Genomic DNA, 57671 nt, shown 5'->3' with positions numbered 1-57671 from the left:
GCTTGAGGCCGACTTCTTCGCTGAGGATGTCGACTTCGCGCTGGCCCATTTCGCGCCAGCGGCCCATGGGCAGATCGGAGGTCATGAACACCGGGCCGAAGCGCACACGCTTCAGACGGCTGACCACCAGCCCCTGGGATTCCCACAGGCGACGCACCTCACGGTTACGGCCTTCCATGACCACACAGTGGTACCAGTGGTTGAAGCCGACACCGCCAGGTGCTTCCTTGATGTCGGTGAACTTCGCCGGGCCGTCTTCGAGCATCACGCCAGCCTTGAGGCGTTCGATCATTTCCTCGTCGACTTCGCCACGCACACGCACGGCGTACTCGCGATCCATCTGGTAGGACGGGTGCATCAACCGGTTGGCCAGCTCACCGTCAGTGGTGAACATCAGCAAGCCAGTGGTGTTGATGTCGAGGCGGCCGATATTGATCCAGCGGCCTTCCTTCGGGCGCGGCAGGCGGTCGAACACCGTCGGCCGACCTTCCGGATCGTCGCGGGTACAGATTTCGCCGTCGGGTTTGTTGTAGATCAGCACGCGACGCAGATTTTCCGCGGCCTCTTCGCGGCGCAGCACACGGCCGTCGATGGCAATGGCGTCATGCAGGTCGACGCGCTGGCCCAGGGTGGCATCTTTGCCGTTGACCTTGACGCGGCCGGCACTGATCCAGGATTCGATTTCGCGGCGCGAGGCCAGGCCCATGCGAGCCAGGACTTTCTGCAGTTTCTCGCCAGCGGGGCTGTATTCTTCGGTTTCACTCATCTGGGCACCTCCCGGTGTTTTCTGGTGATGGGACGATCATGTCGTCGAAGGGGCGCGCATCATACGCGGATAAGGCACGTGACGCACCTGGCGCAAGAGCATAGCTGACCAGACGAAGGCGTCCAGCGTCGGACTCAGCGCTTGCGCCGCGCCTTGGAGCCCAAAGCCAGCAGACGCATATCGGCCTCGGCCATGACCAGGCGCTGTTCGCCCTTGTCGAGCTTCTTCCAGGCTTTTATCTCGGCCTTGCTGCGCCCACAGCCGAGGCAGATGCTGTCACTGAACTTACAGACACCAATGCAGGGGTCTTTCATGGACTCTCTTCACGGCTGGCGGGCTCGTCATCCACGAGCGTAGAGCGCGCACCCTGCTCCTCGTCGTCGGGCTCATCCTCACTGCGCGCCAGGTCGTCGAAATCGGTTTTCAGGCCCTGCTCCATGGCATCCAGCTCGGCCAGCAGCGAACCGAAGCTGGTTTCGGATCCGGCATCCGCTTCGGGCTCGTCGCCCAGGGCAAGATCGGCGCGAGCCTGCAGACTCTGTGGTACCTCCGGATCATCGTCCTGGGCCAGGATCGGTTCGGGCTCCAGCTCGCGCAGCGCGGCCAGGGGCGGCAGCTCGTCAAGATTCTTCAGGTTGAAATGATCGAGAAAACCCTTGGTGGTGGCGAACATTGCCGGGCGACCGGGAACGTCCCGATAGCCCACCACGCGAATCCACTCGCGCTCCTGCAGGGTTTTGACGATCTGACTGTTGACCGCCACGCCGCGAATCTCTTCGATCTCGCCGCGGGTGATCGGCTGACGGTAGGCAATCAGCGCCAGGGTCTCGAGCATGGCGCGGGAGTAGCGCTGTGGGCGCTCTTCCCATAAACGGCCAACCCAGGGGGAGAAACTCTCACGAATCTGCAGGCGGTAGCCGGAGGCCACTTCCTTGAGTTCGAATGCCCGCCCCTTGCAGCTGCCCCCCAGAATCGCCAGGGCCTTTCTGAACACATCCGCTTCGGGTCGCTCGGCTTCTTCGAACAGCTCCATCAGCCGTTCCAGGGACTGCGGCTTGCCGGCTGCCAGCAGCAGGCCTTCGAGCAAGGTGGAAAGTTGGCGAGGGTCGGACAGATTCATCGTCGAGGGCTACCAGCCGTAGGCAAGGGAAACGAAAGCACGCGAGTCTAGCATTTAGACAGGCTCTTCCTGCTCTTGCTCGCCAGCGTCGATACGCAAGCGCACATGCACGGCGGCAAAAGCCTCGTTCTGCACCAGCTCGACCAGCGACTCCTTGACCAGTTCGAGAATCGCCATGAAGGTCACCACCACACCGAGGCGCCCTTCCTCGGCGCTGAACAGTTCGACGAAGGGCACGAATGCGCCGCCCTTCAGGCGCTCCAGCACTTCACTCATGCGCTCGCGGGTCGACAGCGCCTCGCGGCTGATCTGATGGCTCTCGAACATGTCGGCGCGGCGCAGCACTTCGGCCATGGACACCAGCAACTCCTGCAGGCTGACCTCGGGCAGCAACTTGCGCGCTCGCGCTTCGGGCGCCTCGACCCGCGGCACGATGAGGTCGCGGCCAACCCTGGGCAGGGTGTCGATACCTTCGGCGGCCGCCTTGTAGCGTTCGTACTCCAGCAGCCGGCGGATCAGTTCGGCACGCGGATCGTCTTCCTCCGCCTCGGCTTCGGCCGAGCGCGGCAGGAGCATGCGTGACTTGATCTCGGCGAGCATGGCGGCCATCACCAGATACTCGGCGGCCAGTTCCAGACGCACGCTGTGCATCAGCTCGACATAGCCCATGTACTGGCGGGTGATCTCCGCCACGGGGATGTCGAGTACGTCGATGTTCTGCTTGCGGATCAGGTAGAGCAGCAGATCCAGCGGCCCTTCGAAGGCTTCGAGAAACACCTCCAGGGCGTCCGGCGGAATGTACAGATCCACCGGCAGTTCGGTCAGCGCCTGGCCGTAGACCAGCGCGAAGGGCAGCTCCTGCTGGGTGCCAGCCTGACTGTCGACGTGTTCGGCCGGGTTCGACATCGGCTCAGCGCTGTTCGGTAAACGGCGACGGATCGCCACAGCCGACGCGGATCACCTCGGGCTCGTCGTTCACCAGGCTGATCACCGTGGAAGCCTCTAGCCCACCGAAACCGCCATCGATGATCAGATCCACCTGATGCTCGAGCATCTGGCGCATCTCGTAGGGATCGCTCATCGGCAGTTCCTCGCCAGGCAGGATCAGGCTGACGCTCATCATCGTTTCGCCCAGCTCCTCCAGCAGCGCCGATGCAATCGGATGATTGGGCACACGCAGGCCGATGGTGCGGCGCTTGGGATGCAGCAGCATGCGCGGCACTTCCCGAGTGGCGTTGAGGATGAAGGTGTAGGGGCCCGGGGTGTGGTTCTTCAACAGGCGAAAGGCCGCGGTGTCGACCTTGGCGAAGGTGCTGAGCTGCGACAGGTCGCGGCACACCAGGGTGAAGTTGTGCTTGTCATCGAGCTGGCGCAGACGGCGAATGCGCTCCAGAGCGCTCTTGGCGCCCATCACGCAACCCACCGCGTAGGACGAGTCGGTGGGATAGACCACCACTCCGCCATTGCGGATGATTTCGACCGCCTGCTTGATCAGGCGGGCCTGAGGACTCTCCGGATGGATCTGGAAAAACTGGCTCATGGCTAGGGGCTCTCAAACGGCATCGGCAGACGGGGAACAGGCGAACCGCGTCCAGATGGGTGACAGATCATCAGGCAACGGTCGGTACAGTCCCAGCTCCGACCAATCGCCCGGCGCGTGAAAATCGCTGCCGACGCTGGCCAGCAAACCGAACTCGCGCGCGAGGATCGCCAGGCCACCGACCTGCTCCGCAGGCTGCATACCGTTGACCACTTCCAACGCATGGCCACCAGCCGCCGCAAAGGCTGTCACCAGCTTGCGCCGCTTGCTGCGGGTGAAATCGTACTGCCACGGATGAGCCAGGCTGATCCACGCGTTGGACTGGCGCAGGGTCTCGAGCGTTTCATCTAACGTTGGCCAGTGCTGCTTGACGTCGCCCAGCTTGCCGGAACCCAGCCACTTGCGAAACGCATCGGCGCGATCCTTGACGTAGCCGCCGCGCACCAGGAACTCGGCGAAATGCGGTCGCGCCGGCGCGTTACCGCTCTCGCCCTGGGCCTGCTGAATGGCACGCGCGCCTTCCAGTGCACCGTCCATGCCCTTGAGCGCCAGGCGCCGGGATATCTCCTCGGCGCGCAGCCAGCGGCCCTGGTGCAGGTCGGCAATCACCTGGCGCAATGCTGGCGCATCACTGTCGAAGGCATAGCCGAGCACATGGATGGTCGCACCGCCCCAGGTGCAGGACAGCTCGATGCCATTGACCAACCGCATCCCCAACGTTTTAGCCGCAGCGCTGGCCTCGTCGAGCCCTTCGAGGGTGTCGTGATCGGTCAGCGCCAGCATTTGAACACCACGCCCGTGCGCGCGGGCGACCACTTCGGCAGGCGGCAAGGCGCCATCCGAGGCGGTGCTGTGACAATGGAGATCAACCTGCATAAGGGGCACTTTCCCGAGGATTCATGTTTGTTATTATGCCCCGGCTCGCGGATTCTTGCTGGCACTGCACAGCCTTCCCTCCCGATGTTTCCGAACACAAGGATCGACATGCTCTACGCCATCATCGCCACCGACGTGGAAAACTCCCTGGAACGTCGTCTCTCCGTACGCCCAGCCCATCTGGCACGCCTGGAAAAACTGAAAACCGAAGGACGGCTGATTCTCGCCGGCCCGAACCCGGCCGTCGACAGCAACGATCCAGGCCCGGCAGGTTTCAGCGGCAGCCTGATCGTCGCCGAGTTCGAGTCGCTGGATGCAGCGAAGACCTGGGCCGATGCCGATCCTTACCGCGATGCCGGCGTTTACGCCGAAGTGGTGGTCAAGCCGTTCAAACACGTGCTGCCTTGAAAGGCAGTCTGATCGGGAATCTTCACCTCTTACCATGAGCAATCTGCTGCTGATCGACGACGATGTCGAACTCTGTGATCTGTTGGCCAGTTGGCTGACCCAGGAAGGTTTTCAGGTCACCGCCTGCCACGATGGCCAGAGCGCCCGCCAGGCGCTCGCGCAAAATGCCCCCGATGCCGTGGTGCTGGACGTGATGCTGCCCGACGGCAGTGGCCTGGAGGTGCTCAAACAGCTGCGCAGCGAGCACCCGGAGCTACCGGTGCTGATGCTGTCCGCCCGCGGCGAGCCGCTGGATCGGATTCTCGGCCTGGAACTGGGCGCCGACGATTACCTGGCCAAACCCTGCGACCCTCGCGAGCTGACCGCCCGCCTGCGCGCCGTGCTGCGCCGCAGCCTGCCACCGGCAACCTCGAGCCAGCTGGAACTGGGCGACCTGCGCTTCAGTTCGGCACGCGGCGTGGTTGCGCTTGGCGAGGATGGCCAGGAAATCGTCCTCACGCTGTCCGAAAGCCGTGTGCTGGAAGCCCTGCTCAAGCAGCCCGGCGAGCCGGTGGACAAGCAGGTGCTGGCGCAGTTGGCTCTTGGCCGCAAGCTGACCCTCTATGACCGCAGCCTGGACATGCACGTCAGCAACCTGCGCAAGAAGATCGGCCCGCACCCGGACGGCCGCCAACGCATCATCGCCCTGCGCAGCCGCGGCTATTACTACGCAATCTGAGAGCCTGTTCAACGTCTCCCGAGCCAGAAGCCTGACAGGACGCTACAAGGCGAAAGCAGACGTAGGGTGGATCGGGGCGCGTAGCCGACGCTTTTTTCATCCACCATTGCGATCGCGTGGTGGTGGACGGATGAAGCGTCGTCCACCCTACGAAGGCGACACGCAACAGATCATGAACAGCTCGTAGGATGGGTGAAACCCATCAATATGCCGATGGGTTTCACCCATCCTACGTCCGCTCCCGCCTTGTTGCAGTCGCACCTGTTACGTCTGCAGGCGACACGCAGCAGATCGTGAACAGGTTCTGAGCGATTTACACAGCCCGGTTTCTCTTTACCCTGCCTTTACCTTGGCTGACTGCGCCTTACCTTGAAACCCCTAATCTGGGCACATCCGGCAACTGGCCGGTTTCGAGACAAGGAGATACACCATGCGCAAGACCATGACCGCCCTGCTCCTCGCCATGACCCTGCCGACGCTGGCAATGGCTGCCCCTGGTGGCGACCATCGCCCGGGCAGTGATCACGGCCCACGGTTCTTCCATGAACTGGATCTGAGCAAGGATCAACAGCGCCAGGTACGCAAACTGCTGGGCGAGCAGATGAAGAACGATCGCGAGCTGACCCTGCGCTACCTGGACAAACTGCCAGCCGCAGAAAAGACCGCACTGGAAACCGAACGCAAGGCGTCCCGTGACAAGCAACAGGCTGCCATCCGCGCCCTGCTGACACCGGAGCAGCAGAAGACTTTCGACGAAAAAGCCGCCAAGATGAAAGAGCGCAAGGCCGACCGCGAAGCCTTTGAAACCTGGAAATCCCAGCAGAAGAAAGCCAGCTGAACCCAGCGCCAAAACCGACACCCACCCTTGCGTGGGTGTCGCCGTTTCACCCGTCCAAACCAGCTGCCGCGTGCGACTGCACGAGGCCGCCCCTTTCTCAAGGAGCTCTCGTGCGCTCATTGTTCTGGCGTATCCTTGCCAGCTTCTGGCTGGCGATAGCCGTGGTAGCCGGTTTGTCCATGCTGCTCGGCCGCGCCCTTAATCAGGACGCCTGGATTCTCAACCAGCACCCGGCGCTGCAAAGCCTGCCGGAACAGTGGGTTCAGGCCTATGAAAGCCAAGGCGTGCGTGCAGCCCAGGATGTACTGGATATGCGCAAGCGACGCTTTCGCATCGATACCCAAGTACTTTCCGAAAATGGCCAGCCCCTGGTGCGCGGCACCTTTCCCGCACGAGCAGCCGCCTTCGAAGAGCGCAACGAGGGCGATCGACGCTTGCCCTGGCGGCGCCTGAGCACCGACTACACCAGCCCATCGAGCGGCGAAACCTACCTGTTCATCTACCGCATTCCGCATCCGGAACTGGATGCCTGGCACCGCGGCAGCCTGCTCTGGCCGTTGAGCGCCCTGGGCATCGCCCTGGTGGTACTGACCCTGTTCAGCCTGCTGTTGACCCTGTCCATCACTCGCCCGCTTGATCGTTTGCGCGGCGCCGTACATGACCTCGGCCAGACCGCCTACCAGCAGAACAGCCTGGCGCGCCTGGCCAATCGCCGTGACGAACTGGGAGTGCTGGCCAACGACTTCAACCGCATGGGCGCGCGCTTGCAGGATCTGATCGGTAGCCAGCGCCAGCTATTGCGCGACGTTTCCCACGAGCTGCGTTCGCCCCTCGCGCGGCTGCGCATCGCTCTGGCGCTGGCAGAGCGCGCCGAACCCGCAGAACGCGAGAAGCTCTGGCCACGCCTGATCCGTGAATGCGACCGCCTGGAAGACCTGATCAGCGAAATCCTCGCCCTCGCCCGCCTCGACGCAGAACCTGGCTCGGCGCAACCCATCGACCTGGCGCAATTGGCCGGCAAGCTGCGCGAGGACGTGAAGCTCAGCTACCCCGCGCAGCAACTGGACGTCAGTCTACAGCCGGGCATGCATCTGCACGGCTGGCCGGCCATGCTCGAACGTGCGCTGGATAACCTGCTGCGCAATGCACTGCGTTTCAACCCCGAGGGGCAGCCCATCGAGCTGAACTTCGTACGCCGCGCCGATGAGGTGTATCTGGAAGTTCGCGACCACGGCCCTGGCGTGGCCGAGCAGCATCTGGCGCAACTCGGCGAGCCATTCTTCCGCGCCCCCGGGCAGAGCGCAGCGGGCCACGGCCTGGGCCTGGCCATCGCCCGCCGAGCCGCAGAACGCCATGGCGGCCGCCTGCAACTGGAGAATCACCCGGACGGCGGCTTCAGCGCCAAACTGGTGCTGCCACTGGAGATACCTGTTTAACGCAGGCAGTTGGGAGCGGCATACGGTTCTCGCTTCCACTGCTGTTTTTTATTGACCAATCAGGACTTTATGCGTTGCCCGGCCAAGCGCTGACATAATCCTCGACGGCCAACTGCGGTGGCGTACGCAGCTCCCGCTCCGGCGTACCCAGATAGAGGTAGCCAACGATCCGCTCGTTCGCAGCGAGCCCCAAACCGGCATCGACATGGCGATCGTGGGACAGCTCACCCGTGCGCCACACCGCACCGATGCCCTGCGCATGGGCGGCGAGCAGAATGCCGTGAGCGGCACAACCAGCAGCCAACACCTGCTCCTGAGCCGGCACCTTCGGGTGCTCCTGCACGCGGGCGATGACCACCACCAGCAAGGGAGCCCGCAATGGCATATTGCGCGCCTTGGCCAGGGCCTCCTCACTCACCTCGGCCGACTTGGCAGCCAGCGCTTCGGCATACAGCTTGCCCAACGCATGCCGGGCTTCCCCTTCGATGGTCAGGAAACGCCAAGGGCGCAGTTGCCCGTGATCCGGCGCCCGCAACGCGGCGCGAAACAGCTGTTCACGCTGAGCGGCGGTCGGCGCTGGCTCGACCAGGCGGGGAACGGAGACACGGTTGATCAGCGCATCGAGGGCATCCATCGGCTCACCTCCAGGAAAAAGAACGGAATTCTAACAGCCAAGCTACCGAAGCATGAGCCAAGGCTTCCGATCGCCGCGAAAGCGCGACGCTACGGTACTACCTGAATCCGCCGCACCGGGAGCTGCGGGGGGCTCACACATCAAATGTCGTATCCGAGCGATTGGGCTGAGTGGTCGCTCAAAGGCGGAAGCAGCCGGTCGGTGACTCGCGTTGAACCATGGATCACGGCCTTCGGCCCCGGATTACGCCTGCGGCTAATCCAGGCTACGTTCTACAGCCCGTAGGATGGGTGAAACCCATCAATTTCCGATGGGTTTCACCTGCGCGGCCCGACCCATCCTACGACCGTCCGCTTGCGCCACATGGCTGCCATCCGACATTACGATACCCCGTTCGCCGCCTCGGGCACATCGACCATCCTGGCCGACATATGACCGTTGTCGCGACACTAGCCTTGCGGGCGATGCGGCGTTGGCCGTTCTGCAAATTTGCGTCACGGCCGCCAATCGCCAGCAAGCCGGTTCCTACGGGATCGCGTGCAGCGACCAGTTCGCCTCGGAGCGATGCGATTGCGGCAAGGGCCACTACCTGAGGGCGTAATCCATTCGCCGCCATAGCGTTGAAAGGCCCCACTGAAAGGCGATGAAAGCAGGCTGGCTGGCAGGTTTACAGCACCGGCGGCAAAGGTAGAATGGCGCCACTTTTTCGCGGAACAAACCCGATGGCCTGGCCAACCCTAAGACTCATCGCGTTCATCAACGGCATCTTCCTGATCACCCTGGCCATCGGCATGACCGGCCCCATGCTGACCCTGATAGCCTTCGATCGGGCATCTGAACTGAGCCCCTTCATCTGGTCGAGCCTGATCACCTTTGTCGCCGGGCTGTCGATGATCGTCCGCGGGCGCCCCAAGGACGCTCATCTGCGCCCCCGCGACATGTACCTGCTGACGGTCTCGAGCTGGCTGATGGTGTGCATCTTCGCCGCCCTGCCATTCATGTTCACCCAGCACATGAGTTACACCGACTCCTTCTTCGAGAGCATGTCGGGCATCACCGCCACCGGGGCTACCGTACTGATCGGCCTGGACAACATGTCACCGGGCATCCTGATCTGGCGCTCCATGCTGCACTGGCTGGGCGGTATCGGCTTCATCGCCATGGCCGTGGCCATTCTGCCGATGCTGCGCATCGGCGGTATGCGCCTGTTCCAGACCGAGTCCTCGGATCGTTCCGACAAGGTCATGCCGCGCTCGCACATGGTGGCCAAGTACATGGTGGTGGCTTACCTGGGCATCAGCCTGCTCGGCTGCCTGGGCTTCTGGCTGGCCGGCATGAGCCTCTTCGATGCCATCAATCACAGCATGTCGGCCATCTCCACGGGCGGCTTCTCCACCTCGGATCTGTCCCTGGCCAAGTGGACGCAACCGGCCGTGCACTGGATGGCCGTGGTGTTGATGATCCTCGGCAGCCTGCCGTTCGTGCTCTACGTCTCGACCCTGCGCGGCAACTTCGGCGCGGTGCTTGGCGACCAGCAGGTACGCGGTTTTCTCGCCATTCTCATGGGCACCTGGCTGATTCTCGGCACCTGGTACTACCTGACCACCGATCTGCACTGGCTCGATGCCCTGCGCCACGTGGCGGTGAACACCACCTCGATCATGACCACCACCGGTTTCGCGCTCGGCGATTACTCGCTGTGGGGCGGTTTCGCCGGGATGCTGTTCTTTTACCTGGGCTTTATCGGTGGCTGCTCCGGCTCCACCGCCGGTGGCTTGAAGATCTTCCGTTTCCAGGTCGCCTACATTCTGCTCAAGGCCAACCTGATGCAACTGGTGCACCCCCGCGCGGTGATCAAGCAGCAGTACAACCGCCACCGCCTGGATGAAGACATCGTCCGCTCGATTCTCACCTTCTCCTTCTTCTTCACCATCACTATCGCCTTGCTGGCCCTGGCACTGACCTTGTGCGGCCTGGACTGGATCACCGCGCTGAGCGGCGCTGCCAGCACGGTCGCCGGCGTCGGCCCAGGCATGGGCCCGATAATCGGCCCGGCCGGCACCTACGCCAGCCTGCCGGATATGGCCAAGTGGCTGCTGACTCTGGGCATGCTGCTGGGGCGCCTGGAAATCCTCACCGTACTGGTCTTGCTGATGCCTGCTTTCTGGCGGCATTGACAGGACAACCGGGCGTCACGAGCGCCCTATACTTTCCTCACATAACAACAACAGGAAGCCGTCGATGAACAGCCAGCCCCACGAGCGATTCCACTCCTTCGCCGAGTTCTATCCCTACTACCTGCAGGAACACAGCAACCCGATCTGCCGGCGCCTGCATTACCTTGGCAGCCTCCTGATACTCGTGGTGCTGGGCTATACATTGATCAGCCAGCAATGGGTCTGGCTGCTGGCGTTGCCGGTCATCGGCTATGGTTTCGCCTGGGTGGGCCACTTCGTCTTCGAGCGCAACCGCCCGGCCACGTTCCAGTATCCGCTCTATTCGCTGATGGGCGATTGGGTGATGCTCAAGGATGCCCTCACCGGCCGAATCCGCTTTTAAGCGTCCTCACGGAAAAGACCGGCAGGCGGGTCAATATGACCGTTCGGTGTCTTATGGCACTCCGGCTTTGCCGGTCTTGGCCCCAGCGTATATGATCCCGCTTTTCCGCTGGCTCCGCCCGCACGCCGCTTCCAGACTGGCGTCCGGTAATGCAGTCGGACTCTCGGCAGGGATCATCAGCAACGAATGAATGCAACTCTTTCATCCGCACCAAGCGGACTGCCAACGTTGCCCACACGCGAGTATTACTCGCGCGTGCTGGCCTACATTGCCGTGGCCGCCAGCGTCGCCGCCGGCACCTATATCCAGGTGTTCAGCCAGGATATTCTGTGGATGGTGCCGTACGCCCTGCTCTACCCGCACCTGGCGTACTGGCTGAGCAAACGCTTCAGGGATGAACAGCCACACCGTACCGTCATGTCCCTGATGTTCATCGATGCCCTGCACTGTGGTGCCGTCGCGGTGCTGTTGGGGTTCTCGGTAGTCCCCAGCCTGATGTGCCTGCTCACCCTGACCTTCAGCGCCCTGATCGTGGGCGGCCTGCGCGACATGGGCCTGGCGCTGCTGGTGGCCTTCAGCGGCTCCCTGCTCACCTCCTCGCTCACCGATCTGCGCGTGGTGCCGGAAACTCCGGCTCTGGTGGCCTTGGTCAGCAGCGTATTCACCATGCTGTATATCTGCATCAACGCATACTTCGTCCATCAGCAGGGCATACGCCTGACTCAGGTGCGTATCGAGATCAAGCGTGAGCAGGAAAAGGCCGCACGCCTGGCCCGTAACCTGGCCAAATACCTGTCGCCCCAGGTGTGGGAGTCGATCTTCAGCGGCAAGAAACACGTGCGTCTGGAAACCCAGCGCAAGAAGCTCACGGTGTTCTTCTCCGACATCCGCGGTTTCACCGAGCTGTCCGAAGAGCTGGAAGCCGAAGCCCTTACCGATCTGCTCAATACCTATCTCAACGAGATGTCGAAGATCTGCATGAAGTTCGGCGGCACCATCGACAAGTTCATCGGCGACAGCGTGATGGTGTTCTTCGGCGACCCAAGCAGCCAGGGTGCCAAGAAGGACGCCATGGCCGCCGTCTCGATGGCCATCGCCATGCGCAAGCACATGAAGGTACTGCGCCAGCACTGGCGTGCCCAGGGCATCACCAAGCCCCTGGAGATCCGCATGGGTCTCAACACCGGTTACTGCACCGTCGGCAACTTCGGTGCCGATACGCGGATGGACTACACCATCATCGGTCGCGACGTGAACCTCGCCAGTCGACTGGAAAGCGCCGCCGAGTCCGGCGAGATCCTGATCTCCCACGAGACCTACTCGCTGATCAAGGACGTGATCATGTGCCGCGACAAGGGCCAGATCAACGTCAAGGGCTTCACCCGGCCGGTGCAGATCTACCAGGTGGTGGACTTCCGCCGTGACCTGGGCGCCAGCTCCACCTTCCTCGAGCATGAACTGCCCGGCTTTTCCATGTACCTGGATACCAATGGCATTCAGAACTTCGACAAGGAGCGGGTCATCCAGGCCCTGCAGCAGGCTGCCGAGAAGCTGCGCGACAAGATCATCATGTGACGCTCCTCGCTCGGCATTCAGTAACTGCGGGCGACTCGTCCCGGTAAATCAGCGGTCATCGGTTCGCCGCTAAGCAGTGGCTGACGGGCCAGAAATTCGATGGCCGATGCGCGCCAGGACTGCCGTCCCGCCTCCTCCGCACACTGCGCCCGATCCAGCTCCAGCGCCGCCAGGCAGGCAGGCTTGGCGCAGATCGTCACCAAGCACGCCGGTCACCCCCGGCACCACCACATCCAGCGGCCCCGGTACGGCAAAGGCCGCCACTGGCGTTCCGCAGGCCTGGGCTTCCAGCATCACCAAACCATAGGTATCGGTCTGCGAGGGAAACACCAGCACACTGGCGCGGCGATAGAATTCGGCCAGTTCCTCTCCATGCCGGTAGCCAAAGAACTTCACTTGCCCATGGGTTTGCTGCAGCGCCTGACGCTGCGGCCCGTCGCCGACCACCCATTTCTCGCCCGGCAGATCCAGATCGAGAAACGCCTGCAGGTTCTTCTCCGGCGCAATACGGCCCACGTACAGAAACACTGCCGTCACTGGCGTCGAAGCCTGAGTCTCGGGTGCGAACAAGCGTGTGTTCACGCCCTTACGCCATAGCACCAGGCGCTCAAGCCCCCGATCGGCGAGTCCCGTACGCAATCGCTCGGTAGTCACCAGCACCGCCTGGCTAGGGCGATGAAACAGACGCAGATAGGCATAGCCCAATCCCAGAGGAAGCCACGGGCAACGGGCCTTCAGGTACTCGGGAAAACGGGTGTGCACGGCGCTGGAGAAGGCCAGTCCCCGGCGCAGCAACCAACGCCGGGCGGCCCAACCCAGCGGCCCTTCGGTCGCCAGGTGCACGCAATCCGGAACAAACGCCTCGATGGCCGCGCCGACCCGCCAGAGGTTCCACGCCAGGGGAATCTCCGGGTAGCTCGGACAGGGCACACAGCGAAATGCGCCAGGCGAGAGGGCTTCGACATGATGCCCCATGTCCCGCAATTCGCCGACCAGTGCCTGCAGGCTGGTGACCACGCCATTGACCTGCGGCGCCCAGGTGTCGGTGACGATCAGCAGCCTCATGCTGCCGGCTCGATGACCGCGACCTTGTCCGCCTGCAATCGTGCCAGCCGCTCTTGCTCGTCGACCAGGCGATACAACTCGATGTTACCGTCCGGGTGCTCGATCAGCGCGGTGCAGGATTCGACCCAGTCACCGCAATTGAGGTACTCGACATCGCCCAGCTTGCGAATCTCGGCATGGTGAATATGCCCGCACACCACGCCGTTGAAACCACGGCGACTGCACTCGTGGGTAATGGCTTCCTCGAAATCGCTGATGAAGTTCACCGCACTCTTGACCTTGTGCTTGAGGTAGGCGGACAGCGACCAGTAGCCATAGCCGTAACGGCGCCGCCAGTGGTTGAGCCAGCGGTTCAGCACCAGGGTGAAGGTGTAGGCCGAGTCGCCGAGAAACGCCAGCCAGCGGTGATAGCGGGTGATCACATCGAACTGATCGCCATGGATCACCAACAGGCGTCGGCCATCCGCGGTGACGTGCTCGGCCTCGTCGACCAGTTGAATATTGCCAAGCAGCAGTTTCGAATAGCGGCGCAGGAATTCGTCGTGGTTGCCGGTGACGTAGATCACCTCGGTGCCACGCTTGCTCATGGTCAGCAGGCGCCTGATCACGTTGGTGTGCGCCTGGGGCCAATAGACGCCGCCGCGCAGCTTCCAGCCGTCGATGATGTCGCCCACCAGATAGATGCGCTCGGCCTGATAACGCTTGAGAAAGGCCGCCAGGTGCTCGGCCTGACTATCGCGTGTGCCCAGGTGCACATCGGAAATCCACAGCGTACGGACACGTTGCTTGCGGCTCGGCCTTACCAGTTGTGCGATGCTCATCGGGCGATCTCCGGCAGATTTTCGGCCGAGCTTGCGCGAAAGCGGTGAAATGAATGTGAACGTGGCATGGCGATTCGATGACAGCGGCGATGCCAGGGCGGTACTGACACCGCTGTTTTCGCAGCCCCCTCTCCAACTACCGGCATCCAGGAACCCGCTTCGAGGAGTAAACTGGCGCTATCCGTCGAGGAGTTCCGCCATGTCATCGCTCTTGTCAGTGCGCCATTACCATCAGGACATCGTCTGCCACGAGCACGACCATGCCCAGTTGGTTTTCGGCCTGAGCGGCCATCTGCAGTTCGAGGTTGCGGGTCTGGGTAGCCGCATCAGCCGGCAGATCCTCGCCGTAGTGCCTGCGGGTGCACGCCACGCCTGCGACAGTCGCAACGGCAGCGAATGCCTGGTGCTCGACGTGCCCGCTGGCAATTGGCTGGAACATCACCTGGGCAACCATGCCGATGCCAGCCGCCGCCTGCTGGAAGCTCCGCAAAAAATCGAGCTGTCGGTGACGCAAAACGGCCTGGTCAACTGGCTTGCCGCCAGCTCGATCAACGATCCGCTAATCGCCCGCCAGGGCGCGATTCTGCTACTCGCCAGCCTCAATGCAGAAACGCATGTACGCCCTTGCGCCGGCCTGCCGCTGACGGCGCTCGATGCCTACATCGAACGGCACGCCGCGCACCCTATCCAGGTGGCAGATCTGGCGAGCCTGGCCGGGCTTTCTACCGCGCGCTTTCACAATCGTTTTCTCGAAGAGACGGGGTTTACGCCCATGGCCTACGTACGCGACAAGCGCCTGCGCCTTGGCCGCCAGCTGCTGCACAACAGCCGCCTCAGTGTCGGCGAGATCGCCGCGCGGGTCGGCTACACCTCGCAGAGCGCCTTTACCGCTGCCCTCTCCCGGCATTTCGGCGAAACGCCCAAGGTTTTGCGCGAGCGCCAGCCTCGCGACAAATAACGCCAGTCCTGCGACAGCCCATCCTGTTTGGCCCCGTTAAAGTGCGGCCAAAACAGGAGGCATAGCATGCAGATCATCGAGTGGCAGGACTTCGAACGCGTCGAGCTGCGCGTCGGCACCATCATCAGCGCGGCCCCCAACGAGAAAGCGCTGAAGCCTGCCTATGTGCTGCAGGTGGATCTCGGCGAGCTGGGCACACGAACCTCCAGCGCACAGCTCACGGCCCATTACAGCATCGACGATCTGCTGGGGCGCCAAGTGCTATGCGTTTGCAACTTCGCCGCCAAACGCATCGCCGGCGTACGCTCCGAAGTACTGGTCACCGGCGCTTATGACAGCGACGGCAAGGTCGTGCTGGCCAGCTTCGACAAGCCGCTAGCCAATGGCGCTCGCCTGGCATGACCACGCGCAAGGCACTGCTTGGCCTGCACCTGGGCGCACTGGCCTTTGGCCTGTCCGGCATATTCGGCGAACTGGCAAACACCTCACCTATTGCCATCGTCAGCGGCCGCGCCCTGTTTGCCGTGCTCGCACTGGGCCTGTTTCTCGTCGTGCTTGGCAAACCGCTACGCATCGCGGGCCGCCAGTTGCCCTGGCTGGTACTCGGAGGGCTGCTGCTCGGCGCTCACTGGCTGACCTTTTTCGAGTCGGTGCAAGTGTCCGGCGTCGCCATCGCGACCCTGGGGTTCGCCAGCTTCCCGGCCTTCACGGTACTGCTGGAAATTCTGCTACTGGGCGAACGCCCACGGCCTGGCGAATACCTGATGGTCGCCCTGGTCAGTATCGGCCTGCTGATGGTCGCACCCGCCCTGGATCCAAGCGATGACAATACCCAGGGCCTGCTGTGGGCCATTCTGTCGGGGTTGCTGTTCGCCTTGCTGTCGCTGCTTGGCCGCCTAGTCGCGTCACGCGTCGATCCGATTCAGGCTGCACTGGGCCAGAACCTCGTGGCCCTGGCCTGCTCCCTGCCATTCGCCGGTGCGACCCTGCAGAGTCTCGCCGCGCCACAGTGGCTATGGCTGGCTTTGCTCGGCGTGTTCTGCACGGGCGTGGCGCACAGCCTGCTGGTTGCCAGCCTGCGGGTCGTCAAGGCCCGTAGCGCAGCGCTGATCTTCGCCCTGGAGCCGGTCTACGGCATCAGCTTCGCCTGGCTGTTGTTCAGCCAGGCTCCGAGCCTTGGCATGCTCGCCGGGGGAGGCCTGATCATCCTGGCAGTGTGCATGAGCGCCGTGCAGGCCGATTCGAGCCACGCGCCGAAGGTTGCCTAGGGTCTGTTCCCGTTTCAGCGCGAGCCGCGTTGCAGCGAGAAATGGCCTCCGGTTAGGCGCAGGACGCAGGGAATGGTCATTTCCTTGCCAAGTCCTGCAACGACAGCGGAGGTCATTTCCCGCGCAACCCGAAGGGCCGGGCCAGTTTTTGTGCGATGCGGCGTTACTCGATGGCTCATTTGGCCCGCCAAACTTCGCATCTCGTGCCTTGCCTCGCGCAAAAACTGGCTCCGGCGCGGCCGTGCGTGAAACGGGAACAGACCCTAACCTGCCGCAGGCCGATCACTGTGGCCCAGATCCCGGGCCGGGTCGATCTGATCGCGCACCCGCTGCTTGAGCACCTTGGCTTCGGGAAAGCCGCCATCGGTCTTGCGTTCCCAGATCTGCACGCCGTTGCACAGGATGCGGAACGTACCGCCGGTAGCCGGCTCCAGGCTCACCCTGGCGAGATCGTCGGCAAAGGTGGACAGCAGCTCCTGAGCCAACCAGGCGGCGCGCAGCAGCCACTGACACTGGGTGCAATAGGTGATGGTCACTTCGGCTTTGGTCTGGGTCATGAAACGGCTCCACGGCTGAGGCGACCATATTAGCGCCAGACCATTCGAGGGCAAGAAGGATCAGGCGATGCGTGCAAGCAACTCGCGAGCTTCCTGCTTCTCCTCCTCGTCGCCTTCGCTGAGCACTTCGTTGAGGACGTCGCAGGCGGCCTCCAGATCATCCTGTTCGATGTAGGCCATCGCCAGATTGAGCCTGGTCAGGTTCTCGTGGTTGGCGACGAAACGGTCGAGCCCATCGGCTGCATCCGCAGGTAACGGATCCAACTCCAGCCATTCATCCTCGGGGCCTTCTTCCTCGACCAACATCGAGCTGGCGAACGGGCTGCGGGCGTCGTGACCGAGAATATCGGTCGACTGCTCGGCACTCGGCGCAGGAGCGCTTTCGACTTCGACATCACGTTTCTTGCGCCCAGGCACGAAAGGACTGAGCAGATCCCAGTCGGCGTCCAGAGACAGGTTGTCCAGGTTCAGTTGGGAATCGTCGCCCTGACTCTTCTGCTCCGGCGCAGGAACATCGTCCAACTCGAGTGTCAGTTCATCCAGGCCTTCCAGAGGTACCAGCGAATCGAAGGACTCCGGCGTTTCCAGCGGCAGCGCGAACAGCGCCGAGTAACGGCCCTTGAGCTGATCGATGCGCACGCCATCGAAACCGGCCTGACGCAGCTTCGTTTCTTCTTCGGCGAAGGCGCCGCTGCTGCCCTGTTGAGCCAGCACTTCGAGCAGGCGGAAGCGAATATCCAGTCGTTGCGGGTCGGCCAGGGAAGCCTGACGCAATGCGGTTACGGCCTCCCCCAGACGACCATAGGCGATGTAGATATTGGCGCCTTCCAACGGGTCGGTGGTGTTCGGCTCGGTTCGTGCGACAATCGGTGAACGTACCGGCGACGGCGCGACAACCACAGGCTCGGCAACAGCGTCGGGTTCAGGCTTGCGCTTACGCTTGAACAGCAGCAGTACAAGAGCCAACAGCGCCAGCACCGATGACAGCAGCACAGTCCACAGGCTCCAGAAACCTTCAGCGACAGCCTGCTGTGCGGCTGCTGCAACGGGCTCCTGAACGGCTGCGGGCGGCGCAGCACTTTCTGCGGGAGACGCGGCAAGAGCCGGGCGCTGGGCGAGCTGCTCCAGCAACTGGGCAATCTGCTGGTCACGCGCTTCCATACGCGTCATCAGATCGTGCAGTTGGCTCTGCATCACCAGCAGATCCCGCTGCAGTTGCAGGTTCTCGGCAGCGCGGTTGGCCACTTCATCTTCCACACGGCGGATCTGCGCGATGACTTCCACCTGCGGCTCGGCAGGCTGTTGAGGCGCGGTATCCGGGATGATTTCCGCAGGCGCTTCAGGACGTGGTGCAGCGCCAGCCTCCACAGGCTGACTCGGTGCAGCCTCCGGCATCCGTGCATGATCCGGCAACAGCAGCGAACTCCCGGCGCGCAGGCGGTGGATGTCGCCGTTGCTGAAAGCCTGCGGATTGAGCGCGTGGATATCCAGCATCAGATCCTGCAGGGAGATCCGATTACCCTCGACACGCAGCTTGGAAGCGATCGTCCACAGGCTCTCACCGCTGGCGACCTGATAACGCTCCTCACGGCTGGCGATAGGTGTACGGCGCGGTGGCGCGTAGGAAGTGAACTGCTCATTGCCGACCGCTGTGGCCTGGCGGTTGTAGGAAGAGGACGTCGGCGGGTCGAGCAGCACCGTATATTCGCGCAACAACTGCCCACCCGGCCGCTTCAGCTCGACGATGAAATTCAGGTAGGGCTAGCGCACAGGCTGGTTGGAGATCACCCGCACGACACTGTTGGCGCCGCGCAGAACCGGGCTGAAACGCAGGTCATTGAGAAAGTGAAGCCGATCGACGCCAGCGAGATTGAAGGCATCGGCCGGAGCCAGAGCGATCTTGATATCCGAGGCACTCATGTCGTCGCCGACCGCCAGCAGCTCGATCTCGGCGTTCAGCGGCTGATTGAGCGCCGAATTCAGGGTTATCTCACCCAGCCCCAGCGCTGCTGCCAGCCCCGAATATAATGCCGAACCCGATGCCAGACCGATCAGCAAGTGACGAACACGAGTCATAAAAGCTCCCGATAACTCCGCTCGAAAAGTAGCTGCAGCAACCGGAGCCGAGCCGGGTGTCCTGCAAAATGCGGCGTGGCACAGCGCTGATTGGCAAGCGCGCTTTGCCCCACCGAGTAGTGAGTGTGGTAATAATTCAAGGGGTTGCGAGCGTTCAGCCCGCTTGATCTACTTGAAGGCCATCAATTAGCCATCATACGCAAAAGCCAGAAATTTGGCTAGCCATGCGAAGAACGTCAACGTCGTGACGGCCGAATGTTCCAAGCGGCAAACACGGTCAATGCGAACAGCACACCCATAAGCAGAAAACTCTGCTGGAAGGCCACTACCTCGGCAGCGAAATCACCACCCTCCTGGCGATGACGCCACTCCAGGAAAAAGGTCAGCAGATTGACCCCGAATGCCCCACCCAATTGACGTACGAAGGTAATGGCGCCCGCTCCGTGAGCCAGTTGCTCCCGATCCAGGATGTCCAGCGCGCCGGTGCTCAGCGCGGGCAGCAGGATACCCAGCCCGATACGGCCGACGCAGGCCCAGCAACAAAGCACCAGGAACGATGCGCCTGGCTCCAGCCAGCCGAGCCCGAATGACGAGAACGCCAGCAGAAGCAGCCCACTGACCAGCAGCACGGCGGTGGACAAGCGGTCGCTCAACCACCCGCCAAGAAAGGACGCCACGCCCATCAGAACGCCCGTGGGCAGCAACAGCAAACCAGCCCAACCGGCGCTGTAGCCTTCGATGGTTTGCACATGCAGGGGAATCAAGTAGGTGGTGCCGTACAAGCCCATGCCCAGGGCGAGCGCTACCCAACTGGCCTTGCGAAAGCCGACATGCCGCCAGAGCCCCAGCGGCAGCAACGAACGAGCGCTGTAGTGACTGCGCAACAGAAAGCCGACTACCGCCAAGGTGCCGATCAGGCCAGTCAGCCAGACCCTCGGCTCACTCCAGGCGAAGCGCTGTGCCTCAGCCAGGGCACCGAGCCAGGCGAACAACCCGACGCACAGCAGGCAAAAGGCCCAGAGGTCGAGAAACGGTGTATCCCGTTGCCGCTCGCTGGGCATCAGAAACTGCCCGGCGAACATGGCCAGCACGCACATCGGCAGAGGCAGCCAGAACACCGCGTACCAGCCAAAACCATCGACCAGATAGCCACCAATCGTCGGCCCCAGCGTCGGCGCGATCATCACGCCCAGGCCGTAGGCACCCAGCGCGGTACCACGGCCACCACCCGCGAACACCTGGAAGATCAGCACCATCGCCAGCGGCTGGACGATACCGGCACACAGCCCCTGGATGATGCGCAGGGCAATCAATTGCCAGGCGGCATCTGCCACCAGCGCGAGCAATGAAGTCACGATAAACAGACTGAGGCCGGCTTGCGCCGTCGCGCGGGCGCCAAGTCGTGCCTGAGCCCAGGCCGACAGCAGCAGGCCAGCGGTCATTGCGGCGAGAAACCCGGTGGACAGCCACTGGGCGAGAGGTCGACCAATGCGGAAATCGGCCATGATCGCCGGCAGGGCCACGTTGATACTAGTCGACGCCAGAATCATCGCCATGCTACCGAGCATCAGCACACCCAGCAGATACTGAGGATAGCGTGGCCCAAAGCGTCTCTGCAGAAGAGACAGATCCTGCATCAGCGCCGTTCCAGATTACCCAGAATACGCGCGTGCACCTGCTGGCAGAGGCGCAGATCGTCCTCGTCGATGCCGGCGAAAAGCTCCTCGCGAACCTGCGTGGAGATGGCTTCGATCTGCTCGATCAACGGCAGGGCCGGCGGACACAAGGCGATTTTCTTGGCTCGGCGATCCTCGGGCACCGCCTGACGGCTGACCAACCCCTGTGCCTCCAGGCTATCGAGCAGACGCGCCAAGGTCGGCCCTTCGACGCCAACGCTCTGGGCCAGCTCACGCTGGGTCGGCAATTCGGCGAAACGGCCGATGTGCAGCAGCACCAGCCAGCGCGCCTGGGACAGCCCCAGGCCGGCGAGCCGCCGATCCAGCTCGGCGCGCCAGGAGCGGGACAGCTGGGCCAACTGCATGGCAAAACGGTGTTGATCGGAATGAGACATGTAGGCACTCTTGGAATTGTCAAAAACTAATTATTAGCGAGCTAACCATAGCTTTTGGCAGAGAGCAAGATTGCAGTCGTTGCGAGATAAGTGTCTGTCGTGGCGCTAGTGCCACATTCATAGATCAAATGAGTGGTTGCTCAAAGGCGGTAGCGGCCGGTCGGTGACCCGCGTTGAACCATGGATCACGGCCTTCGGCCCCGGATTACGCCTGCGGCTAATCCAGGCTACATTCTACGGTCTTAAAGGCGCAAACGGCCATTCGGGTGGACGACGCTTCACCTGCGCGGCCCGATCCGTCCACCAACCTAGTGATCGCAATGGTGGATGAAAAGAGCGTCATCCACCCTACGGCCTGCAAGGCGGATGGCCGCCCCCTTCAAGCGACAAGTTTAAAGCGGCTCGGAGCGCTCTATCGCTCTTGCTTCTGTCTTGCAGCTTGAAGCTTGCGGCTTGCAATTCAATGACCCCGTTCGCCGTCTCGGGCACATCTGCCACCCTGGCCGACACATGACCGTTGCGCGACCCTAATCGCCGATCAGGCTTCGAATTCGGCTTGCAGGGCAGCACGCACACAATGCAGCACGCCCTCTTCCACACGCCCAACGAACAGCGGACTGATTTGCGCCACAGGCGGCAATTCACCTTCGCCATCGAGAAACGCATCCTGAATCTCACCGAGCAGCTCTTCGGGCAGATCGAGAGCCTGTTCGAGGGAAATCTGCTGCTCAGCGATTGCTTCGGCGAGCAGTGAGTAAGCGCTCTTCGGGCTACAGCCGAGCTGATTGGCGATCTGCGCGGGCGTCATGCCGGCGCGCGCCAGGCTGACCAGTTCATGGCGCAAGTCCACTACCGGCTGCGGCGTCTCGTTACCGGCCAGCACTTCGAGGAAGGCATCGCCATAACGCTCCAGCTTGCGCGCTCCCACGCCGCTGACGCGGGCCATTTCCGCCAGCGTGGTGGGTTTGCTGCGCAGCATTTCCAGCAGCGTGGCATCAGGGAAGATGACGTAAGGCGGCACCGCATGCTCTTCGGCCAAGCGCTTGCGCAAGGCACGCAGCGCTTCCCACTGCTCGCGCTCGTCGCCGCGCACCAACTGACGTGCCGGGCTGCCCGAAGCCTTGGCACTCTGCTGCGGCTTGAGGTCGCGGCGCAGCTGCAGCGTCACCTCGCCTCGCAACAGCGGCCGGCAGCTGTCGGACAGGCGTAGCCCGCCATAGCCTTCCAGATCGACATCCGCCAGACCACGCGCCACCAATTGACGGAACAGCGAACGCCACTCACCTTCGCTGAGCGCGCTGCCAACGCCGAACACGGATAGATGCTGGTGGCCAAGCCCACGCATTTTCTCGTTGTCGCGACCGAGCAGAATGTCCACCAGGTGACCGACGCCATAACGCTGGCCGCTACGGTAGATCGCCGACAGCGCCTGACGCGCCGACTCTGTGGCATCCCAGGTCTGCACGCCGTCGGTGCAGTTGTCGCAGTGCCCGCATGGCTGTGGCATGTCTTCGTCGAAATAAGCCAACAACACCTGGCGGCGGCAACGGGTTTCCTCGCAGAGCGCCAGCATGGCGTCGAGCTTGTGCTGCTCCACGCGCTTGTGGCGCTCGTCACCCTCGGAGTTCGCCAGCATCTGCTTGAGGAAGATCATGTCCTGCAGCCCGTAGGCCATCCAGGCATCGGCAGGCAGACCGTCGCGGCCGGCACGTCCGGTTTCCTGGTAATAGGCTTCCAGTGACTTGGGTAGATCCAGGTGGGCGACGAAGCGCACGTTGGGCTTGTCGATGCCCATGCCGAATGCAATGGTCGCCACCATGATCAGGCCTTCCTCGTTGAGGAAGCGCTTCTGGTTGTAAGCACGCAGCTCCGACGGCAAGCCGGCGTGGTAGGGCAACGCCGGAAAGCCTTGTTCGGACAGAAAAGCCGCCACCTCTTCGACCTTCTTGCGCGACAGGCAATAGACAATGCCGGCATCCCCCTTGCGGGCGGCCAGAAACGCCAGCAACTGCTTGCGCGGCTGCTCCTTGGGCACGATGCGGTAGAAGATGTTGGGTCGGTCGAAACTGGACAGGAAGCGCTCTGCGTCCTGCAGATGCAGGCGATTGACGATTTCCTCGCGGGTACGCATGTCGGCGGTCGCGGTCAGGGCGATGCGCGGCACGTCGGGAAACAGCTCGGCCAACTGCCCCAGTTGCAGGTACTCGGGACGGAAATCATGCCCCCACTGGGACACGCAGTGGGCCTCGTCGATGGCGAACAGAGCGATCTGCAGCTGCTGCAGGAAGGCCAGCATGCGCGGCTGCACCAGCCTTTCCGGGGCGAGGTAGAGCATCTTGATCTCGCCGCGACGAATACGCTCGGCGATATCGCGCTGCTGATCGGCCTCCAGGGTGGAGTTCAACGCCACGGCGGCCACGCCCAGTTCTTCCAGGGTCGCCACCTGGTCGTCCATCAGCGCGATCAGCGGTGACACCACCACGGCCAGCCCGTCACGCAGCAACGCTGGCACCTGGAAGCACAGCGACTTGCCGCCGCCGGTCGGCATCAGCACCAGCGCATCGCCGCCGCTGGCCACACGCTCGATGATCGCACCCTGGCGGCCACGGAAGCTGTCATAGCCGAATACGTCTTTGAGGATGCGTTGCGCCTGCTCGAGCATGTAGGGTCTCCGAATCAAGCGGGGCATTATACGCAAGTGTCTCCCGGCGACGGGGAACCGATGTGTTTTTTAGCGTTTAGCACGCCGTTTTGCCTGCAACTCTGGCCGGGCTGGTGGGTCTGCACTAGAATCCAGCCTCGTTTACTTCTTCAAGGTAGCCACCGATGTCCTTCGCCGAGCAACTGTCCCGTCTGCAAGCCTTCCTCGATGCCGATGATCTGCACGAAGAAGCGCTGGACTATGTCGCTGCACACGGTTACCTGACCGCCCTTTCCATCTGCCCGGACAAGGTCGAGGCGCGCGAGTGGATCGACGCCCTGTTCTCCGAGCCGCCGCATTACCGCAGCGATGCCGAGCGCGATGACATCGAAGCCACCCTGATCCAGTTGCAGGCGCATATCGCCCGCCAACTGGCCAGCGACGACGAGCCGGAAGTACCGTGCGACCTGGATCTGGGCGACGAGCCGGACGATTCCGACCTGCGCGGCTGGTGCATCGGTTTCATGGAAGGCGTGTTCCTGCGCGAAGCCGTGTGGTTCGACGACGCCGAAGACGAGGTCAGCGAGCTGCTGCTGCCGATCATGGTCGGCTCGGGCCTGTTCGACGAGCAACCGGAGTTCGCCGAGATTGCCCGTGACCGCGACCTGGTCGACAGCATGATCGAGCAGATCCCCGAGCTGCTCACCGCGCTGTTCCTGCTGTGCAATGCCCCGGACGAAAAACCGGCGCTGCTCAAACCTCGCCATCATTGATGGCGACGCCATCGATATGGCGCGCGAACCCTACGAAACCCGCAACCCCCTGCTGCGCTACAGCCTGCTGACTCTCGGCTGGCTGAGCGTAGCGCTGGGTGTGCTGGGCATCTTCCTGCCGGTGCTGCCCACCACACCCTTCCTGCTGCTGGCCGCCGCCTGTTTCATGCGCAGCTCGCGGCGCTTCTATCTATGGTTGGTCGAACATCCACGCCTCGGCCCGTGGATTCGTGACTACCTGAATGGTGAAGACATTCCGCGCAAAGCCAAGGTCTACGCCATCGGCCTGATGTGGCTGAGCATCGGCATTTCCTGCTGGCTGGTTCCGTTGATATGGGCGCGAGCGTTCATGCTGACCAGCGCCGTACTGGTGAGCCTGTATATCCTCAGGCAGAAGACGCTGCCGGATCGGCGCTGAACGGCCACTAGCGCTTCGCCCGCAAGGCGAGTGTCACACATCAGATGTCGTATTCGATCGATTGGGCTGAGTGGTCGCTCAAAGGCGGAAGCGGCCGTTCACCCCGTAGGGTGGATGACGCTCTTTTCATCCACCATTGCGATTGCAGAGCGGTGGACGGATAAAGCGTCGTCCACCCTACGACAGGCCGCTACCGCCACCTGGCTGCCATCCCACATTACGATACCCCGTTCGCCGCCTCGGTCACATCGCGACACCAGGCGCCCCTGGCCGGGCGTCAGCAACGCGCTCCAGCTCCAGAAAACGCTCCTATCGCTCATCCCTCTCGAACGCCGCCTCCAGCGCGTCGTTGATGGTGCGCAGCACTTTTACCCGGGCGAACTGTTTGTCATTGGCCTCGACCAGCGTCCAGGGTGCCAGGCGGGTACTGGTGCGATCGACCATATCGCCTACGGCTTCGCGGTACTGCGACCATTTCTCGCGGTTGCGCCAGTCTTCTTCGGTGATCTTGAAGCGCTTCACGGGGTTGGCCTCGCGCTCGCGAAAACGCATCAGTTGGGTGTTCTCATCGATGGCCAGCCAGAACTTCACCAGCACCACGCCGGCATTGCTGAGCTGCTCCTCGAAATCGTTGATTTCACCGTAGGCGCGCAGCCAGTCCGCCGGCTCACAAAAGCCTTCGACCCGTTCCACCAATACCCGGCCGTACCAGGAGCGGTCGAACACGGTGAACTTGCCACGCGCCGGAATATGCCGCCAGAAGCGCCACAGATAAGGCTGAGCACGCTCCTCCTCGGTCGGCGCCGCCACCGGCACGATACGGTACTGACGTGGATCCAGCGCGGCGGCGACCCGACGGATCGCCCCGCCCTTGCCCGCCGCATCGTTACCTTCGAATACAGCGATCAAGGCATGGCGACGCATGCGCTTGTCGCGCATCAACTGCGACAGGCGCGCCTGTTCGCGGGTCAGCTGCTCACGGTAGTCGGCCTTGTTCAGGCGCACGCTCATGTCCAGGCTGTCGAGCAGACTGTGCTGATCGGTGCGAGTCATCAGCGGCGTGGCATGGGGCAACGGCGCGCGCTCACCGCTGCCGCGCAGTGCGGCCTGCATACCGTCCAGAAGAATGCGCCCGACGGTCAGGCTACGGTAATTGGCATCCGCCCCGGCGACGATGTACCAGGGCGAATAGTCGCGACTGGTGCGACGCAACACATCCTCGCCGACGCGCACGAATTTGTCGTAGGTTTTCGACTGCTGCCAGTCCAGCGGGCTCAGGCGCCAGCTGTGCAGGGGGTCGTCCTGCAGCGTCTTCAGGCGCGCGTGCATCTGCTTCTTGGAGAGGTGAAACCAGAACTTGAAGATCAGCGTGCCTTCGTTACAGAGCATCTGCTCCAGGCCGAGAGCGCCGTCGATGGCCCTGCCCAGCTCATTCTTCTTCAGATCGCCGTGCACACGGCCCTGCAGCATCTGGCTGTACCAGTTGCCGAAGAAGATACCGATGCGCCCCTTGGGTGGCAGCTGCCGCCAGTAACGCCAGGCGACGGGCCGGGCCAGCTCCTCGTCGGTCTGCTGATCGAAGGTGCTGACCTGGATGAGGCGCGGATCCATCCACTCGTTGAGCAGCTTCACCGTCTCGCCCTTGCCCGCTCCCTCGATGCCGTTGATCAGGATGATCACCGCGAACCGCCCCTGCTCACGCAGTGCGTACTGCACTTCCAGCAGTGCCTCGCGCAGCAGTTGCTCCTCGGCATCGAAGGTGGCCTTGTCGATGACGTGGTCGATCTCGGCGGATTCGAACATAAGCACCTCTTCCTGAAATGTGTGCCCAGCCTAGGTGCCGTTGATGTTCCAGTGCAAGCCGAGATAACACGATAAGCTGCGCGCTCTGTAGGAGCCGCGCCCTCGCGGCGAATCGCAAGGGCAACGCCATAATCGCGGTAACCACGATAATTCGCGCCGAGGTCAACGCCCCTACACGGCACGCTACCCGCGCCCACGGCCACAACGCCGCCACCGCCCTGCTAGAATCGCCGCCCTGCCTGCTCCGGAACACCACCATGGCCGATCAACACGCACAACTCGACTGGGACGAACAGGGCCAGCCCACCTCGCGCCAATACGCCGACGTCTATTTCTCCCGGGACAACGGCCTGGAAGAGACCCGCTATGTGTTCCTGAGCAACAATGATCTGCCGCAGCGCTTCGCCGCTCTGGGGCCTGGCGAGCAGTTGGTGATCGGCGAAACGGGATTCGGCACCGGCATGAATTTCCTGTGTGCCTGGGAGCTGTTCGAGCAGCAGGCGCCAGCCGGAGCACGGTTGCATTTCGTCAGTGTTGAAAAACACCCACTCACCCGTGCCGATCTGCAGCGCGCCCTCGCCCTCTGGCCATCGTTGCAGCGCTACAGCGAGCAGTTGCTCGATGGCTATGTCGGTCTCAACCCAGGCTTTCAGCGCCAGGTATTCGATGCCGGCCGCGTGGTGCTGACGCTGCTGATCGGCGATGCCCAAGCCATGCTGCCGCAGCTCGACGCTCGTATCGACGCCTGGTTTCTCGACGGCTTCGCGCCCTCGAAGAACCCCGAGATGTGGACGCCCGAGCTGTTCGCCCAACTGGCCCGGCTGAGCACGCCGCAAACCACCCTCGGCACCTTCACCGCTACCGGCTACGTTCGCCGTGCGCTCAACGAGGCTGGCTTCCAGATGAAGCGCGTGCCCGGCCTCGGCAAAAAATGGGAAGTCATGCGCGGCACCTTCGGCGCAGCGGCGAACACCTCGAGCAAGCCCTGGTTCGCTCGCCCTGCGTATCGCCCCGCCGAGCGCCGGGCGCTGGTCATCGGTGCGGGGCTGGCCGGCTGCGCCACCGCAGCCAGCCTCGCCGCGCGTGGCTGGCTGGTGGATTTGCTTGAGCGGCACGCGGCCATTGCCATGGAAGCCTCGGGCAATCCGCAGGGCGTGCTCTATCTCAAGCTTTCCGCCCACGGCACGGCGCTGTCGCGGCTGATCGTCGATGGTTTCGGTTACACCCGCCGGCTGCTCGAGCGTCTGCAGAAGGGCCAGGACTGGGATAACTGCGGCGTGCTGCAACTGGCTTTCGATGATCGCGAAGCGCAGCGCCAGACCAAACTCGCCGCCGCCTTTCCCGAGACGCTGCTGACCCGGGTGGATCGCCAGCAGGCCGAGTTCGAGGCAGGCATCGCCCTGGAGAGCGGCGGGTTGTTCTATCCCGACGCAGGCTGGGTGCATCCGCCCGCGCTCTGCCAGCATCTGATCGCTCATCCCAACGTGCATCTGCATGGCTGCCAGCACGCCTTGCAGCTCAAGCGCGTAAACGGTGAATGGCAGGCCTGGAGCGGCGAACAACTGATTGCCAGCGCTGCGGTGGTCGTCCTCTGCGGCGCTGCGGATATCACCCGCTTCGAACAGAGCGCGCAACTGCCGCTCAAGCGTATCCGCGGGCAGATCAGTCGACTGCCCGCATCGAGGGAAAGCGCCGCGTTGCGCACGGTGGTTTGTGCTGAAGGTTATGTGGCGCCGGTGCGCGACGGCGAACACACCCTCGGGGCCAGCTTCAACTTCGACAGCGACGACCTGACGCCAAGTGGCGCCGAACACGCCAGCAATCTGGATCTGCTCAGAGACATCTCCACCGATCTGGCTGAGCGCCTGCAGGTCGATACGCTCGCCCCGGATACGCTGCAAGGTCGCGCGGCCTTTCGCTGCACCAGCCCGGATTACTTGCCGATCGTCGGCCCACTCGCCGATACCGACGCGTTTGCCGAAGCGTACGCCGTGCTGGCTCGCGACGCCCGTCAGGTGCCGCAAATCCCCTGCCCGTGGCAGGAAGGTTTGTACATCAACAGTGGGCACGGCTCCCGCGGGCTGATCACCGCGCCACTGTCCGGTGAACTGATCGCCGCCTGGCTGGAGGGCGAACCGCTGCCGGTGCCGCAGGACGTAGCCGAAGCCTGCCACCCCAACCGCTTCATGCTGCGGCAGCTGATTCGCAAGGGTTGAGCCGTAAGCCATTCGATCGCCAGTCCATCGGGATTCTACCCCGTTAACGCGGATGCTTTCGAGTAAGCTCACAGCGAGTTTAAGGAGTGTTCACGAAGCGCAAGAAGTACAGTTCCGAATTCAAGCGGGAAGATACTGAGCCGGTTCGTCGCGCCGAAGCCAGTTGCCGTCAAATAGCCCAAAAGATTGGCGTTGCCCCGAGCCTGCTGAACCGCGAGAGGCACAGCCAGGTGCAGAAAGCCCTTTCCCGGTACAGGTAGCCGGTAGTTCGCGAGATTCGACTTTCCGGCCCGGTTTCGTCAGGCAGAGCGGGTGAGCCGCCGGCAGATGCCCGTGACTCGTCCGATTGATCCGCTTGGCTGGTCACTACCACCAGTATTCGATCTGCGCACCGAAGTTGGAGCCGTGCCGGGCGTCGCCAAAGGCGCCGCTTCGCGACAGGGCCGAGCCCGCAGCCAGTCGATCGGCCGCAGCCTGCGCCTCGGCATTCCAGCGGGCATAGGTGTAGTACAGGCGTACTTCGGGACGCGCCCAGAATCCGGGCCCCTTGGGCGACCAGGTGGGCGCAAGGGTGAACTTGCTCAGCTTGCGCAAGCCTTCGGACGCATCCACCTGGTCGTACCCCAGTTCGGCGACCAGCTTGAACTGCTCCGTCAGCGCATAGCTGGGACGCACGCCGAGCGATAGCCAGTCCTGCTCGTAGCCGCCTGCACGCTTGTTCTGCTGATAGACGACCTGGAATTGACCGCCGAAGCGCGGGGTCAGTTGCCAGTCGAAGAATTCGACCAGGCGCCAGCTTCTGGCCCGGTCATCGAGCCTCACGTCCCCGGTATAGCCCAGCCCCGTACCGGCGCCTTCGCCATACTGCAGGGCGAGCTTGTTGCGCCCGCCGAAAAAATCGCTCTGCACATGCTGCACGGTGGCGGACCAGCCGCTGTGCACAGCGTCGCGCCCTTGCGGCTCATCGATATAACTGAGGCCTAGCTCCAGTTCTCCGCCCGGGTTGCTGGCGAAGCCGGCCACGTTGAAATCATGGCGGTTGATATAGTCATCCTGAAACACACTGTCCTTTCTCGAAAAGGCGTAACTGTATTTGAGCCCCCCGATCAGGACATCTTCAATCCCGGCCCCGGTGGCACTCTGGTTCCAGTAGAAAAAGTCGGATATGTGGATGTCATTGCGTTTGTAGAAACGCCGTCCCGCCCATAGCGAGCCCCCATTCAAAGCGGGGATATCGCGCCACTCGAGATAAGCCTGGGCCAGGCGCGCATAACCGTTATCGTCGCTGAAGGTCAGCGACTCATCGTAGGGGTTGTACAGCGCCAGCATGCCGAAGGCCTTGACCGCCGAACCATCGGCGAAGGTCGCCAGGTCGTGGCCCAGGGCGAACTCGCCGTACTGTTCGCATTCGTTGCCCAGGCGATACTTGGTCTGGCTGCCGGGCAATTGGAAACAGCTTTGCGTCGTGCCCTGGCTGCTGCCCCCCATGCCAGCGCGCAAATAGCCACTGAACTCCACTGCATGCACAGTCAAAGAGCAAGCCATGAACAGCCCACCCCCCAACAAAGAAGCTTTCTTAACCACCTGCATAACCACACCTCTTGTTTTTATTTAATGAAAATCCGGGCACGCCTCCGGCCTCCAAGCTGGCCGTTGGCTACTCGTGATGACCCGTGATTTGGGCGGCCCAGACGCTCTGGGCAGGAAACGGAACGAAGCAGCCGGTGAAGGCTCACCGGCCACCATCGCCTGCCGCTATAACGCGGCGTCCAGCTCCGGTACGGCTTCGAACAGGTCGGCAACCAGGCCGTAGTCGGCGACCTGGAAGATCGGCGCCTCCTCGTCCTTGTTGATCGCCACGATCACCTTGGAGTCCTTCATGCCGGCCAGGTGCTGGATCGCGCCGGAGATACCCACGGCGATGTACAGCTGCGGCGCAACGATCTTGCCGGTCTGGCCGACCTGCATGTCGTTGGGCACGAAACCGGCATCCACGGCGGCGCGCGAGGCGCCGACGGCGGCACCGAGCTTGTCGGCCAGGGCGTACAGGTGCTTGAAGTTGTCGCCGTTGCCCATGCCACGGCCACCGGACACCACGATCCTGGCGGCAGTCAGTTCCGGCCGGTCGGACTTGGCCAGTTCCTCGCCGACGAAGGCGGAGATGCCGGCGTCGCTACCCGCGCCAACCGCTTCCACGGCGGCGGAACCACCGCTGGCGGCCGCCGCATCGAAACCGGTGGCACGCACGGTGATCACCTTCACCGCGGCATCGGATTGCACGGTGGCAATGGCGTTACCGGCATAGATCGGACGCTTGAAGGTGTCCGGGCTTTCGACGGCGATGATCTCGGAGATCTGGTCGACGTCCAGCAGCGCGGCGACGCGCGGCAGGCTGTTCTTGCCGTTGCTGGTGGCGGCGGCCAGCACATGGCTGTAGGCGGGCGCCAACTGCACGACCAGCGGCGCGACGTTCTCCGGCAACTGGTGGGCGAAGGCGGCGTTGTCGGCAACCAGTACCTTGGCCACGCCGGCGATCTTGGCGGCGGCTTCGGCAGCGGCGCCGACATTGGCACCGGCGACCAGTACGTGAATGTCGCCACCGATCTGCTGCGCGGCGGCAACGGTGTTCAGCGTGGCGGGCGCCAGCGCGGTATTGGAGTGTTCAGCGATAACCAGGATAGCCATTTAGATTACCTTCGCCTCGTTCTTCAGTTTCTCGACCAGTTCAGCTACCGACCCCACCTTGATGCCGGCCTGGCGGGCAGCCGGCGCCTCGACCTCGAGGGTCTTGACGCTGGAAGCGGTGGACACGCCCAGGGCGTCCGGGGTGAGGGTTTCCAGCGGCTTCTTCTTGGCCTTCATGATGTTCGGCAGCGAGGCATAACGCGGCTCGTTCAGGCGCAGGTCGGTGGTGACGATCGCCGGCAGGTTCAGCGAGACGGTCTGCAGGCCGCCATCGATCTCGCGAGTGACCTTGACCTTGTCGCCGGCCAGCTCGACCTTGGAGGCGAAGGTGCCCTGGGCGTAACCGCTCAGCGCGGCGAGCATCTGCCCGGTCTGGTTGTTGTCGCTGTCGATGGCCTGCTTGCCGAGGATCACCAACTGCGGCTGCTCCTTGTCGACCACCGCCTTGAGCAGCTTGGCCACGGCCAGGGAGTTCAGCTCATCGTTGGACTCGACCAGCACGGCGCGGTCGGCGCCCAGGGCCAGGGCGGTGCGCAGTTGCTCCTGGGCAGCACTCGGGCCGACGGAGACCACGACGATCTCGCTCGCCACGCCCTGCTCTTTCAGGCGCACGGCCTCTTCCACGGCGATCTCGCAGAAGGGGTTCATCGACATCTTGACGTTGGCGAGGTCGACGCCGCTGTTGTCCGCCTTGACGCGAACCTTGACGTTGTAATCGACCACACGTTTGACAGCTACGAGGGTTTTCATAGGGTTTCCATCCGATAACGAATCACTTGACCACGGGAATCTTCGAGCGGTCGATGGTCAGGGCCACGGCCAGCACCAGGATCACGCCGAAGACGATCTGTTGGGCGAATACGCTGACCCCGACGAAGGTCATCCCCACGCGCACCACCGAGACCAGCAGCGCGCCGATCAGGGTGCGCCAGATGCCGCCCACGCCGCCGGTCAGGGCGGTACCGCCGACGAGCACCGCGGCAATGGCGGGCAGCAGGAATTCATTGGCCAGGGTCGGCGAACCGCTGGACAGCCGGCCGGCCATGACGATGCCGGAAAGCGCGGCGAGCCCGGCGGAGATCACGAAGACCCAGAGCTTGATGCGCTTGACCGCGATGCCCGAGGCCCAGGCCGCCGGTTCGCCGGCGCCGACGGCATTGCAGAAACGCCCGAACGCGGTCTTGCGTTGCAGGAACACGCAGGCCAGCAGCACCACCAGGGCGACCAGCACCTCATGGGGAATCCCCCAGGTCTGGCCGGTGACCCAGGCGAAGTAGGCATCGCGATCGGTCCCGCTGATATTGATGGTGCGGGTCTGCGACGCCAGCATGGTGATGGTGGTGACCACCCCGCCGACCGCCAGGGTGACGATGAAGGACGGCAGGCGCAGCCAGGTATGCAGCACACCGGACAGGGCGCCTGCGGCAATGCCGATGGCCAGGCCCAGCGGCAAGGCCAGGTAGCCCAGCTCCGGCAGCAACAGCGCCACTATGACGCTGGCCATGGAGGCCACGGCCTGGGACGACAGGTCGATGCCGCCGATCAGCAGCACGAAGGTGATCCCGGCCGCCATGATGAACAGGGTCGCGGTATCGGCCAGCAAGGCCAGGATGGAAGCCGGCTGGATGAACCTGGGGTCATAGCCGGCAATCAAGGCGAACAGCACGACCAGGGCGAACAACGGGGCCTGGTTGCGCAGGCCGGATAGGGTGATGGGCATGTTGGCGCTCTCTCAAACCATGTACTGGATCAGGTCGACTTGCTCCGGCTTGGCGCCGGGCATGCAGTCGAAGGATTGGGCGACTTCCCCGTCGCGCATCACTAGGATGCGGTGGCTCAGGCCGATCATTTCCTCCAGGGTGTCCGCGGTCAGCAGCACCGACACCCCCTCGGCGGTGATCTCGCGGATCAGCTGGTAGACGTCCTCCTTGGCGCCGACATCCAGCCCCCGGGTCGGGTGATCCAGCACCAGGATGGTCGAGCCCGCGTTGCGCCATTTGGCCAGCACCACCTTCTGCTGGTTGCCGCCACTGAGGTTCTGGCACAGCGCCCCGGGCCCCGGCGTCTTGATGCTCAGGCGCTTGATCCAGTCCTCGGCGAACCGGGCCTCCCGGCCCTCGTCCAGCAGGCCGAGGGTGGTCACCTGGCCGATGCGCGCCAGGGTCATGTTCTCGGCGACGCTCATCATCAGCACTATCCCCTCGACCTTGCGCTCACGCGGGATATAGCCGATGCCGGCAGCGATGGCCTCGCCCGGCCCCCTGCCCTTGAGGCGCCGACCTGCGACCTCGATGGTTCCGCAGGTCGGCGCCAGCAAGCCGGCGATCACCCGGCACAACTCTTCCCGCCCGGAGCCGATCACCCCGGCGATCCCCAGCACTTCGCCGCGATGCAGGGCGAAGGACACGTCGCGGAAATGCCGATCCAGCGACAGCCCGTCCACCGCCAGCGCGACCTCCGAGGAACAGGGCGCCTGCAGCGACTCCCGGTAATACTCGGCATGCAGGGAGCGCCCCACCATCAGGCTGTGCAGGCGCTCCTTGGAGGCCTCGGCAGCGGCCATCTCGGCGACCACCTCGCCGTCCTTCATGACATACAGCCGGTCGCTCAGCTCCAGCAGCTCGTCCAGTCGATGCGAGACGAAGATGAACGAGGCGCGCGACCTCAGTTCCCTGACCAGACGGAACAGAATGTCGATTTCCCGTTGTTCGAGCACGGAAGTGGGTTCGTCCAGCATGATCACCAGATGCCCGTCCGTGCGTTCTTCGAGGGCCAGGGCCTTGGCCAGCTCGATCATCTGCCGCTGGCCGAAGCTCAACTCACTGCACTTGGTCAGCGGATCGATGTCCAGGTGCACCTTGGCCAGTTGCTGGCGGGCCGCGCCGCACAGCCGCTTCCAGTCCAGGCGGCCGAAACGGGAAAACTCGTCCTCGCGGCCCATGAACAGGTTTTCCGCCACCGACAGGTTCGGCAGTATCGACTGCTCCTGGTGAACCATGGCGATGCCCTGCGCGGTTGCGCCACGGGGGCCGTCGAGCACGATGGCGCGGCCATCGAGCTCCAGATGCCCTTCATCGGGCTGGTACACGCCGGTAAGGATCTTCATCAGGGTCGACTTGCCGGCGCCGTTCTCGCCGATCAGGCCGACCACTTCGTTCTTGCGCACTTCCAGGGAGATGTTCTTCAACACCCTGACCCCGGGGAAACTCTTGGATACCTGAATCAGCTTGAGCATGACGATCTCCTCACTTCACCACGCGGGTCTTGGCCCGGTCATGGGCCAAGGCCACCGCCGCGATGATCAGCGCCCCTTGCACCCCTTGCTGCACGTAGGGAGGAATCCCCATGAGCACCATGCCGTTACTCACCACGACCACGATGAGGATGCCGATCAGGGTGCCGAAGGGGCTGCCATTGCCCCCCGCCAGCGACGCGCCACCCACGACGATGGCGGTGATGGCGGTGAACAGCTGTCCCTGGGCGATCAAGGCATGGCCCTGGCCGAACTGGGCGACCGCCAGGATCGACGCCGCGCCATAGAATGCCCCGGCCAGCGCGAACACCAGGATGCGCACCCGGTTGATATCGACCCCGTTGAGCCTGGCCAGATCCTCCCCGCCGCCGATGGCCAGGGCATGTCGCCCCAGAACGGTGTGGCGGGAGATGAAATGCGCCACGCCAAGCCCCAGCAGCGCGATCCACACCGACAGGGGCAAGCCCAGCCAGCGCTGCAGGGCGATGGCGCGGATCTCCATGTCCGTCACCCTGACCGTATTGCCCGCCAGCAGCGCCGTGGCCAGGCCCACGCCGACGAAACCGATGCCCAGGGTCGCCATGAAGGAAGGGATGCGCAGCTTGACCTGGACCAGGCCGTTGACCAGCCCCGCGCAGGCGCCGATCAGCACCACCAGGGGCAGAACCCACAGCCCCAGGTCGTTGCCGTTGAGGGTGTTGCCGACGAGCAGGGCGAAGCACACCGCGGCAATCGCCACGACGCCCTCGATGGACAGATCGATGCTGCCCATCTGGATCACGAACATGCCGCCCAGGGCCATCAACAACGGAATGGCGGACGTCGTCGCGATGCGCGACAGGTTCAGAGGGTCGAAGAAATTCGGGTTTATCAGACCGATCGACAGGCCGATAAGAACCAGCACCAGCAGGGATGAGAACCGCCGCAAGTAGGCCATGACAGCTACTCCAGAACAGACTTCAAGACAGCCCGGGACGGGCTTCGGAAACATTGGTGCACGGGGCTCAATAACGGATCGGCCCGGCCACGCGCCCCCAGAAGTCATTGGCGTCCACTTGCGGTGTCGCCTTGAAATTGGCCTGGTAGAAAGCCTCGGCGTTGTCACGGGTAATCAGTTGCGGCGTGACGTAGAACTCGCGATGCTCCCTCGGCTCCTGCCGCGGGTCGATACGCCCGGTTTTCGCCGCGTGTCCCAGGGCCAGGCCCATGGTGCCCAGCCAGAAGGGATCGAGGCTGGCGGTCGCTACGTATTCGCCACTCTGCACCGCCTCGACCGCCTGCGGAATGCCATCGATACCCACTACCGGGATCATTCCGGCCAACCCCTCCCCGCGCAACGCTTCGAGCGCCCCCATCCCCATGTCGTCATTGGCGCACCAGATACCCTTGACGCTAGAGCCAAATCGGGTCAGCCAGGACTGCACGATGGGAAAGGCGCGGTTGGCGCTCCAGTCGGCAGGCTGGAAATCCAGCAGCTCGATGTCGGGAAACTTCTTCAGCGCCGCCTCCAGGCCGGCCCGTCGGCCAATAGCCGCGACGTTGCTATAGATGCCGCCCAGCGCAACCACACCGCCTTTACCACCCATGGACTCGAACAGCTCGGTGGCAATGGCCTCGCCGACCGCCTCACCGTCCTCGGAGATATGTGCGACCCAGTAGGGGTCGTAGTCCCAGGGGTGCATGTCGTCGGGCTTGTTCCAGATGGTGGTTACATACACGCCCGCTTTCACGCACTGCTCGATGATTACCCGGGCATCGGCGGAATCGTTTGGCTCGATGTTGAGGATCAGGTTGCCGCCGGTCTTCGCGATCAGGGCACGGACATCGGCGATGCCTTTCTGGCTGTTGCCTTCGGTGACCTGCGGCAGATAAGGCATCTTCAGGCTGGCCGCATAGGCTTCGCCACCGCGATTGAACAAGGCATGGTAAGGATTGGTGAGGGATCGGAAGGAGTTGGACAGGCTCAACGTGTCCTGAGCCCACAACAGCGAGGGGAAGAGCCCTGCCACTGCCCCGACACCCGCCAGGCCGGCAGCGCCCTTGATCAGTTGGCGACGGCTCAGATCGAGCCCGGTGGATGTTTGCTTGTCGTTCATCGTTGCCTCCGGGTACGCGCGGCACCGGTCATGATGTTTTCTTGGAATTCTAAGTAACCAACTAGTTATTTATATTTCACCAGCCAGCCAGGAGCAACCCTTATTTGCGGCCAACGATAGCCATCGCCGCACACGGGAGCCGAACCGCGACGGATCGATAGCCGCGGATATACCGGCAAACAGAAACGCGAAAAAGAACCCGCCACGAGGACGGGCCAAGGTGACTGACACAAGGCGACATCGGCGAGCAGTTGATTGCCGCCGATGCTCAGGGCATCAGGTTCGAATCGCCACCAGGCTCAGGGCCGGGCAATGCCTACCGAGTCCGGGGCGATGCTGATGGCCTCGGCCTTGTACATGGACCAGGCAGTGACCGACTGCCAGCGCTTGAGGTAGGACTCGGCCTCGACACCGCTGAGGTTCAGCGAATGCCCGCCGAAGTTCTTCAGAAATTGCTGAAACTCCTCGCTGGCCACCGCCTTGGCGTAGGCGTCGGTCAGCTTCTGCTTGATCTCGTCCGGTGTATCCTTGTGCACGAAGGCGCCCCAGAACGAGCCCCACGGCAGGTACTCGGCGATCTCCGGCAGAGACTCGGTGATCGGCTCGACGCCTGGCAGATCCGGCACCTCTTGCGTGGCAATCACCGCCAGCCCCTTGAGCTTGCCGGTGCGGATCATTTCCTTGGATGCCGCCAGGCTCAGTGGGGTGAAGTCGATATGTTTGCCCAGCAGCGCGGTGACGCTGGGGCCGTCTCCGGCGAAGGTCACTTCGCGCACCTTGAGCTCGCCCACCGCGTTGATCATCGCATGCACCGTGCTCGGGATCCCGCCGGCGCCGGTACCACCCATGCGCAGGGTGCCCGGATTGGTCTTGGCCTCGGCCAGCAGCTCGGCCATGGAGTTCCACGGCGCATCGGCATGGGTGACGATCACCGCTACGTTCTGGCCAATGATATTGACCGGATAGAAGTCGCTATAGTCGAACTTGGCCAGGCCCAGCACCGGATACAGCTGCGGGTTTTCCGCACCGAGCAGCAGAGTGTAGCCGTTCGGTCTTTGCTGCAGTACGTAGGTACTGCCTACAACCCCCGTACCGCCCGGACGGTTGTTGAGGATCAGCTTGCCACCCAATTCTTTCTCCACATGGGGCGCCAGGCTACGCATCACACTGTCGGTGCCGCCACCAGCACCCCAGGGGATCACGGCCTGGATGCTGCGCTCGGGATAATCGGCGTGAACGGATAGGGTCAGGGTGCCGAGTGCAATGGCGGCACTGGCGCATAGAGCTTTGAGCATGTGGAGGTTCTCCATCTGGTTATTGTTGTTGACCCCTGCCGGCCGGGGCACGCCTTGACGCAATCGATTCAGGAATGGGACAGGGAGGCCTTGCGCTTCAGCCAACCGAACAGAGGCGTGTTGCCCAACAGGATCAGCAGCATGCCGATGGTCAAAACCAGCGATACGGGATTGCTGACCAGTTCCGCCATCAGCTCGAACGGGCTGTCGCCGACCGACGCCATGGCCTGGCGGTAGGCGTTGTCCATCATCGGGCCGAGGATCACGCCGAGGATGATCGGGCCCATCTGGAAGCCAAAGGCCTTGAGGAAGTAGCCGAGCAGACCGAAGCCGAGCATCCAGTACACTTCGGTCATACTGCTGTTGATCGAGTAGGTGCCGACCACGCAGAGCACCAGGATCAGCGGGATCAGTATGGCCTTGGGCAATTCCACCAGCCTGGCGAACAGCTTGATGCCCATCAGGCCGAAGATCAGCAGGAAGACATTGGCCAGGGCCAGGTTGCCGACGGTGAACCAGAAGATGTGCGGGTTATCCACCATCAGCATCGGGCCAGGGTTGAGGCCGTGAATCACCAGAGCACCAATGATCACCGCGGTCACTGCATCGCCCGGGATGCCCAGGGTCAGCATGGGGATATAGGCGCTGCCTACCGCCGAGCTGTTGGCGGTTTCCGGCGCCACCAGACCTTCATAGGCACCCTGGCCGAATGGCGCAGTAGGATTCTTCACCGTACGCTTGGCATGGTCATAGGCCAGCAACGCGGCTATATCGCCGCCAACACCTGGCAGCGCGCCGACCAGCACACCGATGATCGAGGTGCGCAGCGACAGCGGCAGGAACTTCAGCACCATGGCGATGGAAGGGATGATCTTGTCGACCTTCTGCCGCACCACAGCGGCATCCAGGTTGTGCAACTGATAGAGCGCCTCGGCGACGCCAAACAGACCGATCATCACCACCACGTAGTGGATGCCTCCCATCAGCTCGACCTGGCCAAGGGTGAAACGGCCCTCGGCGGTCACCGGATCCATGCCGATCAAGCCGATCACCGCACCCAGCGCCGCAGCGAAGATACCCTTGGCCAACGAGCCGTCGGCCAGACTGCCGACCAGCAGCAGGCCGATGGCGGCGACCATGAAGTAGTCGCGCGGGGCGAACTGCAGGGCCAGATCGCCGATCACCGGGGCCGCAGCGGCCAGCACCAGGGTGCCGACCAGGCCGCCGATCACCGACATCACCGTGCTCAGACCAATGGCCTGCCCGGCCTCCCCGCGCTTGGCCAGGGGGTAGCCGTCGAAAGCGGTGGCCACCTGCGCCGGGCCGCCGGGAATGTTCAGCAGGATGGCGCTGCGCGCACCGCCGTAGACCCCACCAATGAAGATGCCGACGATCAGCGCCAGGGCGTTGTTGACGTCCCAGGCGAAGGTGAAGGACACCAGGATGGACACCGCCATGGTCACCGACAGGCCGGGGATGGCGCCGATGTAGATACCGGCGAAGGTACCCAGCGCGGTCAGCATCAGCAGGTTCGGATGGGTCCAGGCCATGAACAGGTATGAGAGCGTTTCGCTCATGAGGATCTCCTTAGGGGAGGTAGACGCTGAACGCCAGGGTGAACAGCAGGTAGATCAGCAGCACGGACAGCACGCTGGTGAGCAGCGCACCCATGAGCCGGCCATTGCGCAGGTAGGCGATGGAAAGCAGCAGGAACACGAAGGTGCTGACATAAAAACTGGCCCACTGAATCGCCGCCAGATAGACCGTGGCCAGCAGAATGAAGACCAGCACGCGCCGGGGAAAATGCAGGTGGCAGAACTGCCTGAGGGTGTCGAGCCAGCCCCCGTAGGCTGCGGGTTGCTTGTGGCGCAGGGCGAAGAGCACCCGGGTCGCCGACACCACCAGGATCAGGCTGATGCCCAGCGGAAAGGCGCCCGGCGAGCTGATCGACGACAAGCCGGCGATCGCATAGGCCTGAACCAGGATGAACAGGCTGGCAAGCAGCAGCGCCAGACAGAAAGCGCGCTCACCCACCAGCATTTTTCCAGTCGTTTTCATAGCAGGACTCCAACGGGATGCAGGGCGGTCAGGCACGAGCCCGGGCGGAGCCCCGGCCGAGCCAGGCACGCAACGGAGAGCGGCCCGACGCCGCTGCGCCGGAGGGCATGACAGCCTGTACTGGAGTGCTCGGCGGCATGCTCAGGATGCACGCGGCGGGAGCGAGGAAAGACCAGTGGTCGAGGAGCGGGGGCTGGTCAGCGCGCTCGCACGGTGCGGGCACCAGGCACGACCAGGCCCGGCGAAGACCGTTGAATAGCCGCGAGCGAACCGTCACAGCGGCGGCAGGTGCCGGATCGGCAGATGGGAAACGGCTCGACTGGAGCCCGCCGGATGCTTGCTTGTTGTTGTTCATCGTTGCCTCCGAGCACCTTGCGGTGCCGGTCATGGTGTTTTCTTGGAGTTTTAAGTAACCAACTAGTTATTTATATTCCACTCGCATTCCGGGCGCAAGCCCCGATTGCGCGCACACCACCAAACGGCAACGAACGCCTCGGCGCCCGAGCCCCGCGGCACGACGAAATGCAAGATCGGAAGATTCGGGAAAGGCGCGGCATCCGGACGGATGCCGCGCCTGCGGCCGAAGCACCGGCGCGCAGCACGCCTCGAGGCCGAGCAGCGCGCGCCGGAAACAGGATGGGTGGGCCTGCCCGCGAGCGGCAGGCACAGGCTCAGATGTACTGCTTCTCGCCCTGACGGCTGAAGCGTTCGGCCACCTCCGAAGGGCCGAGACTGCGGCCCAGCAGGAGATCCGCGCCCTTTTCGCCGATCATGATGCTCGGCGCATTGGTATTGGCGCTGACCAGGCGCGGCATGATCGACGAATCGACGACCCGCAGCCCCGGGACACCCCGCACCCGCAGCGCCGGATCGACCACCGCTAGGGCGTCGATGCCCATCTTGCAGGTGCCCACGGGATGATAGCCGGTTCTGCCGCAGCGCCTGGCGTAGTCCTCGTAGTCCGCCTGGGTGCGCATGCTCGAACCGGGGAAATGCTCGGCCTTGATGTAACGGCGCAGCGCCTCCTGAGACATGATTTCCCGGCTCAGCCTGATGCCCTCGACCGACATTTTCAAATCGTACGGATCGTCGATGTAGTTCGGGTCGATGCAGGGCGCGACCAATGGGTCGGCACTCTGCAGGGTCACGCTGCCCCGGCTGAGCGGCCGCAGGAAATACGAATTCAAGGTACAGCCCGAACCGGACGGCACCGGCGGGATACCCGCCTCGACCCCCGCGCCCGGCAGGAAGTGGAACTGCAGATCCGGGGTCGGCGACTGCGAATCGCCGTACCAGAAGGCGCCGCCCTCGGCGATATTGGAGGTTACCGGGCCCTTGTTGAACAGTTTGTACTCGAGCCCGGCCAGCAGCATCATGTGCGGCCTGGCGTACTTGTCCAGGCTGTAGGCGCCGTTGAGCTCGTAGACGATATCGATGTCGAAATGATCCTGCAGGTTCTGCCCGACCCCCGGCAGATCCTGCACCAGCTCGATGCCCTGGGCTCGCAGCGCGTCGGCGGGGCCGATGCCGGACAGCATCAGGATCTTCGGCGAACCGATGGCGCCAGCCGCCACCACGACCTCCCGCTCGGCCCGGGCGAAGCGGATCTCCCTGGAAGTCCGCCCCTGGACGTATTCGACACCGACGGCGCGTCCGTTCTCGATCCGCACCCTGGTCACCAGGCATTCGGTCAGCACCGTCAGGTTGGCGCGCTCGCGGGCATCCTTGAGATAGCCCTGCGCCGCACTGCAACGACGCCCGCCGCGCTGGGTGACCTGATAGGTGCCGCAGCCTTCCTGGCGCGCGCCGTTGAAGTCCGGATTGAAGGGTATACCGGCCTCCTGGGCGGAGCGCACGAAGGCCTTGGTCAGCTCGTTGACGCTGATCAGGTCGCAAACCCCGAGCGGCCCGCCGCTGCCGTGGTATTCGTTGGCGAAGCGTTCGTTATCCTCGGCGCGGCGGAAATAGGGCAGCACATCGCGGTAGGCCCAGCCCCGGCAGCCCTCCTCCTGCTCCCACATATCGTAGTCACGGGCGTTGCCGCGGGTGTAGACCATGGCGTTGATCGAGCCGCCACCGCCCAGCACCCGGCCCTGGGGATACAGCATCGAACGGTTGTGGCCGTTGCCCTGCGGGGTCGTGCCATAGCCCCAGGTCAGCGGGCCGCCGGTCATCTTGAAGAAACCCACCGGCATGTGGATGTAAGGGTTGGTATCGGCAGGACCGGCCTCGAGCAGCAGCACGCGGATGTCCGGCGACTCGCTGAGACGCGAGGCCAGGACGCAGCCGGACGAGCCGCCGCCGACGATGACGTAATCGTACATATTATTGTTCTCCTAAAACCCAGCCCGGACGACTCAGGCTTCGACCCAGCGGGGACGATCCCCGATCTGGACATGCACGGACTTGAGCTCGGTGTACTCCTCCACACCATAGCGCCCGGTCTCCCGGCCGATGCCCGACTGCTTGAAACCACCGGATGGCAGCTCGGGGCCGCCAGTGATGGTGGTATTGACCCAGACCCGCCCGGCCTTGATCGCACGCACGGCCCGCAGCGAGGTGTCCAGGTCGCGGGTCCAGATGCTGGCGGCCAGGCCGAAAGGCGTGTCGTTGGCCAGTTGCATGGCCTGCTCGAAATCGTCGAAGACAGTGATCGTCAGCACCGGCCCGAAGATTTCCTCGCGGGCGATGACCATCTCCGGCACGACATCGGCGAACAGCGTCGGCTCGACATACAGGCCGGCCGGGCTAGCGATGCGCTTGCCGCCGTGGAGCAGGCGCGCGCCCTCGCCCTTGCCCTGCTCGATATAGGCAAGGATACGCTCGAGATGACGGGCCTCGGTGATCGAACCGACCTGGGTGGACTCATCCAGGGGATCGCCGATGCGCACCTTGCCGATCAGCGCGAGCAGCCTGTCGACCAGCGCGTCGGCGACCGAGCGCTGCACCAGCAGGCGGCTGCCGCTCACACAGCACTGCCCGGCGTTGAAACATATGCCGAAGACGATGGCATCGGCCGCCGCGTCCAGGTCGGCATCGGCGAAGACCACCTGTGGATTCTTGCCGCCCAGCTCCAGGCCGACCTTCTTCATGTTGCCGGCGGCCGCCGCCAGCGTGAGGCGGCCGACCTCCGTCGAGCCGGTGAACGACACCATGTCCACGTCCATGTGCTCGGAGATGGCCTGGCCCACCCTGGAACCGCTGCCGGTCACCACGTTCACCACGCCGGCCGGCAAGCCGGCCTCCTCGAGGATGGCCGCCAGTTCGAGCGTGCTGCCGGAAGTCAGCTCGCTGGGCTTGACCACCAGGGTACAGCCCGACGCCAGGATGAACGGCAGGCGCTCGGCGAGGATGAAGAATGGAAAGTTCCAGGGCGTGATCAAGCCCACCACACCAATCGGCTCACGGGTCACCAGGCCGAGCAGGCCGCCGCCCAGGTTGTTGAAGCTGTCGCCGTGCAGCGCGCGGGCCTGGCCCGCGGCATATTCCCAGATCCCGGCGGCGGCCTGGATCTCGCCCCGCGCCTGGCTGATCGGCTTGCCGGTCTCGAGGGTTTCGCGCAGCGCCAGCGCGTCGGACCGCTCGCGGATGAGCCGCGCCACCTTGAGCAGCACTTCGGCCCTGACCTCCCCGCCCACCTGCGACCAGCGCCCATCGTCGAAGGCCTGGCGGGCCGCGGCGACCGCCTGCTCGACATCCTCGCGCTGGGCGGACGGATAGATACTGACCGGGACATCGTGGGCGGGGCTGCTGCGTACGACCTGGGCCGAGCCCACGCCGCCGGTCCACTGCCCGTCGATGAACATGGCGTAGACCTTGGGTTGCGCCGGCAGCTTCTCTAAGCATTGCTTGTCACTCATTACCTTCATCCTCTGTATGGGCACTCAGCCTCTGACGGCCTCCGCCCTAGCTATGCCGAACACGCCCCAAGGAGGCCATCCAGCGGCTTTTCCACAAGCAATATATAACTAACCAGTTGTTTACATACAAGTCCCATGACAAGCTTTGTTTGTCCAACCCAAGGCCTTCCGGATAAGCTCTTGGCCTGCGAACCCGACCCGCAGACCATCAATTCTTGGCAATACTCAAGCTCTGGAGACCCGCCTCTAATGGCAAGCAAATCGACTGGCACGGACAAGGAAAGACCCACGCGTGATGCCGAGGCCACACGCGGTCGCATTCTCAAGGCGGCAAAAGTCGAATTCGCCAAGCTTGGCCTGGCTGGCGCCCGCATCGATGGCATAGCCCGACGCGCCAAGTCGAACAAACGCATGATCTATGAGTACTACGGCAACAAGGACGGACTGTTCCAGGCTGTCCTCGAGGAGGCCTACACCAACATCCGCAGCGCCGAGCGCAAACTCAGGCTCGAGGAACTGGAGCCACGGGAGGCGATCAGCAAACTGATCACCTTCACCTGGAACTACTACCTGAAGAATCCGCAGTTCCTCACCTTGGTCAACAGCGAGAACCTGTACCGGGCCGCCCACCTGAAAGCGTCGGCAAAGATCGGCGAAATGCACAGGCCGCTGGTGCAACTGGTCGGCGACATCCTCGAGCGCGGCGTGGCACAAGGCGTGTTCAGGCCCGGCATCGACCCCATCCAGCTCAATATCAGCATCGCCGCCATCAGCTACTACTACCTGAACAACCGCTTCACCGGCGAAGTCATCTACGGCTTCGACTTCACCTCGCCCGAGGCGCTGAAGGAACGCCTGGAATTCAATATCCAGACCATCCTCGCCTCCCTGCGCCCGGACTGATCCACAGCCTGCCAGCAGACGTTCCCCAGAAGCTCGCCGCGGCGACTGCACGGATACGGATGCGGAAGGGCCTTGGCCGTAGGGCGCTGGCGCCCTGACGGGCTGCGCAGAACAGCAGCGTCAGCCCCCGATACACCACCTGGGAAACCGGCCGGATTACGCCAACGGCACTACCCGCACCTCGCGCACGATCGGCGTGAACGCCATGCGCTCGATGACGTCGCGCTGGATATCGACCCCCTCGACCACCTCGATCAGCTCGATGCCATCGCCAACCAGACGGAACACGGCGCGCTCGGTCACATACAGAACCTCCTGCCCGGCCGCCAGGGCCTGCGGGCCACTGAAGGTGATATGGCTCACCCGCTCGACCAGCTTGGGCACCTGCCCGAGACCGGTCAGCCGCAAGGCGGCGCCATCGGCCACGACCTGCAGCCCCTTGGCCTCGAAGGCGCCGCAGAACACCACCTTCCTGGCGCCCTGGGTGATATCGATGAAACCGCCAGGCCCCACCAGCGTCCCGCCCAGGTGCGACACATTGACATTGCCCAGTCCGTCCATTTCGCCCATGCCCAGGAAGGCCATGTCCACACCGCCACCACTGTAGAAATCGAACTGGTCGAGGGAGGTGACTATCGCCTGCGGGTAGCGGGCCGAGCCGAACATGGCGCCATCCATCATGCGGCCGTTGTGGATGCCCTGCTCGATGCTGCCCCAATAGGGCACGGGCGGCTCCCGCTCGGCCAGCAGGGCCGGAATGCCCCCCGGAATACCGAAACCGAAATTCAGCGACAGCCCCGGGGTGATCTCGCGCGCGGCCCGCTGGGCGATGAGACGGCGTATGCCTTCGGGCGCCTCCGCTGCCTGCACCTCGCCACCCGGCAGGCACTCGCCGCTGATCGCCGGATCGTATTCGCTGGCGATGGACTGGCGCTGCCCGGGCACCGCCACCAGCGCATCGACCAGCACCCCCGGGATGCGCACCAGGCGCGCCGGCACGAATGGCTGCGCGCTGAGCCCACGCACCTGCACGAACACCTGCCCGTCACAACTATGGGCCGCCAGCGCCAGGGCATAGGCATCCAGGTCGGCGGCCTCGTGGCACAAGCTGATATTGCCGCTCGGGTCGGCCAGGCTACCGCGCAGCAGGGCGACATCGATCCGCAATGGCTTGTAGCGCAGGTAGCGCCTGCCATCGAGCTCCAGGCTCTCGACCAGCTCCTCGGTCGCCCGTCCGTTGCACTTGCCGCCCGCCACCAGGGGATCGGCGAAAGTACCCAGGCCGATATGGGTGATCAACCCCGGGCGGGCGGCGCCGATCTCGCGCATCAGCGCCATGATCACCCCGGCGGGCAGGCTGTAGGCCTCGATCTCCTCGTTGCGGGCCAGCGCCTGCATCTTCGACGACCAGCTCCAGTGCCCACCGATCACGCGCTTGACCAGCCCCTTGTGCGCCAGGCGATCCAGCCCGCTGCCCTGGCCGTTACCGATACCCAGGGCATGCACCAGGGTCAGGCCGCACGGATGCCCCGTCTCGAGAAATCTCGCCTCGACCGCCGCCAGTAGCGCATCGGGCTCCAGCAGGGTGCCCGAGCCACACACCGCAACGGTCGCGCCATCCGCAATCCGGCTGGCCACTTCATACGCCGAAATACAGCTTCTTTTCATTGTTTTCACCTCATCGGCCCTGCCGAGTCAATCGTCGCCTGGCCTCACCCATTCCGCTTGACGGGGGCGCACGGCTCGCTTTAAATAAATAACTAGTTGGTTACATAATATAGATTAGAGAAGCACCGAAAAGAACACAACCACCCCCGCGACCCGCACCGTCACCGACCAACAAAAAGGAAAAGACCATGCAGCTGTCCGAAACCCACATGCAGATCCGCGACCTGACCCGGCGCTTCGCCGACGAAGTGATCCGCCCCGTCACCGAAAAGCTCGACCATGAAGAGAGCTTCCCGGCCGACATCTACCGCCAGCTGGGCGAACTGGGCCTGTTCGGCATCACCGTGCCCGAGGCCTACGGCGGAGCCGGCCTGGATACCCTCGCCTATGCCCTGGTCATGGAAGAGCTGTCGCGCGGCTACAGCTCGATCGCCGACCAGTGCGGCCTGCTCGAACTGGTCGGCACCCTGCTCTCGGTACACGGCAGCGAGGCCCAGCGCGAGCGCCACATACTGCCGCTGCTGCGCGCGGAAAAACGCCCGGCCTACTGCATCACCGAGGCCGAGGCCGGCTCGGACGTTTCCGGCATCCGTACCACCGCGGTGCGCACCGACAACGGCTGGCGCCTCAACGGCTCGAAACTGTGGATCCACAACGCGCCAGTGGCCGACCTGGCGTTCGTCCTGGCACGCACCGACCCGGCCGCGGGCAAGCGCGGCATGAGCATCTTCATCGTCGACTGCCACCTGCCCGGCGTGTCCAAAGGGCCCAAGGAACACAAGATGGGGCAGCGCGCCTCCCAGGTCGGCGGCCTCAACTTCGATAACGTCGAACTCGCCGAAGACGCCCTGCTCGGCCAGGAAGGCCGCGGCTTCCACATGATGATGAGCGCACTGGACAAGGGCCGCGTCGGCATCGCCTCGCTGGCGGTGGGCATCGCCCAGGCAGGGCTCGAGGCGGCGCTGGAATACGTGCCCCAGCGCAAGCAGTTCGGCCGCCCGATCGCCGACAACCAGGGCCTGCAATGGATGCTCGCGGACATGGCCAAGGACATCCGCGCCGCGCGCCTGCTGGTGCAGGATGCCGCCAGCCGCCTCGACCGCCAGGACAACGCCACCATCGCCTGTTCCATGGCCAAGTGCTTCGCCGCCGACGTGGCCGTGGCGCAGACCGCCAATGCGGTGCAGATGTTCGGCGGCAGCGGCTTCATTCGCGGCTTCGAGGTCGAGCGCCTGTACCGCGACGCCAAGATCACCCAGATCTACGAAGGCACCAACCAGATCCAGCGCAGCATCATCGCCCGCGAGCTGCTGGCCCATGGAGCGCGGCCATGAGCGCGCGCCCGGTAGCCCTGGTCACCGGTGCCCGCCGCGGCATCGGCCGCGCCATCGCGGTCGGCCTGGCCCAGGCCGGCTACGACCTGGCCCTGGTGGACCTCGAAATCAGCGACGAGCTGAGGCACAGCGTTGAGCTGGCCCAGGCCCATGGCGCCAAGGCCATCGCGCTGGCCGCCGACATCGCCGCCATCGAAGCCCATGAAGGCTTGCTGCACAGGGCCGAACAGGCCCTGGGACGGCTGTCCTGCCTGGTCAACAATGCCGGCGTCTCGGTGCTGTCGCGCGGCGACCTGCTGGACGTCAGCACGGAGAGTTTCGACCGCTGCCAGCAGATCAACCTGCGCGGCACCTTCTTCCTCACCCAGGCCTTCGCCCGCTACCTGCTGGCCAGGGAGCCGGGCGACCGGCATCGCAGCATCGTCACCATCACCTCCTCCAATGCCCAGGCGGTGTCGATCCAGCGTGGCGAGTACTGCGTCTCCAAGGCCGGGCTGTCCATGGCTTCCCGCCTGTTCGCGGTACGCCTGGCCGAGCACGGCATCGGCGTCTACGAGGTGCAGCCCGGGCTGATCGCCACGGAAATGACGGCGCCGTCCAAGGCCCGCTACGACAGCGAGATCGAACGCGGCCTGACCGCCATCAAGCGCTGGGGCCAGCCCGAGGACGTCGCCCGCGTGGTCGCCACCATGGCCAGCGGCGCCCTGCCCTACACCGTCGGCCAGGCCATCCCCGTGGATGGCGGCCTGTTGATGCCCAAATTCTGAAGACTGTCCGAGACCACACCATGACCTCCCTTGCCCTCAAGCTCCCGACTCCCACGACCGAACGGCTCCTGCAGACCTACAACCTGAGCGGCCAGCCGCTCGCCATCCCCGGGCAGCCGCAACCCTTCAACCGCCTGGCCCTTTCCGCCGCCCACGTGGTCGCCGACCCCATGAGCCCCGCCCAACCGGGGCAGACGGCGGCGATCGACTGGCAGGCCACCATCGCCTATCGCCGCTACCTGCTCGGCCAGGGCCTGGGTATCGCCGAAGCCATGGATACCGCGCAGCGCGGCATGGGCCTGGACTGGCCGCAGGCGCTGGAACTGATCAAGCGCACCCTGGCGGAAACCCGCGATATCCCGGAGGCCCTGATTTTCTCCGGATGCGGCACCGATCAGCTGGAAGCGGCTCAGGCCGGTAGCCTCGACGACGTGCTGCGCGCCTACGACGAACAGCTGAGCGCCATCCAGCGCCTCGATGGCCGCATCATCCTGATGGCCAGCCGCGCCCTGGCGCGCGTGGCCCGTGGCACCGAGGATTACCGCCGGGTATACGGCGAGGTGCTGGGCAACGCCCAGGAGCCGGTGATCCTGCACTGGCTGGGAGACATGTTCGACCCGGCCCTCAAGGGCTACTGGGGCAGCGATGACTTCGAGGCCTCCCTGCAGACCTGCCTGGAGATCATTCACCAGCACGCCGACAAGGTCGACGGCATCAAGATCTCCCTGCTCGACAAGGACAAGGAGATCCGCCTGCGCCGACTGCTGCCCGCCGGAGTGAAGATGTACACCGGCGACGACTTCAACTATCCGCAGCTGATCGCCGGCGACGAGCAGGGTTACTCCCACGCCCTGCTCGGGATCTTCGACGCCATCGCCCCGGCCGCCTCCCACGCCCTGGGCGCCCTGGCCGCCGGCGACAACGCCCGCTTCCACCAGTTGCTGGCCCCCACGCTGCCGCTGGCGCGGCTGATCTTCAGCAGCCCGACCCAGTACTACAAGACCGGGGTGGTGTTCCTCGCCTACCTCAATGGCCATCAGGATCACTTCGTCATGCTCGCCGGCCACCAGGCCCTGCGCCCGCTGCCCTATTTCAGCGAGATCTTCCGCCTGGCCGACCAGGCCGGCCTGCTCGCCGACCCCGAGCGGGCGGTCGCCCGCATGAAGGCGTTCCTCGCGCTCTACGGCGTCGCCGGCTGACCCGCGGGCCTCCCAGCGCTGCAGCGGCAGCGCTGATCCCCCCAGGAGAGAACCATGTCACTACGCCCCCTGCAGAACCGCCTGGATCTGTGCTCGATCAACACCGCCACCCTCGGCCACCGCCTGCCCATCGAGCAGGTGGTGGAGCGGGTCGCCCGCGCCGGTTTCGGCGCCATCGCCCCCTGGCGCCGCGACCTCGACGGCTGCGACGTCGCCAGGGTCGCTCGGCACATTCGCGCTGCCGGCCTCAAGGTCAGCAGCTATTGCCGCTCCACCTATCTGCCGGCCAGCGACGCGGCGGGCCTGGCCGCCAACATCGAAGACAATCGCCGCGCCCTGGAACAGGCGGCGCTGCTGGGAGCGGAATGCTTCGTGATGGTGGTCGGCGGCCTGCCGGAAGGTTCCAAGGATCTGCCCGGCGCCCGCCGACAGGTACTCGAAAGCGTCGCCCGGCTGCTCGAATACGCCCGGCAGTACGCCGTGCCCCTCGCCCTCGAGCCCCTGCACCCCATGTATGCGGCCGACCGCTCATGCCTGTCGACGCTGCAGCAGGCACTGGATCTGTGCGAACTGCTGGAGCCCGAATACCAGTACCTGGGCGTTGCCATAGACGCCTACCATTGCTGGTGGGATCCCGAACTGCACACGCAGATCCGGCGGGCCGGCGCGAACCGGCGCATTCTCGGCCTGCACCTGTGCGACTGGCTGGTACCGACCCGCGACCTGCTGCTGGATCGCGGAATGATGGGCGACGGGGTCATCGATTTACCGAGCCTGCGCCATACCACCGAACAGGCTGGCTATACAGGGCTCATGGAGGTAGAGATCTTCTCCCGAGACAACTGGTGGCGGCGCCCCGAAGCCGAAGTCCTGCAGGTGTGCGCCCAGCGCCTGCAGAGCTGCTGTTAAAGCCAAGCCGGCCATCTTGGCATAAAAGCGATATCCGCAAGCCTTCGAGGGCCTCCCTGCTTAGTTTGCCCAAAGGAAAATACCCAGGGATTGAAAGATCGAGTGGCCGATCTCTGCATTGGCTCCTACAACTGCAGCAAGGAACACTGTCACAACTCGTTGGGAGAGTGAAATCGCTGTCAGCCAAGCGTTTTGGCGGGTCAATCTGGCAGAAAGGCTTCCACGATCATGCCTTGCGTAGTGAAGACGATGTGCTTGGCATAGCCCGCTACATCGTGGCAAATCCAGTACGCGCTGGATTGGTCACACGAGTAGGCGACTACCCGCACTGGGACGCAATCTGGCTGTAAGCATATCGCCAGCCCACCGCGTTAGGAACGTCGCCCCGGCGCGAAATGACTGCGGGAGCACTGCAAGCGCCGTAGGGTGGATCACGCTTCATCGATCCACCGATACAACAAAAAAAGCGTCAGCTACGCGCCCCGATCTCCCCTACTTACTGCCAATTGCCTGAGAGCCTGTTCACGATCTTTGTGCACTTGGCAAACAGGAACCCGTATCCCTATAGATCGGCGGCAATGTGGCGTAAGCGGACGGTCGGTGACCCGCGTTGAACCATGGATCACGGCCTTCGGCCCCGGATTACGCCTGCGGCTAATCCAGGCTACGTTCGGCCACGACCTGTAGCTTGGATTAGCCCGTAGGATGGGTGAAACCCATCAATTTCCGATGGGTTTCACCCATCCTACGACTGTCCGCTCCCGCCTTTCTGCTGTCATTGCTCGAAAGATCGTGAACAGGTTCTGAGCCCGTAGATGGGTCAGGAACAGCGACGATAGCCATCGCGGGGTTGACCGCCATTCATGCACAGGGGACGCTATTGCTCGATGGGCCTGATCGGGCGGCCCGTCAGTTTATTGAACATTCGCGTACCGAGGCGACTCAAAAAGCTCGGAACTGATGTGCTGCAGCTGACGCGCATCAGCTCCATACACAATGTTTGATCGTCTCCGGCGCGCTCTGGAGCGTGCTGGAACTCAGAACCGGTACACAACTGGTACGGACTGAAGTTAAGGAGGAACAGAGCCCAGGACATATGCGGGCTTTATAGACTATGTGCGGAATAGCAGGCGAATTACGCTTCGATAACCGACCGGCCGACCTGGCTGCCGTCGAACGCATCACCCACCACCTCGCCCCACGTGGCCCCGACGCCCATGGCTTCCACAGCCGCGGCCCTGTCGCCTTCGGCCACCGTCGACTGAAAATCATGGATCTCGCCGAAGCCTCGGGCCAGCCGATGATCGATAACGATCTCGGCCTGTCGATGGTCTTCAACGGCGCCATCTACAACTACCCGGAACTGCGCAGCGAGCTGGAACAGCTTGGCTATCGCTTCTTCTCGGGCGGCGATACCGAAGTGCTGCTCAAGGGCTATCACGCCTGGGGCACAGACCTGCTGCCCAAGCTCAACGGCATGTTCGCCTTCGCCATCTGGGAGCGCGACAGCCAACAGTTGTTCATCGCCCGTGACCGTCTTGGCGTAAAGCCGCTGTATCTTTCCAAGACCAGGGATCGCCTGCGTTTCGCCTCCAGCCTGCCAGCCTTGCTGCAAGGCGGCGATATCGCCAAGACCCTCGACCCTATCGCGCTCAACCACTACCTGAACTTCCATGCCGTGGTACCGGCACCGCGCACCATTCTTGCCGGTGTCGAGAAGCTGCCGCCGGCCACCTGGATGCGCATCGACATCAACGGCAAGGTCGAGCAGAAGGTCTGGTGGACGCTGAACTACGGCCCGAAAGCCGAGGAAGCCAACTACGGTTTCGAAGAGTGGCGCGATGCGGTGCTCGACGGCATGCGCGAGGCGGTTTCGATCCGTCAGCGCGCGGCGGTCGATGTCGGCGTGCTGCTCTCCGGCGGCGTCGACTCCAGCATGCTGGTCGGCCTGCTGCGTGAAGCGGGCGTCGACAACCTGCTGACCTTTTCCATCGGTTTCCAGGATGCCGGCGGCGAGCGTGGCGACGAATTCCAGTACTCGGATCTGATCGCCAAACGCTTCGGCACCCAGCATCACCAGTTGCGCATCGGCGAGAACGAGATTCTCGATCAACTGCCAGCCGCCTTCCGCGCCATGAGCGAGCCGATGGTCAGCCACGACTGCATCGCCTTCTACCTGCTATCGCGGGAAGTGGCCAAGCACTGCAAAGTGGTGCAGAGCGGCCAGGGTGCCGATGAGCTGTTCGCCGGCTACCACTGGTATCCGCTGGTCGATGGTGCCGAAGACGCCTTCAGCGCTTACCGCAAGGCCTTCTTCGACCGCGAGCACGACGAGTACGCTGCCTGCGTGCAGCCCGCCTGGCTGACCGATGACATGGCCGGCGAATTCGTCCGCCAGCACTTCGCCCAGCCTGGCGCCGACGCCGCCGTGGACAAGGCCCTGCGCCTGGACAGCACGGTGATGCTGGTCGACGACCCGGTCAAGCGCGTGGACAACATGACCATGGCCTGGGGCCTGGAAGCGCGTACGCCGTTCCTGGACTACCGCCTGGCCGAATTGTCCGCGCGCATCCCCGGGCAGTTCAAACTGCCGGAAGGCGGCAAGTACGTGCTCAAGGAAGCGGCGCGCAAGGTCATCCCTTCCGAGGTCATCGACCGCAAGAAGGGTTACTTCCCGGTGCCGGGTCTCAAGCATCTGGAAGGCGCGACGCTCGGTTGGGTACGCGATCTGCTGGTCGATCCGGCCCATGATCGCGGCATCTTCAATCCGCAGATGCTCGACCGCCTGCTGACCGATCCACAAGGCCAATTGACGCCACTGCGTGGCTCCAAACTGTGGCAGTTGGCGGCACTGAACCTGTGGCTGAGTGAACAGGGGCTGTAATGACGAACCGGGGGAGCCACTGCTCCCCCGTAACTCAACAGGAATGACCGCATTCGCCTCGCCGCGGATTAGCAGACAGGTCAACCGATAGCCGGCGAAAGCCGGATATGCGAAAGCAAAGGAACATTCTCCAATGCGAGCCACTGCCCACAATCAACGCCTCCTCCGGGGCCAATCCCCCTCCTATGAACGCCTGCAGGCCCGTTTCGCCGAAGAGCACGGCGACGGCATCAGCCAACCACAGCTCGTGCATTGCGGCTGGGGACGGCTGCTGATCGGACATACGTTCCCTGATGCTGCCATGCTGGCTGAAGAGCTACTCAGCGAAGAGCCCGGCGAGCGCGACATCGCCCTCTACGTCGCCGCGCCACAGCAGGTACTGGCCCAGGCGCCGCAACAGTTGTTTCTCGATCCGTCGGACACCCTGCGCCTGTGGTTCAGCGACTATCGCCAGGCTCGTCGAGGCTTCCGTGGTTTTCGCGTACGCCGTGCGCAGACGCCGGAAGACTGGCAGGCGATCAACTGCCTGTACCAGACCCGCGGCATGCTGCCCATCGACACGGAAAAACTGACGCCTCGTCATCAGGGCGGCCCGGTCTACTGGCTGGCCGAGGATGAAGACAGCGGCGCGGTGATCGGCAGCGTGATGGGCCTTAACCACCAGAAGGCCTATCACGATCCTGAAAACGGCAGCAGCCTGTGGTGCCTGGCGGTCGACCCAGCCTGTAGCCGCCCCGGCGTTGGCGAAGTCCTGGTGCGCCACCTGATCGAACACTTCATGAGCCGCGGCCTGAGCCACCTCGACCTGTCGGTACTGCATGACAACGGCCAGGCCAAGAAGCTCTACGCCAAACTCGGCTTTCGTGAGCTGCAGACCTTCAGCATCAAGCGCAAGAACGGCATCAACCAGCCGCTGTTTCTCGGCCCTGGCCCGGACGACAACCTCAACCCTTATGCGCGCATCATCGTCGACGAAGCCCGTCGTCGCGGTATCGAAGCCCATATCGATGATGCAGAGGCCGGCCTGTTCACCCTCAGCCAAGGCGGCCGCCGTATCCGCTGCCGCGAGTCGCTGACCGACCTGACCAGCGCCGTGACCATGACCCTGTGCCAGGACAAGCGCCTGACCCATCGCACCCTCAGCCGCGCCGGCCTCAGCCTGCCGGCCCAGCGCCTGGCGGGCAGTGCCGAAGAGAACGCGGCATTTCTCGCCGAGCACGGCAGCCTGGTGGTCAAACCCGTGGACGGCGAACAAGGCCAGGGCGTGGCAGTCGACCTGCGCACGCCGGCCGATGTGCAGGCGGCCATCGAGCGCGCCCGCCCCTTCGATGAACGCGTATTGCTGGAGAGCTACCACGAAGGTTTCGACCTGCGCATCGTGGTGATCGGTTTCGAAGTGGTTGCCGCCGCGATCCGCCGTCCGGCAGAAGTGCTCGGCGACGGTCGCCACACCATTGGCGAGCTGATCGATGCGCAAAGCCGGCGGCGCCAAGCTGCCACGGATGGCGAAAGCCGTATCCCAAAGGATGCCGAAACCCTGCGCACCCTGCACGCCGCCGGTTACGACTACGACAGCATACTGCCCCAGGGCAAACGCATGGCCGTACGCAAGACCGCCAACCTGCATACTGGCGGCATCCTCGAGGACGTCACCGCCATCCTTCACCCAACGCTCGCCGAAGCAGCGGTGAAAGCCGCCCGTGCGCTGGACATTCCGGTAGTGGGCCTCGACCTGCTGGTGCCTGCGGCGGATCAGCCCGAGTATGTGTTCATCGAAGCCAACGAGCGCGCCGGCCTCGCCAACCACGAACCACAGCCGACCGCAGAGCGCTTCATCGATCTGCTGTTCCCGCTCAGCCATGGCGTGGGCGATTGAGTCTTCTCATTATACGGATTGATAGGTTTCACCTACGCGGCCCGACCCGTCCACCGCTCTGCAATCGCAATGGTGGATGAAAAGAGCGTCATCCACCCTACGGAGTGAGCGTCCACTCCCGCCGTTGAGCGACCACTCAGCCCAATCGCTCGGATACAACATTTGATGTGTGACGCCACACTAGGATGGGTCGAGGAGCGAAGCGACGATACCCATCGATCGACCCAACGCTAGCCCGGCAGGAAACCCTCGCCGTTATCGCAGGTCAGCATATAACTCAGACCTGATTTACCGTCCGTCGACAGGGCGTCATGCATTCACCCAGGACTGACGCCGCTCGGCGGCCCATCCCCGTCATAGATGGAGATCCCATGTCGCAGCTTCCCGAACCCGATCTCGAATACATGCAGAAAGTGCTGCTGGAAATGCTCGCCATTCCCAGCCCCACCGGTTTTACCGACACCATCGTGCGCTACGTTGCCGAGCGACTGACAGAAATCGGTATCCCCTTCGAAATGACCCGTCGCGGCACCATCCGCGGCACACTCAAGGGCCGCCGCTATAGCCCGGATCGTGCGGTCTCCGTTCACCTCGACACCATTGGCGCCATGGTGCGCGAGATCAAGGACAACGGTCGTTTGTGCCTGACCGCCATTGGCTGCTGGTCGAGCCGCTTCGCCGAAGGCAGCCGCGTCAGCGTATTCAGCGATCACGGTGTGTTGCGCGGCAGCGTGTTGCCCTTGATGGCCTCCGGGCACGCGTTCAACACCGAAGTCGACCAAATGCCGATCTCCTGGGATCACGTCGAACTGCGCCTGGACGCCCTGGTCGCCAGCCGAGCCGACTGCGAGAGCCTGGGCGTATCGGTCGGCGATTTCGTGGCCTTCGACCCGCTACCGGAGTTCACTGAAAGCGGCCATATCAGCGCCCGCCATCTGGACGACAAGGCCGGCGTCGCCGCGCTGCTCGCCGCACTCAAGGCAGTGGTTGAAAGCGGCCAGGAGCCATACATCGACTGCCACCCACTGTTCACCATCACCGAAGAAGTCGGCTCAGGCGCCGCCGCGGCCCTGCCGTGGGACGTCAGCGAATTCGTCGGTATCGACATTGCCCCGGTAGCCCCCGGCCAGCGCTCTACCGAGCACACCGTCAGCGTGGCCATGCACGACTCAGGCGGCCCCTACGACTATCACCTGTCGCGGCAGCTGCTGCGCCTGGCGAGCGAAAACGAGATCCCCGTACGCCGCGACCTGTTCCGCTACTACCATAGCGACGCCCAGTCGGCGGTCACCGCAGGCCATGACATCCGCACCGCACTGATCGCCTTTGGCTGCGATGCCACCCACGGCTACGAGCGCACCCACATCGACAGCCTCGCTGCCCTCTCCCGCCTGCTCAGCGCCTACCTGCTCAGCCCACCGGTATTCGCAAGCGACGCACAGCCGGAAAACGGCTCCCTGGAACGCTTCAGCCACCAACTGGAACACGACGCACAAATGGAACCGGACACCCGGGTGCCCACGGTCGATAGCCTGGTCGGTAATCGGGACAAAGAAAGCTAGCCGCCCGGGCGTCCATATCGCCCGCAAGGCTAGGGCTTGTTGAGATACAGCTTTCCCCACCCCGCCTTCCTGTGGTGAAATTTTGGGTATGACTAGACTTGTACTCACCGACGCCCAATGGGCGAAGATGGAGCCACATTGCCTGGGCAAGCCAAGCGATCCAGGCCGTAGTGGTACGAATAATC

At 63.7% G+C, this 57671-nt stretch carries 48 protein-coding genes and 3 pseudogenes (1 of these 51 running past the window's edge); 22 read left to right on the top strand and 29 right to left on the bottom strand.

Annotated features, from left to right (window positions below; genetic code table 11):
• The 6 genes from rluB to DNK06_RS20750 all read right to left on the bottom strand — a co-directional run.
• Positions 1-766, bottom strand: partial view of a 23S rRNA pseudouridine(2605) synthase RluB gene (gene rluB, locus DNK06_RS20775; RefSeq protein WP_131181895.1) — the 5' portion only. It extends 410 nt beyond the left edge of the window; the window shows 766 of its 1176 coding nt (coding positions 1-766); the start codon lies at positions 764-766; its stop codon lies off the left edge, out of view.
• Between the two features lie 134 nt (positions 767-900).
• Positions 901-1080, bottom strand: a complete 180-nt coding sequence (locus DNK06_RS20770) for a DUF1289 domain-containing protein (RefSeq protein WP_131181894.1) — start codon at positions 1078-1080, stop codon at positions 901-903.
• Positions 1077-1886, bottom strand: a complete 810-nt coding sequence (gene scpB / locus DNK06_RS20765; RefSeq protein ID WP_131181893.1) for an SMC-Scp complex subunit ScpB — start codon at positions 1884-1886, stop codon at positions 1077-1079. The genes DNK06_RS20770 and scpB overlap by 4 nt, the downstream gene beginning before the upstream one ends.
• A 54-nt stretch (positions 1887-1940) precedes the next feature.
• Complete coding sequence (locus DNK06_RS20760; RefSeq protein WP_131181892.1) at positions 1941-2792, bottom strand: segregation and condensation protein A; 852 nt, start codon at positions 2790-2792, stop codon at positions 1941-1943.
• A 4-nt stretch (positions 2793-2796) separates the two neighbouring features.
• Entirely contained in the window at positions 2797-3426 is a 630-nt protein-coding gene (locus tag DNK06_RS20755) for an L-threonylcarbamoyladenylate synthase (RefSeq protein WP_131181891.1), read from the bottom strand.
• Positions 3427-3438: 12 nt separating this feature from the next.
• Positions 3439-4302: a PHP domain-containing protein gene (locus DNK06_RS20750; protein WP_131181890.1), complete on the bottom strand. Its 864-nt coding sequence runs from the start codon at positions 4300-4302 to the stop codon at positions 3439-3441.
• Positions 4303-4410: 108 nt separating this feature from the next.
• On the opposite strand from DNK06_RS20750, the gene DNK06_RS20745 reads away from it, so the two are divergent.
• The 4 genes from DNK06_RS20745 (at position 4411) to DNK06_RS20730 (ending at position 7702) form a co-directional block, all read left to right on the top strand.
• A complete protein-coding gene (locus tag DNK06_RS20745) occupies positions 4411-4710 on the top strand; it encodes a YciI family protein (RefSeq protein ID WP_131181889.1) in 300 nt (99 codons plus the stop codon).
• A 34-nt stretch (positions 4711-4744) separates the two neighbouring features.
• Complete coding sequence (locus DNK06_RS20740) at positions 4745-5428, top strand: response regulator transcription factor (RefSeq protein ID WP_131181888.1); 684 nt, start codon at positions 4745-4747, stop codon at positions 5426-5428.
• 430 nt (positions 5429-5858) lie between these two features.
• Entirely contained in the window at positions 5859-6266 is a 408-nt protein-coding gene (locus DNK06_RS20735) for a Spy/CpxP family protein refolding chaperone (RefSeq protein WP_131181887.1), read from the top strand.
• A 110-nt stretch (positions 6267-6376) separates the two neighbouring features.
• The gene (locus DNK06_RS20730) at positions 6377-7702 is read left to right on the top strand and encodes a sensor histidine kinase (protein WP_131181886.1); all 1326 of its coding nucleotides are present in this window, start codon (positions 6377-6379) and stop codon (positions 7700-7702) included.
• Positions 7703-7769: 67 nt separating this feature from the next.
• Here the strand turns inward: DNK06_RS20730 and DNK06_RS20725 are convergent, their stop codons facing one another.
• Positions 7770-8336 (bottom strand): NAD(P)H nitroreductase, encoded by a 567-nt coding sequence (locus DNK06_RS20725; protein ID WP_131181885.1) that lies wholly within the window; start codon positions 8334-8336, stop codon positions 7770-7772.
• Between the two features lie 722 nt (positions 8337-9058).
• On the opposite strand from DNK06_RS20725, the gene DNK06_RS20720 reads away from it, so the two are divergent.
• From DNK06_RS20720 to DNK06_RS20710, 3 genes are all read left to right on the top strand, one after another.
• Positions 9059-10513, top strand: a complete 1455-nt coding sequence (locus DNK06_RS20720) for a TrkH family potassium uptake protein (RefSeq protein WP_131181884.1) — start codon at positions 9059-9061, stop codon at positions 10511-10513.
• Between the two features lie 64 nt (positions 10514-10577).
• Entirely contained in the window at positions 10578-10895 is a 318-nt protein-coding gene (locus tag DNK06_RS20715) for an Mpo1-like protein (RefSeq protein ID WP_131181883.1), read from the top strand.
• Between the two features lie 186 nt (positions 10896-11081).
• Complete coding sequence (locus DNK06_RS20710; protein ID WP_131181882.1) at positions 11082-12470, top strand: adenylate/guanylate cyclase domain-containing protein; 1389 nt, start codon at positions 11082-11084, stop codon at positions 12468-12470.
• A gap of 17 nt (positions 12471-12487) precedes the next feature.
• On the opposite strand, the pseudogene DNK06_RS20705 reads toward DNK06_RS20710, so the two are convergent.
• Positions 12488-13535 (bottom strand): annotated as a pseudogene (locus DNK06_RS20705) (glycosyltransferase family 4 protein).
• The gene (locus tag DNK06_RS20700) at positions 13532-14356 is read right to left on the bottom strand and encodes a UDP-2,3-diacylglucosamine diphosphatase (RefSeq protein ID WP_131181881.1); all 825 of its coding nucleotides are present in this window, start codon (positions 14354-14356) and stop codon (positions 13532-13534) included. The pseudogene DNK06_RS20705 and the gene DNK06_RS20700 overlap by 4 nt, the downstream one beginning before the upstream one ends.
• Positions 14357-14555: 199 nt before the next feature.
• On the opposite strand from DNK06_RS20700, the gene DNK06_RS20695 reads away from it, so the two are divergent.
• From DNK06_RS20695 to DNK06_RS20685, 3 genes are all read left to right on the top strand, one after another.
• Entirely contained in the window at positions 14556-15314 is a 759-nt protein-coding gene (locus DNK06_RS20695) for a helix-turn-helix transcriptional regulator (protein WP_131181880.1), read from the top strand.
• Between the two features lie 66 nt (positions 15315-15380).
• A complete protein-coding gene (locus tag DNK06_RS20690) occupies positions 15381-15716 on the top strand; it encodes a tRNA-binding protein (RefSeq protein ID WP_131181879.1) in 336 nt (111 codons plus the stop codon).
• Positions 15713-16582: a DMT family transporter gene (locus tag DNK06_RS20685; protein ID WP_131181878.1), complete on the top strand. Its 870-nt coding sequence runs from the start codon at positions 15713-15715 to the stop codon at positions 16580-16582. The genes DNK06_RS20690 and DNK06_RS20685 overlap by 4 nt, the downstream gene beginning before the upstream one ends.
• A 263-nt stretch (positions 16583-16845) precedes the next feature.
• Here the strand turns inward: DNK06_RS20685 and DNK06_RS20675 are convergent, their stop codons facing one another.
• The 6 genes and pseudogenes from DNK06_RS20675 to recQ all read right to left on the bottom strand — a co-directional run bounded on the left by DNK06_RS20675 (position 16846) and on the right by recQ (position 23948).
• Positions 16846-17139 (bottom strand): Rdx family protein, encoded by a 294-nt coding sequence (locus tag DNK06_RS20675; RefSeq protein ID WP_131181876.1) that lies wholly within the window; start codon positions 17137-17139, stop codon positions 16846-16848.
• A 60-nt stretch (positions 17140-17199) separates the two neighbouring features.
• Positions 17200-17445 (bottom strand): FimV/HubP family polar landmark protein, encoded by a 246-nt coding sequence (locus DNK06_RS25575; RefSeq protein ID WP_458693029.1) that lies wholly within the window; start codon positions 17443-17445, stop codon positions 17200-17202.
• A 1077-nt stretch (positions 17446-18522) separates the two neighbouring features.
• Positions 18523-19215: pseudogene (locus tag DNK06_RS25570) on the bottom strand (type IV pilus assembly protein FimV); the annotation flags it as partial.
• Between the two features lie 236 nt (positions 19216-19451).
• Positions 19452-20852 carry a DHA2 family efflux MFS transporter permease subunit gene (locus DNK06_RS20665; protein ID WP_131181875.1) on the bottom strand — a complete coding sequence of 467 codons (1401 nt, stop codon included), beginning with the start codon at positions 20850-20852 and terminating at the stop codon, positions 19452-19454.
• Complete coding sequence (locus tag DNK06_RS20660) at positions 20852-21286, bottom strand: MarR family transcriptional regulator (protein WP_131181874.1); 435 nt, start codon at positions 21284-21286, stop codon at positions 20852-20854. The genes DNK06_RS20665 and DNK06_RS20660 overlap by 1 nt, the downstream gene beginning before the upstream one ends.
• Before the next feature lie 538 nt (positions 21287-21824).
• A complete protein-coding gene (gene recQ, locus DNK06_RS20655; RefSeq protein ID WP_131181873.1) occupies positions 21825-23948 on the bottom strand; it encodes a DNA helicase RecQ in 2124 nt (707 codons plus the stop codon).
• 164 nt (positions 23949-24112) lie between these two features.
• Between recQ and DNK06_RS20650 the strand changes: the two genes are divergently transcribed.
• Both DNK06_RS20650 and DNK06_RS20645 read left to right on the top strand, forming a co-directional pair.
• Positions 24113-24700 (top strand): UPF0149 family protein, encoded by a 588-nt coding sequence (locus DNK06_RS20650; protein WP_131181872.1) that lies wholly within the window; start codon positions 24113-24115, stop codon positions 24698-24700.
• A 16-nt stretch (positions 24701-24716) separates the two neighbouring features.
• Positions 24717-25118 carry a YbaN family protein gene (locus DNK06_RS20645; protein ID WP_131181871.1) on the top strand — a complete coding sequence of 134 codons (402 nt, stop codon included), beginning with the start codon at positions 24717-24719 and terminating at the stop codon, positions 25116-25118.
• 309 nt (positions 25119-25427) lie between these two features.
• Here the strand turns inward: DNK06_RS20645 and pap are convergent, their stop codons facing one another.
• A complete protein-coding gene (pap, locus tag DNK06_RS20640) occupies positions 25428-26921 on the bottom strand; it encodes a polyphosphate:AMP phosphotransferase (protein ID WP_131181870.1) in 1494 nt (497 codons plus the stop codon).
• Between the two features lie 257 nt (positions 26922-27178).
• Between pap and mnmC the strand changes: the two genes are divergently transcribed.
• Positions 27179-29137 carry a bifunctional tRNA (5-methylaminomethyl-2-thiouridine)(34)-methyltransferase MnmC2/FAD-dependent 5-carboxymethylaminomethyl-2-thiouridine(34) oxidoreductase MnmC1 gene (mnmC, locus tag DNK06_RS20635; RefSeq protein ID WP_131181869.1) on the top strand — a complete coding sequence of 653 codons (1959 nt, stop codon included), beginning with the start codon at positions 27179-27181 and terminating at the stop codon, positions 29135-29137.
• 366 nt (positions 29138-29503) lie between these two features.
• Here the strand turns inward: mnmC and DNK06_RS20630 are convergent, their stop codons facing one another.
• The 12 genes from DNK06_RS20630 to DNK06_RS20575 form a co-directional block, all read right to left on the bottom strand.
• Positions 29504-30682 carry a maltoporin gene (locus DNK06_RS20630; RefSeq protein WP_242674742.1) on the bottom strand — a complete coding sequence of 393 codons (1179 nt, stop codon included), beginning with the start codon at positions 30680-30682 and terminating at the stop codon, positions 29504-29506.
• 210 nt (positions 30683-30892) lie between these two features.
• Positions 30893-31822 (bottom strand): electron transfer flavoprotein subunit alpha/FixB family protein, encoded by a 930-nt coding sequence (locus DNK06_RS20625; RefSeq protein ID WP_131181867.1) that lies wholly within the window; start codon positions 31820-31822, stop codon positions 30893-30895.
• Entirely contained in the window at positions 31823-32572 is a 750-nt protein-coding gene (locus DNK06_RS20620; protein WP_131181866.1) for an electron transfer flavoprotein subunit beta/FixA family protein, read from the bottom strand. It lies immediately after the preceding gene.
• Positions 32573-32594: 22 nt separating this feature from the next.
• Positions 32595-33542 (bottom strand): ABC transporter permease, encoded by a 948-nt coding sequence (locus tag DNK06_RS20615; RefSeq protein WP_131181865.1) that lies wholly within the window; start codon positions 33540-33542, stop codon positions 32595-32597.
• Positions 33543-33554: 12 nt separating this feature from the next.
• A complete protein-coding gene (locus tag DNK06_RS20610) occupies positions 33555-35057 on the bottom strand; it encodes a sugar ABC transporter ATP-binding protein (RefSeq protein ID WP_131181864.1) in 1503 nt (500 codons plus the stop codon).
• A 10-nt stretch (positions 35058-35067) separates the two neighbouring features.
• Complete coding sequence (locus DNK06_RS20605) at positions 35068-36012, bottom strand: ABC transporter permease (RefSeq protein ID WP_131181863.1); 945 nt, start codon at positions 36010-36012, stop codon at positions 35068-35070.
• A gap of 67 nt (positions 36013-36079) precedes the next feature.
• On the bottom strand, positions 36080-37171 hold the full coding sequence (locus DNK06_RS20600) for a sugar ABC transporter substrate-binding protein (protein WP_131181862.1): 1092 nt from the start codon (positions 37169-37171) through the stop codon (positions 36080-36082).
• A 299-nt stretch (positions 37172-37470) separates the two neighbouring features.
• A complete protein-coding gene (locus DNK06_RS20595) occupies positions 37471-38466 on the bottom strand; it encodes a tripartite tricarboxylate transporter substrate binding protein (protein WP_131181861.1) in 996 nt (331 codons plus the stop codon).
• 68 nt (positions 38467-38534) lie between these two features.
• Complete coding sequence (locus DNK06_RS20590; RefSeq protein WP_131181860.1) at positions 38535-40043, bottom strand: tripartite tricarboxylate transporter permease; 1509 nt, start codon at positions 40041-40043, stop codon at positions 38535-38537.
• A 10-nt stretch (positions 40044-40053) separates the two neighbouring features.
• On the bottom strand, positions 40054-40524 hold the full coding sequence (locus DNK06_RS20585; RefSeq protein ID WP_131181859.1) for a tripartite tricarboxylate transporter TctB family protein: 471 nt from the start codon (positions 40522-40524) through the stop codon (positions 40054-40056).
• A gap of 671 nt (positions 40525-41195) precedes the next feature.
• Positions 41196-42848, bottom strand: a complete 1653-nt coding sequence (locus tag DNK06_RS20580) for a GMC family oxidoreductase (protein ID WP_131181858.1) — start codon at positions 42846-42848, stop codon at positions 41196-41198.
• Between the two features lie 33 nt (positions 42849-42881).
• On the bottom strand, positions 42882-44384 hold the full coding sequence (locus DNK06_RS20575; RefSeq protein ID WP_131181857.1) for an aldehyde dehydrogenase family protein: 1503 nt from the start codon (positions 44382-44384) through the stop codon (positions 42882-42884).
• A gap of 249 nt (positions 44385-44633) precedes the next feature.
• On the opposite strand from DNK06_RS20575, the gene DNK06_RS20570 reads away from it, so the two are divergent.
• Positions 44634-45287, top strand: coding sequence for a TetR/AcrR family transcriptional regulator (locus DNK06_RS20570; RefSeq protein ID WP_131181856.1), 654 nt, complete (start codon positions 44634-44636; stop codon positions 45285-45287).
• A 156-nt stretch (positions 45288-45443) separates the two neighbouring features.
• Here the strand turns inward: DNK06_RS20570 and DNK06_RS20565 are convergent, their stop codons facing one another.
• Positions 45444-46955 (bottom strand): CoA-transferase, encoded by a 1512-nt coding sequence (locus DNK06_RS20565; RefSeq protein ID WP_131181855.1) that lies wholly within the window; start codon positions 46953-46955, stop codon positions 45444-45446.
• A 188-nt stretch (positions 46956-47143) separates the two neighbouring features.
• Between DNK06_RS20565 and DNK06_RS20560 the strand changes: the two genes are divergently transcribed.
• From DNK06_RS20560 to DNK06_RS20525, 8 genes and pseudogenes are all read left to right on the top strand, one after another.
• Entirely contained in the window at positions 47144-48289 is a 1146-nt protein-coding gene (locus tag DNK06_RS20560; protein ID WP_131181854.1) for an acyl-CoA dehydrogenase family protein, read from the top strand.
• Positions 48286-49056 (top strand): 3-ketoacyl-ACP reductase, encoded by a 771-nt coding sequence (locus DNK06_RS20555; RefSeq protein ID WP_131181853.1) that lies wholly within the window; start codon positions 48286-48288, stop codon positions 49054-49056. Before DNK06_RS20560 ends, DNK06_RS20555 begins: the two co-directional genes overlap by 4 nt.
• A 20-nt stretch (positions 49057-49076) precedes the next feature.
• Positions 49077-50255, top strand: coding sequence for a dihydrodipicolinate synthase family protein (locus tag DNK06_RS20550; protein WP_131181852.1), 1179 nt, complete (start codon positions 49077-49079; stop codon positions 50253-50255).
• Between the two features lie 54 nt (positions 50256-50309).
• Positions 50310-51164, top strand: coding sequence for a sugar phosphate isomerase/epimerase family protein (locus DNK06_RS20545; RefSeq protein ID WP_131181851.1), 855 nt, complete (start codon positions 50310-50312; stop codon positions 51162-51164).
• Positions 51165-51277: 113 nt separating this feature from the next.
• Positions 51278-51514: pseudogene (locus DNK06_RS25355) on the top strand (REP-associated tyrosine transposase); the annotation flags it as partial.
• A 764-nt stretch (positions 51515-52278) separates the two neighbouring features.
• Positions 52279-54048 carry an N-acetylglutaminylglutamine amidotransferase gene (locus DNK06_RS20535; RefSeq protein ID WP_131181850.1) on the top strand — a complete coding sequence of 590 codons (1770 nt, stop codon included), beginning with the start codon at positions 52279-52281 and terminating at the stop codon, positions 54046-54048.
• A 133-nt stretch (positions 54049-54181) separates the two neighbouring features.
• A complete protein-coding gene (gene ngg, locus DNK06_RS20530; RefSeq protein ID WP_131181849.1) occupies positions 54182-55924 on the top strand; it encodes an N-acetylglutaminylglutamine synthetase in 1743 nt (580 codons plus the stop codon).
• A 371-nt stretch (positions 55925-56295) separates the two neighbouring features.
• Complete coding sequence (locus tag DNK06_RS20525) at positions 56296-57486, top strand: osmoprotectant NAGGN system M42 family peptidase (protein WP_131181848.1); 1191 nt, start codon at positions 56296-56298, stop codon at positions 57484-57486.
• Positions 57487-57671: the final 185 nt, after the last annotated feature.

This window comes from Phytopseudomonas daroniae, assembly GCF_004327285.1.
In the GTDB taxonomy this organism is placed as follows: domain Bacteria; phylum Pseudomonadota; class Gammaproteobacteria; order Pseudomonadales; family Pseudomonadaceae; genus Aquipseudomonas; species Aquipseudomonas daroniae.
The sequence above is the reverse complement of the archived record's forward strand: the minus strand, read 5'-3'. Positions and strand labels throughout refer to the sequence as shown.

Coding starts and splice junctions, on each gene's coding strand:
- DNK06_RS20755 (WP_131181891.1), bottom strand. CDS start 3,426: ATGAGCCAGTTTTTCCAGATCCATCCGGAGAGTCCTCAGGCCCGCCTG.
- DNK06_RS20770 (WP_131181894.1), bottom strand. CDS start 1,080: ATGAAAGACCCCTGCATTGGTGTCTGTAAGTTCAGTGACAGCATCTGC.
- DNK06_RS20570 (WP_131181856.1), top strand. CDS start 44,634: ATGGCAAGCAAATCGACTGGCACGGACAAGGAAAGACCCACGCGTGAT.
- DNK06_RS20565 (WP_131181855.1), bottom strand. CDS start 46,955: ATGAAAAGAAGCTGTATTTCGGCGTATGAAGTGGCCAGCCGGATTGCG.
- DNK06_RS20745 (WP_131181889.1), top strand. CDS start 4,411: ATGCTCTACGCCATCATCGCCACCGACGTGGAAAACTCCCTGGAACGT.
- DNK06_RS20665 (WP_131181875.1), bottom strand. CDS start 20,852: ATGCAGGATCTGTCTCTTCTGCAGAGACGCTTTGGGCCACGCTATCCT.
- ngg (WP_131181849.1), top strand. CDS start 54,182: ATGCGAGCCACTGCCCACAATCAACGCCTCCTCCGGGGCCAATCCCCC.
- DNK06_RS20690 (WP_131181879.1), top strand. CDS start 15,381: ATGCAGATCATCGAGTGGCAGGACTTCGAACGCGTCGAGCTGCGCGTC.
- DNK06_RS20660 (WP_131181874.1), bottom strand. CDS start 21,286: ATGTCTCATTCCGATCAACACCGTTTTGCCATGCAGTTGGCCCAGCTG.
- DNK06_RS20735 (WP_131181887.1), top strand. CDS start 5,859: ATGCGCAAGACCATGACCGCCCTGCTCCTCGCCATGACCCTGCCGACG.
- DNK06_RS20740 (WP_131181888.1), top strand. CDS start 4,745: ATGAGCAATCTGCTGCTGATCGACGACGATGTCGAACTCTGTGATCTG.
- DNK06_RS20550 (WP_131181852.1), top strand. CDS start 49,077: ATGACCTCCCTTGCCCTCAAGCTCCCGACTCCCACGACCGAACGGCTC.
- DNK06_RS20585 (WP_131181859.1), bottom strand. CDS start 40,524: ATGAAAACGACTGGAAAAATGCTGGTGGGTGAGCGCGCTTTCTGTCTG.
- DNK06_RS25575 (WP_458693029.1), bottom strand. CDS start 17,445: ATGTTGGTCGAGGAAGAAGGCCCCGAGGATGAATGGCTGGAGTTGGAT.
- recQ (WP_131181873.1), bottom strand. CDS start 23,948: ATGCTCGAGCAGGCGCAACGCATCCTCAAAGACGTATTCGGCTATGAC.
- scpB (WP_131181893.1), bottom strand. CDS start 1,886: ATGAATCTGTCCGACCCTCGCCAACTTTCCACCTTGCTCGAAGGCCTG.
- DNK06_RS20535 (WP_131181850.1), top strand. CDS start 52,279: ATGTGCGGAATAGCAGGCGAATTACGCTTCGATAACCGACCGGCCGAC.
- DNK06_RS20615 (WP_131181865.1), bottom strand. CDS start 33,542: ATGCCCATCACCCTATCCGGCCTGCGCAACCAGGCCCCGTTGTTCGCC.
- DNK06_RS20610 (WP_131181864.1), bottom strand. CDS start 35,057: ATGCTCAAGCTGATTCAGGTATCCAAGAGTTTCCCCGGGGTCAGGGTG.
- DNK06_RS20575 (WP_131181857.1), bottom strand. CDS start 44,384: ATGAGTGACAAGCAATGCTTAGAGAAGCTGCCGGCGCAACCCAAGGTC.
- mnmC (WP_131181869.1), top strand. CDS start 27,179: ATGGCCGATCAACACGCACAACTCGACTGGGACGAACAGGGCCAGCCC.
- DNK06_RS20675 (WP_131181876.1), bottom strand. CDS start 17,139: ATGACCCAGACCAAAGCCGAAGTGACCATCACCTATTGCACCCAGTGT.
- DNK06_RS20625 (WP_131181867.1), bottom strand. CDS start 31,822: ATGGCTATCCTGGTTATCGCTGAACACTCCAATACCGCGCTGGCGCCC.
- DNK06_RS20750 (WP_131181890.1), bottom strand. CDS start 4,302: ATGCAGGTTGATCTCCATTGTCACAGCACCGCCTCGGATGGCGCCTTG.
- DNK06_RS20700 (WP_131181881.1), bottom strand. CDS start 14,356: ATGAGCATCGCACAACTGGTAAGGCCGAGCCGCAAGCAACGTGTCCGT.
- DNK06_RS20590 (WP_131181860.1), bottom strand. CDS start 40,043: ATGAGCGAAACGCTCTCATACCTGTTCATGGCCTGGACCCATCCGAAC.
- DNK06_RS20760 (WP_131181892.1), bottom strand. CDS start 2,792: ATGTCGAACCCGGCCGAACACGTCGACAGTCAGGCTGGCACCCAGCAG.
- DNK06_RS20725 (WP_131181885.1), bottom strand. CDS start 8,336: ATGGATGCCCTCGATGCGCTGATCAACCGTGTCTCCGTTCCCCGCCTG.
- DNK06_RS20620 (WP_131181866.1), bottom strand. CDS start 32,572: ATGAAAACCCTCGTAGCTGTCAAACGTGTGGTCGATTACAACGTCAAG.
- DNK06_RS20560 (WP_131181854.1), top strand. CDS start 47,144: ATGCAGCTGTCCGAAACCCACATGCAGATCCGCGACCTGACCCGGCGC.
- DNK06_RS20580 (WP_131181858.1), bottom strand. CDS start 42,848: ATGTACGATTACGTCATCGTCGGCGGCGGCTCGTCCGGCTGCGTCCTG.
- DNK06_RS20715 (WP_131181883.1), top strand. CDS start 10,578: ATGAACAGCCAGCCCCACGAGCGATTCCACTCCTTCGCCGAGTTCTAT.
- DNK06_RS20650 (WP_131181872.1), top strand. CDS start 24,113: ATGTCCTTCGCCGAGCAACTGTCCCGTCTGCAAGCCTTCCTCGATGCC.
- DNK06_RS20605 (WP_131181863.1), bottom strand. CDS start 36,012: ATGGCCTACTTGCGGCGGTTCTCATCCCTGCTGGTGCTGGTTCTTATC.
- DNK06_RS20555 (WP_131181853.1), top strand. CDS start 48,286: ATGAGCGCGCGCCCGGTAGCCCTGGTCACCGGTGCCCGCCGCGGCATC.
- DNK06_RS20645 (WP_131181871.1), top strand. CDS start 24,717: ATGGCGCGCGAACCCTACGAAACCCGCAACCCCCTGCTGCGCTACAGC.
- DNK06_RS20525 (WP_131181848.1), top strand. CDS start 56,296: ATGTCGCAGCTTCCCGAACCCGATCTCGAATACATGCAGAAAGTGCTG.
- DNK06_RS20545 (WP_131181851.1), top strand. CDS start 50,310: ATGTCACTACGCCCCCTGCAGAACCGCCTGGATCTGTGCTCGATCAAC.
- DNK06_RS20685 (WP_131181878.1), top strand. CDS start 15,713: ATGACCACGCGCAAGGCACTGCTTGGCCTGCACCTGGGCGCACTGGCC.
- pap (WP_131181870.1), bottom strand. CDS start 26,921: ATGTTCGAATCCGCCGAGATCGACCACGTCATCGACAAGGCCACCTTC.
- DNK06_RS20710 (WP_131181882.1), top strand. CDS start 11,082: ATGAATGCAACTCTTTCATCCGCACCAAGCGGACTGCCAACGTTGCCC.
- DNK06_RS20630 (WP_242674742.1), bottom strand. CDS start 30,682: ATGGCTTGCTCTTTGACTGTGCATGCAGTGGAGTTCAGTGGCTATTTG.
- DNK06_RS20600 (WP_131181862.1), bottom strand. CDS start 37,171: ATGAACGACAAGCAAACATCCACCGGGCTCGATCTGAGCCGTCGCCAA.
- DNK06_RS20695 (WP_131181880.1), top strand. CDS start 14,556: ATGTCATCGCTCTTGTCAGTGCGCCATTACCATCAGGACATCGTCTGC.
- DNK06_RS20595 (WP_131181861.1), bottom strand. CDS start 38,466: ATGCTCAAAGCTCTATGCGCCAGTGCCGCCATTGCACTCGGCACCCTG.
- DNK06_RS20720 (WP_131181884.1), top strand. CDS start 9,059: ATGGCCTGGCCAACCCTAAGACTCATCGCGTTCATCAACGGCATCTTC.